This is a genomic window from Pseudoalteromonas rhizosphaerae (assembly GCF_902498845.1).
Classification (GTDB): domain Bacteria; phylum Pseudomonadota; class Gammaproteobacteria; order Enterobacterales; family Alteromonadaceae; genus Pseudoalteromonas; species Pseudoalteromonas rhizosphaerae.
The window spans coordinates 57,672-115,342 of the sequence record NZ_CABVLM010000004.1 but is presented as its reverse complement, the minus strand read 5'-3'; the positions used below and the strand labels follow the sequence as shown (position 1 = coordinate 115,342).

37 protein-coding genes (2 of these 37 cut by a window edge) are annotated in these 57,671 nt (G+C 40.7%); 19 read left to right on the top strand and 18 right to left on the bottom strand.

The window, feature by feature from the left end; all coding sequences use genetic code 11:
• Positions 1-182, top strand: partial view of a tryptophan synthase subunit beta gene (trpB, locus tag PSR9079_RS07585; RefSeq protein WP_145233645.1) — the 3' portion only. Its footprint begins 1,003 nt before the window's first position; the window shows 182 of its 1,185 coding nt (coding positions 1,004-1,185); its start codon lies off the left edge, out of view; it ends in the stop codon at positions 180-182.
• Positions 179-1,009 (top strand): tryptophan synthase subunit alpha, encoded by an 831-nt coding sequence (gene trpA, locus PSR9079_RS07580; protein WP_149980999.1) that lies wholly within the window; start codon positions 179-181, stop codon positions 1,007-1,009. Before trpB ends, trpA begins: the two co-directional genes overlap by 4 nt.
• 60 nt (positions 1,010-1,069) lie before the next feature.
• Here the strand turns inward: trpA and PSR9079_RS07575 are convergent, their stop codons facing one another.
• Positions 1,070-1,339: an HU family DNA-binding protein gene (locus PSR9079_RS07575; RefSeq protein WP_149980998.1), complete on the bottom strand. Its 270-nt coding sequence runs from the start codon at positions 1,337-1,339 to the stop codon at positions 1,070-1,072.
• A 174-nt stretch (positions 1,340-1,513) separates the two neighbouring features.
• Here PSR9079_RS07575 and PSR9079_RS07570 point away from each other — a divergent pair, with 174 nt between their 5' ends.
• The gene (locus tag PSR9079_RS07570; protein WP_149980997.1) at positions 1,514-2,107 is read left to right on the top strand and encodes an inner membrane-spanning protein YciB; all 594 of its coding nucleotides are present in this window, start codon (positions 1,514-1,516) and stop codon (positions 2,105-2,107) included.
• A gap of 60 nt (positions 2,108-2,167) precedes the next feature.
• Complete coding sequence (locus PSR9079_RS07565; protein WP_149980996.1) at positions 2,168-2,809, top strand: CPBP family intramembrane glutamic endopeptidase; 642 nt, start codon at positions 2,168-2,170, stop codon at positions 2,807-2,809.
• Between the two features lie 66 nt (positions 2,810-2,875).
• Here PSR9079_RS07565 and PSR9079_RS07560 read toward each other — a convergent pair whose 3' ends face one another.
• Positions 2,876-4,300: a sodium-dependent transporter gene (locus PSR9079_RS07560; protein WP_149980995.1), complete on the bottom strand. Its 1,425-nt coding sequence runs from the start codon at positions 4,298-4,300 to the stop codon at positions 2,876-2,878.
• A gap of 316 nt (positions 4,301-4,616) precedes the next feature.
• Between PSR9079_RS07560 and PSR9079_RS07555 the strand changes: the two genes are divergently transcribed.
• The 5 genes from PSR9079_RS07555 to PSR9079_RS07535 all read left to right on the top strand — a co-directional run bounded on the left by PSR9079_RS07555 (position 4,617) and on the right by PSR9079_RS07535 (position 7,807).
• Positions 4,617-4,919, top strand: a complete 303-nt coding sequence (locus PSR9079_RS07555; RefSeq protein ID WP_145233632.1) for a YciI family protein — start codon at positions 4,617-4,619, stop codon at positions 4,917-4,919.
• A 218-nt stretch (positions 4,920-5,137) separates the two neighbouring features.
• Positions 5,138-5,401, top strand: coding sequence for a PepSY domain-containing protein (locus PSR9079_RS07550; RefSeq protein WP_145233630.1), 264 nt, complete (start codon positions 5,138-5,140; stop codon positions 5,399-5,401).
• A 3-nt stretch (positions 5,402-5,404) separates the two neighbouring features.
• Positions 5,405-6,079 carry a response regulator transcription factor gene (locus tag PSR9079_RS07545; RefSeq protein WP_058558569.1) on the top strand — a complete coding sequence of 225 codons (675 nt, stop codon included), beginning with the start codon at positions 5,405-5,407 and terminating at the stop codon, positions 6,077-6,079.
• The gene (locus tag PSR9079_RS07540; RefSeq protein ID WP_149980994.1) at positions 6,073-7,410 is read left to right on the top strand and encodes an ATP-binding protein; all 1,338 of its coding nucleotides are present in this window, start codon (positions 6,073-6,075) and stop codon (positions 7,408-7,410) included. The genes PSR9079_RS07545 and PSR9079_RS07540 overlap by 7 nt, the downstream gene beginning before the upstream one ends.
• On the top strand, positions 7,397-7,807 hold the full coding sequence (locus tag PSR9079_RS07535; RefSeq protein WP_149980993.1) for a hypothetical protein: 411 nt from the start codon (positions 7,397-7,399) through the stop codon (positions 7,805-7,807). The genes PSR9079_RS07540 and PSR9079_RS07535 overlap by 14 nt, the downstream gene beginning before the upstream one ends.
• Before the next feature lie 12 nt (positions 7,808-7,819).
• On the opposite strand, the gene PSR9079_RS07530 is transcribed toward PSR9079_RS07535, so the two are convergent.
• Positions 7,820-8,860: an AI-2E family transporter gene (locus PSR9079_RS07530; RefSeq protein WP_149980992.1), complete on the bottom strand. Its 1,041-nt coding sequence runs from the start codon at positions 8,858-8,860 to the stop codon at positions 7,820-7,822.
• A gap of 134 nt (positions 8,861-8,994) precedes the next feature.
• On the opposite strand from PSR9079_RS07530, the gene PSR9079_RS07525 reads away from it, so the two are divergent.
• Both PSR9079_RS07525 and PSR9079_RS07520 read left to right on the top strand, forming a co-directional pair.
• Positions 8,995-9,888, top strand: coding sequence for a TIGR01777 family oxidoreductase (locus PSR9079_RS07525; protein WP_149980991.1), 894 nt, complete (start codon positions 8,995-8,997; stop codon positions 9,886-9,888).
• A gap of 221 nt (positions 9,889-10,109) precedes the next feature.
• Positions 10,110-11,159 (top strand): GGDEF domain-containing protein, encoded by a 1,050-nt coding sequence (locus PSR9079_RS07520; protein WP_179959154.1) that lies wholly within the window; start codon positions 10,110-10,112, stop codon positions 11,157-11,159.
• A 59-nt stretch (positions 11,160-11,218) separates the two neighbouring features.
• Here PSR9079_RS07520 and PSR9079_RS07515 read toward each other — a convergent pair whose 3' ends face one another.
• Entirely contained in the window at positions 11,219-11,683 is a 465-nt protein-coding gene (locus PSR9079_RS07515; protein ID WP_246175505.1) for a GNAT family N-acetyltransferase, read from the bottom strand.
• Between the two features lie 483 nt (positions 11,684-12,166).
• Between PSR9079_RS07515 and PSR9079_RS07510 the strand changes: the two genes are divergently transcribed.
• The 3 genes from PSR9079_RS07510 (at position 12,167) to PSR9079_RS07500 (ending at position 18,279) form a co-directional block, all read left to right on the top strand.
• Positions 12,167-15,139, top strand: coding sequence for a TonB-dependent receptor (locus tag PSR9079_RS07510; protein ID WP_149980989.1), 2,973 nt, complete (start codon positions 12,167-12,169; stop codon positions 15,137-15,139).
• Positions 15,140-15,245: 106 nt separating this feature from the next.
• Positions 15,246-16,781 carry a tryptophan halogenase family protein gene (locus tag PSR9079_RS07505; RefSeq protein WP_149980988.1) on the top strand — a complete coding sequence of 512 codons (1,536 nt, stop codon included), beginning with the start codon at positions 15,246-15,248 and terminating at the stop codon, positions 16,779-16,781.
• A gap of 7 nt (positions 16,782-16,788) precedes the next feature.
• A complete protein-coding gene (locus tag PSR9079_RS07500; protein WP_149980987.1) occupies positions 16,789-18,279 on the top strand; it encodes a tryptophan halogenase family protein in 1,491 nt (496 codons plus the stop codon).
• Between the two features lie 71 nt (positions 18,280-18,350).
• Here PSR9079_RS07500 and PSR9079_RS07495 read toward each other — a convergent pair whose 3' ends face one another.
• The gene (locus tag PSR9079_RS07495; RefSeq protein ID WP_149980986.1) at positions 18,351-20,927 is read right to left on the bottom strand and encodes a glycoside hydrolase family 3 protein; all 2,577 of its coding nucleotides are present in this window, start codon (positions 20,925-20,927) and stop codon (positions 18,351-18,353) included.
• 321 nt (positions 20,928-21,248) lie between these two features.
• Between PSR9079_RS07495 and PSR9079_RS07490 the strand changes: the two genes are divergently transcribed.
• The 3 genes from PSR9079_RS07490 to PSR9079_RS07480 are packed head-to-tail and all read left to right on the top strand — an operon-like array spanning position 21,249 to position 25,207.
• Complete coding sequence (locus PSR9079_RS07490; protein ID WP_149980985.1) at positions 21,249-22,577, top strand: GH1 family beta-glucosidase; 1,329 nt, start codon at positions 21,249-21,251, stop codon at positions 22,575-22,577.
• A gap of 43 nt (positions 22,578-22,620) precedes the next feature.
• On the top strand, positions 22,621-24,147 hold the full coding sequence (locus PSR9079_RS07485; protein ID WP_145233054.1) for an MFS transporter: 1,527 nt from the start codon (positions 22,621-22,623) through the stop codon (positions 24,145-24,147).
• 58 nt (positions 24,148-24,205) lie between these two features.
• Positions 24,206-25,207 carry a LacI family DNA-binding transcriptional regulator gene (locus tag PSR9079_RS07480; protein ID WP_145233053.1) on the top strand — a complete coding sequence of 334 codons (1,002 nt, stop codon included), beginning with the start codon at positions 24,206-24,208 and terminating at the stop codon, positions 25,205-25,207.
• Between the two features lie 38 nt (positions 25,208-25,245).
• Here PSR9079_RS07480 and PSR9079_RS07475 read toward each other — a convergent pair whose 3' ends face one another.
• Positions 25,246-26,211 (bottom strand): LysR family transcriptional regulator, encoded by a 966-nt coding sequence (locus PSR9079_RS07475; RefSeq protein ID WP_149980984.1) that lies wholly within the window; start codon positions 26,209-26,211, stop codon positions 25,246-25,248.
• Between the two features lie 130 nt (positions 26,212-26,341).
• Between PSR9079_RS07475 and PSR9079_RS07470 the strand changes: the two genes are divergently transcribed.
• Positions 26,342-27,289: a sodium-dependent bicarbonate transport family permease gene (locus tag PSR9079_RS07470; RefSeq protein ID WP_149980983.1), complete on the top strand. Its 948-nt coding sequence runs from the start codon at positions 26,342-26,344 to the stop codon at positions 27,287-27,289.
• Positions 27,290-27,334: 45 nt separating this feature from the next.
• Here PSR9079_RS07470 and PSR9079_RS07465 read toward each other — a convergent pair whose 3' ends face one another.
• From PSR9079_RS07465 to PSR9079_RS07455, 3 genes are all read right to left on the bottom strand, one after another.
• On the bottom strand, positions 27,335-30,256 hold the full coding sequence (locus PSR9079_RS07465; RefSeq protein ID WP_149980982.1) for a UvrD-helicase domain-containing protein: 2,922 nt from the start codon (positions 30,254-30,256) through the stop codon (positions 27,335-27,337).
• An 86-nt stretch (positions 30,257-30,342) separates the two neighbouring features.
• Positions 30,343-30,852: a M23 family metallopeptidase gene (locus PSR9079_RS07460; protein ID WP_145233049.1), complete on the bottom strand. Its 510-nt coding sequence runs from the start codon at positions 30,850-30,852 to the stop codon at positions 30,343-30,345.
• A gap of 20 nt (positions 30,853-30,872) precedes the next feature.
• Entirely contained in the window at positions 30,873-31,817 is a 945-nt protein-coding gene (locus PSR9079_RS07455) for a Gfo/Idh/MocA family protein (RefSeq protein ID WP_145233048.1), read from the bottom strand.
• A gap of 301 nt (positions 31,818-32,118) precedes the next feature.
• On the opposite strand from PSR9079_RS07455, the gene PSR9079_RS07450 reads away from it, so the two are divergent.
• Positions 32,119-33,288, top strand: a complete 1,170-nt coding sequence (locus PSR9079_RS07450; RefSeq protein WP_149980981.1) for an MFS transporter — start codon at positions 32,119-32,121, stop codon at positions 33,286-33,288.
• Between the two features lie 75 nt (positions 33,289-33,363).
• On the opposite strand, the gene PSR9079_RS07445 is transcribed toward PSR9079_RS07450, so the two are convergent.
• The 9 genes from PSR9079_RS07445 to PSR9079_RS07410 form a co-directional block, all read right to left on the bottom strand.
• Entirely contained in the window at positions 33,364-33,771 is a 408-nt protein-coding gene (locus tag PSR9079_RS07445) for a hypothetical protein (protein WP_149980980.1), read from the bottom strand.
• A gap of 258 nt (positions 33,772-34,029) precedes the next feature.
• Positions 34,030-35,142, bottom strand: a complete 1,113-nt coding sequence (locus PSR9079_RS07440; RefSeq protein ID WP_149980979.1) for a prohibitin family protein — start codon at positions 35,140-35,142, stop codon at positions 34,030-34,032.
• Positions 35,139-36,842 carry a cyclic peptide export ABC transporter gene (locus PSR9079_RS07435; RefSeq protein ID WP_246175504.1) on the bottom strand — a complete coding sequence of 568 codons (1,704 nt, stop codon included), beginning with the start codon at positions 36,840-36,842 and terminating at the stop codon, positions 35,139-35,141. The genes PSR9079_RS07440 and PSR9079_RS07435 overlap by 4 nt, the downstream gene beginning before the upstream one ends.
• A gap of 107 nt (positions 36,843-36,949) precedes the next feature.
• Entirely contained in the window at positions 36,950-37,123 is a 174-nt protein-coding gene (locus tag PSR9079_RS23630; RefSeq protein WP_179959153.1) for a hypothetical protein, read from the bottom strand.
• Positions 37,124-37,210: 87 nt separating this feature from the next.
• Complete coding sequence (locus tag PSR9079_RS07430) at positions 37,211-37,768, bottom strand: YcjF family protein (RefSeq protein WP_145233045.1); 558 nt, start codon at positions 37,766-37,768, stop codon at positions 37,211-37,213.
• A 271-nt stretch (positions 37,769-38,039) separates the two neighbouring features.
• Positions 38,040-39,407: a serine hydrolase domain-containing protein gene (locus tag PSR9079_RS07425; RefSeq protein WP_149980978.1), complete on the bottom strand. Its 1,368-nt coding sequence runs from the start codon at positions 39,405-39,407 to the stop codon at positions 38,040-38,042.
• A gap of 96 nt (positions 39,408-39,503) precedes the next feature.
• Complete coding sequence (locus tag PSR9079_RS07420) at positions 39,504-40,457, bottom strand: TauD/TfdA family dioxygenase (RefSeq protein ID WP_149980977.1); 954 nt, start codon at positions 40,455-40,457, stop codon at positions 39,504-39,506.
• 57 nt (positions 40,458-40,514) lie between these two features.
• Positions 40,515-52,679 carry a non-ribosomal peptide synthetase gene (locus tag PSR9079_RS07415; protein ID WP_149980976.1) on the bottom strand — a complete coding sequence of 4,055 codons (12,165 nt, stop codon included), beginning with the start codon at positions 52,677-52,679 and terminating at the stop codon, positions 40,515-40,517.
• A protein-coding gene (locus PSR9079_RS07410) for a non-ribosomal peptide synthetase (protein WP_149980975.1) crosses the window boundary here: on the bottom strand, positions 52,679-57,671 show its 3' portion. Its footprint extends 4,985 nt past the window's final position; only the last 4,993 of its 9,978 coding nucleotides appear in the window; its start codon lies beyond the right edge, outside the window; its stop codon occupies positions 52,679-52,681. Before PSR9079_RS07410 ends, PSR9079_RS07415 begins: the two co-directional genes overlap by 1 nt.

Genomic DNA, 57,671 nt, shown 5'->3' with positions numbered 1-57,671 from the left:
AATTACTGGCTAAAAACGAAGGGATTATTCCTGCGCTCGAATCAAGTCATGCACTAGCTTACGCACTGAAGTATGCAGAGCAGCAAACTGAAGAGTCAATTTTAGTAGTGAATTTAAGTGGTCGCGGCGACAAAGACTTATCACACGTTATGGATGTACTTTCTAAAGGGGATCAGTTATGAGCCAGACAGCAATTCAAAAAACAGACCGCTACGGTAAAATGTTCGCCCGTTTAAGCGAGCTAAATCAAGGTGCATTTGTGCCGTTTGTTACAATTGGCGATCCAAATAAAGAACTGAGCGTTGAAATAATCAAAAGCTTAATTGATGGCGGCGCTGATGGCTTAGAGCTGGGTATTCCATTTTCAGACCCAATAGCAGATGGTCCAGTTATTCAAGCTGCCAATATTCGCGCCCTTAAAGTAAATATAAATACCCAAGATTGCTTTGATATCATCAAGCAAGTACGCCAGTACAATGCTGATATCCCAATTGGTTTATTGTTGTATTCGAACTTAGTGTTTAAACGCGGTTTAGAGGCTTTTTACCAAGATGCCAAAGCAGTTGGCGTTGACTCAATTCTAGTTGCAGATGTGCCGCTTCATGAATCTAAAATGTTTCGCAAAGCGGCAATGAGTAATGGCATTGACCCCATTTTTATAGCCACGCCTAACGCACCTGATGACACTTTACGCGAATGTGCCTCTTATGGCCGTGGTTATACTTATTTGCTATCTCGTGCGGGTGTAACAGGCACAGAAACTAAAGCACAAATGCCGGCGACATCAATTGTCACTAAACTAAAAGAATACCACAGCGCCCCTGCGTTATTAGGTTTTGGGATTTCAACCCCTGATGATGTAAAAGCAGCACTTAATGCCGGTGCAGCGGGTGCTATATCTGGCTCGGCGGTAGTGAAAATTATTGAAGCGAATCTCGATACCCCTCAAGCTATGCTCAGTGGTTTACAACAGTTCGTAGCGAGCATGAAAGCTGCAACTGCGCTGTAAGTTCATACTTCGAAAATAAGAAAAGGGCCTGTTGCGGCCCTTTTCTGGTAATCAAACGCGTTAAATACTCTCTTTCAACGCTTTTGCTGCTTTAAATACAGGCTTGTTAGCGCCTTCAATGTCTATTGCCTCTCCCGTTTGTGGGTTGCGTCCTGTGCGTGCGGGATAATAACTTAACGCAAACGTGCCAAAGCCATTTACTTGCACTTGATCACCTTCTGATAATGATTTAGTGATGGCTGCAAGCATGCTTGATAACGCCGCTTGAGAATCTTTTTTAGTTAATTCACTGTGTGCAGACATTGCACTAATCAGTTGTGCTTTATTCATAAAATGCTCCTAAAAATACCGCTTACTCAGTCACTGTTCAGCAGATTTTGGTAATGATTGAATACAAAGGCACGCAGGCTAAGGGTTAGTAACTACTAAGTCAACCTTGTAAACAACACAATAAGTTGGTACAACCTCTGCAACTATTTTTGGTTTTAAATTTTTGGGCATTCTATGCATGCAATAATTGAGTTTATTCCGCTAATTTTATTTTTTGCGGTATTCAAGTTAGTTGATATTTACTGGGCAACGGCATTATTAATGGGCACCACTTTTCTGCAGGTCGCTTATTCTTATTTTAAAATAGGCAAAGTACCTACACGCCAATGGTTATTTTTTGCCATTGCAGTGATTTTAGGCACTCTTACACTGGTGTTTCATGATGAACAATTTGTAAAGTGGAAAGCCACAATCATCTACGCTGTGCTCTCATTAAGCTTATTGATCAGTCGCTACTTTCTTGGTAAAAATTTAGTTAAACAAGCACTCAGTGCCATTTTAAATAATGCATCAGACTCTGAGCAAGAAATTACCGTACCTGAGTCGCTTTGGGATAAACTCAACATATTGTGGATAGCGATCACAGCGGGAATATCAGCGTTAAATATCTATATCGCTTATAACTTTTCTCTCGATTTTTGGGTTAACTTTAAAGTGTTTGGCTTAATGGGGATCACATTTATCAGTCTTTTTGCCACTATCATCATGTTGTATAAATATTTACCCGATGAAGATGAGGCCAAAGTAGACAATAAAAAGCGCTCTTAATGTCATAAATATGTCGTCTTAGCTTGTTAGCCTAGTATACAAAATCACGCTGAGACGACCTTGAACGCCAATCAATACCGCTGGTTTGAATTTACCTTTATATTTGTATGCCTTCCTTTGCTGGGTTTTTACCTTCGTGCCTACCTTGCTAATTGGCTGATCCCCGCGTTAATCGTGTTAATGAGTGTCTGCGGTATGTTGCTGCTAGGCGATCCCCACTTTAAACGCTTTAGACTTACCAGCCTTGGTCAATTTTCCGCAGTGAAACGCCGACTGTTTAGTTTCTTTTTTATCGGCGCACTGTTTTCAGGGGTTTTTTACGGGATCATTAATCAAGGTAACTGGTTTATGCTGCCTCGAAACTCATTTAATGACTGGTTAATGTTACTCGCGTTCTATCCGTTATTGTCAGTCATGCCGCAAGAGTTGATATTTCGAACCTATTTTTTTCATCGTTATAAACGCATCATGCCAAAAAAAACGGTGCGCATAATTGTTAGCGCCACAGTATTTGCTTTAGCACATATTGTTTATGCTAATTGGGTAGCAGTACTACTGGCATTTATAGGCGGGTTATTATTTGCATTTACCTATGCTCAAAGCCGCTCCACGTTTGTCTGTGTTATCGAACATAGCTTATGGGGACTGTGGATGTTTACATTAGGAATAGGTCAGTACTTAGATTCGGCAACAATCCCTTAACTGAAAAAGCCGTGCTAATGATGCTTAACACGGCTTAATTATGGGAAGCTCAATTAATTGTATTTATTAAAAACCGAAAATGCTCATAGCAAAAAACTTAGTCGCTACGGTATTAATAAATATAACTACTAAAATTACCGGAATAAAGGTTGATAGCGAAAAATTAACGTATTTTTCAGTAAAGCTACCTGCATAGCCTGGACAACCTTGGCTTAGCTCTTCACTTAAACGTACTTTTTTCCAGCGATACATCACGAATAAACACACCATTAAACCATTCAATGGCAAGATAGTGTCGTAAAATACATCATACACAATATCAAATAAGCTTTTAGACGCTCCGCCATAGTTAGTAAATGAAGTTAACCCTTCAACCATACCAAACGACATAGTACATAACACTGTCAGTACACCGATGCTACCAGTTAATATCAGTAACGCCATTTTACGACTTATGCCTTTACGGTCACTTAGCGTAGCTGTTGGCACCTCAACGATGGATACCAACGAGGTAATTGCAGCAAAAAATACCAGCAAGAAAAACACAAACGCAACAATTGATGCACCGACATAGCCAATATCAGTTTGTAGCGCGAGTAAAATCTTTGGTAAGAACTCAAAAATCATCGACACAGATGAGTCAGACAATTTAGTAGGATCAGTATCTGGGTTAAAGCTAAAGATAGCTGGTAGCACCATAAGACCGGCAATAAACGCCACCAGTGAGTCAGTCAGTGCAACCATTTTAGCACTGCCAACAATGTCATCCTTTTTCGAGATATATGAAGCGTAAGTCATCAATATACCCATACCCAACGACAATGAGAAAAACGCTTGCGCTAATGCACCGTTCAAGACACTGGCATTCATCTTAGAAAAATCAGGGATAATATAGTACTTAACGCCAGCAATAGCATTGTCTAGTGTCAGTACATACGCCACTAATGCGATTAGCAATACAAACAATGCGGGCATTAAAAACTTAGCTGCTTTTTCAATCCCTTGCTTAACACCACCGACTAAAATCAAATTAACAATTAATGCCACGGCAGCCATATACGCAAACACGCTGGAACTATTAATAAACACCCCAAAGCTTTTTGGATCAGCCAACACATCTAAGTTACCAACCGCAACTTGGCTTAAATAACCAAAAATCCATACCGTGATAACCATATAAAACACAGCAATCATAAACGGGGTTAATACTGCTAAAAAGCCAGCAAAACTCCACTTAGTATCATTACCAGATAATAACTTGTAAGAGCCTAGTGGATCTTTTTGTGCTTGGCGTCCCATTGCCATCTCTGCCATCATTACCGGCAAACAAATAAACACAACAAATAGCGCGTAAACGAGCAAAAAAGCACCACCACCATTTTTTGTTGCTGAGACTGGAAAACCAACCAAGTTACCAATACCGACCGCAGAGCCAGCAGCTGCTAATATAAATCCGAGGCGGGAGCTAAAATGCTCACGAGTATCGCTCATTTAAAAACCTTATTATTATTTTGTACCATTCAAGCGACTCTACCAGTGTTGTGCTGGGCTTTTCAAGCAGATTCCGCTTAAAAATATAATGATACTGTAAACCTTAGAGGTTGTTGTTCTTTTAAGATTAAAATTTGTTCAAGCTAACAGTGATTAAATCGCAGCATCAATTTACAGCCTCGAAAGTTAACTAAAAACAGCGTAAAGCTTTCGCGCTTTAATAGCGCTCTAAACTAATCGTAATTTATTCGCCTATTAATTTTGCTGTGCTAATATCAGCATAATTCCAATAATATTGAAATCCAGAGAACACACCATGTTGTATATGATTTACTCAACTGATGTTGAAAATAGCTTAGAATTAAGAAAAGCCGCCCGCCCTGCTCATTTAGCACGCTTGCAAGAATTAGACGAGCAAGGCCGATTACTGACAGCAGGTCCATTACCTGCCATTGATAGCGCCGAGCCAGCTGACGCTGGTTTTACTGGCTCTTTAGTGATTGCAGAATTTAGCTCATTAGAAGCCGCTCGCGAATGGGCTGCAGCAGATCCTTACGTAAACGGTGGCGTATATGAAAACTCACAAGTTAAACCGTTTAAAAAAGTTTTTCCTGGCTAAGTAAAACCAACAACCAAACTGGATTACACTGTTTAAATGAACCAGAATTTAATACAAAGGCTATAAGACTTAGAGCCAAATCACCACAATTCAGTGTTTGTTCACCGGATGTTAATTAAACTCTGTTGCATTGAATCATCAGATTTAGTGATTTTTCACTTGAATTATAGCTACTTGGTTCATTAAACTATTCAGGTCTGGTTTAGGAGTTTCTCATCATGCGTACTGTGTTAGCTCTCAGCGTCGCCATCACTGTGCTATTTTCGAGTGTTTTTTCGACTAGTAGCCAAGCTGCATCTCAAGTCAATAAAGCTGAGATCAATAAAAAACAAGCTGTTGAGCTTGCTAAAAAAGTCGAAGATGGTAAAACTCTTAAAATTACCGTACTTAACGATATTTATACTGTAAGAATATTAAAATCGGACGGCCATGTCGTCGACGTTCATGTCAATAAAAAGACCGGCGAAGTGAAGAAGGATTAAGAAATGCGAATTTTAGTAATTGAAGATGATTTACACTTAGCAGACAATCTGCGTAATGCATTAGAAAAAGAACGTTATAGTGTCGATCTCTGTCATGATGGCGAAGCTGGTTTATTTCACATCACAGAATATCCTCTTGATATGGCGGTAGTTGATTTAGGCTTACCAAAAATCGATGGTATTGAACTGATCAATAAAGCCCGTGCACAAGGGGTCACCATTCCAATCCTGATTTTAACAGCACGTGACCGTTGGCAAGATAAAGTTGAAGGACTTGATGCTGGTGCTGATGACTATTTAACTAAACCATTTCATGTTGAAGAGTTAATAGCGCGTTGTAATGCGTTGATCCGTCGTAGCGCAGGTAAAGCAAATCCTGAAATGACTGCTGGGCCTATTAAAATTCATACCCGCTCACAACAAGTGTGGGTTGATGACCGAGAGCTAAGTCTCACCGCATACGAATACAAAGTGCTTGAGTATTTAATGGTTAATCCACAAAAAGTAATTTCTAAATCTGAGCTTACAGAGCACATATATGATCAAGACTTTGATTTAGATTCAAATGTAATCGAAGTATTCGTACTGCGCTTACGTAAAAAGCTTGACCCTGATGGTACTTTAAATCCAGTAGAAACACTACGCGGACGCGGTTACAGGCTTAAAAGTCAGTGGTAGCATCGCAAATACCGTTAAAAGTAAGGCAAGGATTTATCCTTGTCTTTGTTTTATTAGTCGCTTTACCTATCCTATTCTTCTCTATTGGTAAGGCGTACTACGCTTCATTAGTCGAAGCCACCGAAAAAACCCTCGAAGCCCATTTATATTCTTTAATTTCAGAAGTCGATTTTACTGAGCGCGGCATTATCATGCCCAGCACTATTTTAGCTCCTGAATTGAATCGTTTAAATTCTGATACTTATGCGATGATCTATCGTGAAGAGCAGCCTGTATGGCACTCTGAGTCGGCGGTAAATGTTAACTTTGTGCCTGACGAACTAGAGACCAAAGCAGGCGCTGCTGATTTTCGTCGTGTGGAATATAAAAATACCGTGTATTGGCAACTTAGTCTCACCGTCATTTTAAATAACATTGACCAGTCAGAGCATGCCCGCTTTATTTTATTAAAACGCAATGATGCTCTACTGCGGTTAATGGATGGTTTTAAACAAACCCTTGTAAACTGGATGTACGTCATGGGTGTAGCCATCGCAGCATTAATGGCTGTGGGCTTTGTCTGGAGCGCGCGACCATTGCAACGCTTGGATAAAGAAATAAAAGCCATTGAGTCGGGTGATATTCAAGAAATTAAAGGACTTTATCCTGTTGAGCTGCAAACTATAAAAGCCGATTTAAATTTATTACTCGAAACTCAGCAACGCCAAAAAGAGCGCTATCGTGCGTCTTTAAGTGACTTAGCTCACGCACTTAAAACGCCACTGGCAGTATTAAAATCGAGCCCGCTTGCCAACGATGCCGATGCCCAAGAGCAGCTTGACCGTATAAACGTGATGATCGAACACCAATTAAAACGTGCTGCAACAGGTGCATCTGATACTTGGAAAAAACAAACAGCCATTAAGCCGGTGCTCGATTCAATCCTCAATGCAATGAGTAAAGTTTACCGCGATAAAGATATTATTTTTACCCATGCGGTTAAAGACAAAGATTACTTTTTAGGTGACAAAACTGATTTACTCGAACTACTCGGTAACTTAATTGATAACGCCTGTAAAGCTTGTCGTTCACAAGTCGATATCCAAGTCATTCAAAAACGCAATCTCACCATCGCTATTAGTGATGATGGGCCCGGTGTGCCGATTGATAAACGCGAATCCTTACTTACTCGAGGTACCCGCTTGGACACCTACGAAAGCGGACATGGTGTCGGTATGGCGATTGTGTCAGATTTAGTAAAGTCGTATCACGGTACCCTGACTATTTTAGATGCTGATACCTTAGGCGGCGCGAAATTTATTTTAGAGTTTAACTATAATGATAAAAAATAGTCGGTTAACAACAATCTCAGCACTACTTTTAGCACTGAGTACAACAACGTTTGCAGCAGAAGAGCAATGTACTGTCGTTGAGCAAGCAACACCTGATGAAGCTAAAAAATATATTCAATGTTTAGATAAACAAATAGAAAGCTTAACCCGCATTCAACAAACCTGGATAAATAAAATCACTTTAGATTTAAATAAGATCCAAGAAGATAGCGGTAACACTCAGTTACTACCAATCTTTAAACGTAGCATTATTAGTCATGATAAATACGTGGAAGACAGCTGCAAATGGCGTTATTTACACAAAGTACCTAACGCCACCCAAGCTGCTATTGTATATAAACGCTGTGAATTGCGTATGTTAGAGCAGCACATCACTGTATTAAAACAACCTATCTAACCACCACTGTGGCTATTTAGACGGTGACTCGATTTCTTCACCATTACCCAAAAGAGTCGCTAACCAACGTCCTTCATCACTAGTTTCTAGGGCAATTTTAACAATCATCGTCAGTGGCACCGATAATAACATACCTACAGTGCCAATCAGCCAGCCCCAAAAGATCAGTGATAAAAATACCACTAAAGTCGACAACCCTAAACCTTTGCCCATGTACTTTGGTTCGACTATATTACCCATCACGGTATTAATAGTTAAATAACCTGCACCTACGATCCCTGCTACCAAGGGTCCTTGTGTGATCAAAGCTAATAAAACAGCTGGGATAGCGGCAATAATAGAGCCAATATTAGGGATGTAATTAAACATAAATGCCATTACTCCCCATAACACGAAGTAGTCAACATTTAAGATCCACAGTAGTAGCCCGGCTAATACACCAGTACCAACACTCACCACTGTTTTGATCGCTAAATAAGAATTAATAGAATTTAAAAAACGGTCTATTTGCTGCATTTTCATATCAGGATCGTCTAATGCCATATGAATTTTATGACTAAGCATAGGCCCTTCAAAAAGCATAAATACCACAGTTAAAATAATTAAGAACAAATTTGCCATCACGCCACCTAAGCCAGTCAGCATACCGGTGGCAACATCAATCATTTTTCCCGGGTCGAACATTGATATAACTTGCTCTTTATTGAGCAAAATATTGTACTTGGCAGCAACATCAACCAACCAAATAAACTCATCCTGTAACTTACTTTTATATTCAGGTAAATGCTGTGAAAAGTCAGTCAATGATTGCCCGACTAAGCTGGCAAGGCTAACCCCTAAGCCAACCACCATCAACATCACTAGCATGATCGCGATGCCTTTAGGTATTTTGTACCGACCAAAAAAACTTAATAAAGGACTACAAATAATGGCAATAAATGCTGCAAGTACAAACGGAATGACAATTACACTTGCTGCTTTAATACCGGCTAAAGCAACCACCAACGCTGCAAAGATAACTAAACTTTTGTTTACCCCAGTTAAACTAGCCAAACTACAATCCTTTAAAATATAAACTGCAGCTAGTGTATGTGAAAAGTCTGTAGAATGAAATATTTGCAAAGTGATCAAAGCAGCCTACCCTACGTATAACCAATAAATAATTACTAAAAGAGTTTTATATTGCTATGCATATCTTAATAACCGGCGCAACAGGCCTGATCGGTCGTCATTTGTGCCCTGAGCTGAACAAAGACCATCAATTGACAGTGCTCACCCGCAATCCTGCAAATGCGACAAAACTGTTAGGTGAGAATATTCATGCGACTGACTCCCTTGAAGAGGTTGATTTTAATAATCTCGATTGCATTATTAATTTAGCAGGTGAACCCATCGTAAATAAACGCTGGAGCGACAAACAAAAACAAATACTGCGAGACAGCCGTATTTCGCTCACTCAACAAATTAGCGCTGCAATTAACCAATGCGATACACCGCCGCATACTTTTATATCAGGCAGTGCGGTCGGATTTTACGGTCGCCAATCCACCAGTGTAATTGACGAAAGCTTTGTTGATGTGACCCCTGAATTTAGTCATCAACTATGCCATGATTGGGAACAAGCCGCCCTGCAAGCAGAATCAGTCAATACTCGAGTATGTTTATTACGTACCGGTATCGTTTTAGCTAACAATGGTGGTGCATTAGCCAAAATGTTACCACCATTTAAATTAGCACTAGGTGGTCCTATTGCTGATGGCCAGCAAGGCATGTCATGGATACATATCGAGGATATGATTAATTTAATTATACATATTATCAATAACGTGCAACTCAGCGGCGCAATTAATATGACCGCTCCAACACCTGTATCAAATAGCGAATTTAGTCAAAGTTTAGGTAAGGTATTAAATCGACCAGCAAAAATAACTATGCCAGCATGGGTACTAAAATTAGTAATGGGTGAAATGGCAGATTTGCTGCTTTACGGACAATATGTACAACCAACTAAAGCACTTGATAGCAACTATTGCTTTCGTTATAAAAAATTAGACAGTGCACTTACAAACCTATTACAATAAATGCAGCAATTTAATACTACCTTGCTATTTAAATACTAATACATAATAATTATAACAACAGTGACTAAAGCAGCTCGATTAAACAAGGCAGATTCATAATGCTACATTTACCTACTGTGATGAGCATATCATTACTTTTGAATGTCCTGATCGGCGGCTTTTTTTTTACCGTTTATAATTATAAAAAACAACCCTGTTATTTATACTTAGGCGGGTCGTGTATGGTATTTGTGGCCGCGCAAATTTTAGCATGCCTGCGAATAGTGCTTGATAGCCCTTTTATTACGCACTATCTGGCTGATATGTGCATCATAATTAGTCCTATACTCGCGCTTATTGGTTTGCAGAAAGTAACTAACCTCACTAAAAATACTAACCGGCACTTTTTAACCTTAGTGATTGTCAGTGCAATTGTGTTACTACCAATCTATGCTATTACAGCAGGCCAATTGGTGACAAGTATTGTTATTGCAACACTCTTTATTTACGGCGCATGTTTAGTTCATAAGATGAAATGCGTAGCACCAATGCAACAAAAAATCTTGTCCGGCTGTTTTATTAGCCATTGTTTGATCATGTATATACAAGCATTTATGTTAGTAGCTCCTTTGGTTAGTAATTCTGCAACTAATTATAGTCTTTGGCTACAAATAATTTTAGTAAGCCATGTCATTCTAGCGACTGCTACAGCTTTGGTATTGCCGTTTTTATTATTTGTAAATATTGAAGAAAACCTTCAGCGACTAGTCAATCACGATGTGCTCACCCGCCTCTTAAATCGACGTGGTTTTTTTATGCAAGGTGAAAAACTCCTCAAACAAGGCGTTGCATATCAGCAATCATTTTCGGTAGTTATGATCGATATTGATTACTTCAAAAGTGTTAATGATAAATATGGTCACAGCACAGGTGATACCGCTATTAAATGGATCGCGCAACATATCATGGCACAGCTAAATGATAACGATATTGCTGCGCGAATTGGTGGTGAAGAGTTTGCTTTATTACTCCCTGATCAATCTCTTAATCAAGCTCAGGTAACTGCTCAAAAACTCTGTGATGCAATTAGAGGGCATAGCTTACGTTTTAAAGGAAACACTATTAATTTATCAGTAAGTGTGGGAATTAGCAGTAGTTATGATGCCAATGCTTCAATTAAAACATTGTTAGATCAAGCCGATAAACGCTTATATATCGCTAAAGCAAAAGGGAGAGATCAAGTGGTTATTAGTGATCAACAAACCGACCATGTTGCCAACGGTGTTATGTAACCGAACTGAATTATAATTTTTTAAGCACTGAGTCCACTGAATATAACCACTGATTAAACTTAGCCTGGTGTCTTTGTCATATACAAACAATTAGCAAGTGGTATTGGCTCTGGGTAATCAGCAAGCACAAAGCCAAGTTTTTTATACGCTTTAATCGCACTTTTGTTATGAGCTAATACAAATAAAGAACATGTTTGCGTAGCTAAAGTTAATTGACCTAGTTCACTGAGCTGCGTAATTAGTGTTGCTACAATGCCACCGCCACGATACTCAGGGTTAACCACTAACCTACCTAGATGACAACGACCAATACGTAAATAAAACTGACCAAAAGCCATTAGCGTATTATCATCAGCAAGCAATACAAATGAGTTTATTTCATCAAGTTTTAAACCCTTTTTGAAAGAATTAAAATCGTACGGGTATCTAAAATTAGGCCCAGCCCATGCATGAACTTCTTCATCATTTAAAAACCATGACATGATTTCTTTTATGTGGGTATTTCTGACGTGAGTTAACAACATAACGACTCTTACTTAATCGCGGGAAGTACGATATATTCCATGTTAATTGATAACAAACAATACGTTATAAATATACCAACCGCAATTAGATAATAACAATAAGGTACTTTTTGCTTATGCTAATTGCTACTCCATCATTCAATTAGCCTCCCGTTTAAGTTCAGTTGTTTTCATATTTATGGGCATAAAAACCATGCGAACACTCATTTACCTAATAAAGTTACAAAGATGAAAATAAAAAATAATTGACCGATAATTATATATAAAACAATAAAAACCACATCCAAATAAACAAATTTAATACATTTTAGCTGCAATAAATTAAACACAGTTGTTGACGCAACATAAAAATTACACTAGCCTTTCTGGAAGCGCTTCCACAGAAATCAATACAAGCCACTATGGAAGCGCTTCCACACACAGTGATACCGCCGCATTTTTGTGGCGAGTAAATAATAATGATAACAGTACGAGGGAAGTCTAATGTCCAAGCATATTTTAATGAAAACAAAGTTAGCCACCAGCTTATCTTTGATTTTAGGTGCCGCAACCACTATGTCTACGTTTGCCGCCGAGGTTGAACAACAAAGTGAATTAGAAGTGATTCAAGTCACCGGTTTTAAAGGCAGTATCAAAGAATCAACTCAGCTTAAGCGTTACTCTTCTGGGGTTGTTGATGCCATTTCTGCAGAAGACATTGGTAAATTTCCAGACACTAATTTAGCTGAATCGCTGCAACGCATTACCGGTGTTTCAATTGATCGCAGCAATGGTGAAGGTTCTAAAGTGACGGTGCGTGGTTTTGGTCCAGATTATAATATGGTGACATTAAACGGACGTACAATGCCTGCGGCCTCTCTTCCTGCTGGCGGTGGTGCTCCAAACTCTCGAGCTTATGATTTTGCTAATCTTGCCTCAGAAAGTGTGAAATCAGTGGAAGTATATAAAACAGGTAAAGCAAGCATCGCATCTGGTGGCATTGGTGCAACCATTAATATCAATACTGCTCGTCCGCTTGATAACCCTGGTCTAGTTGCCAATATTGGTGTTAAAGCACAGCACGATACAACTAACCGTGTCGGCGATGACGTTACTCCAGAAATTTCAGGGATCTTTAGCTGGACAGATGAAGATGCTAAATTTGGTGCTTCACTCACAGCAAGTATGCAACAGCGTGATAGTTCAGCAACCGGGGCATTTGTTGGCGAATGGCGCACCACAGAATATGATGGCACCATCCCTCAAGCGGCAGATGACATTGTATTAGAAAATGCTCCTGCGATGGGCCAGTATTATTCAATGCCATCAGACTTACGCTACACCATTGCAGATCGTGAGCGAACTCGTACTAATGCTCAATTAACATTGCAGTACAGCCCAATTGACTCATTTACCGCAACACTTGATTATACTTACTCACAGCAAGAGTTATTTGAAGCCCGTGCAGAGCAATCAATTTGGATGGATAACTATAAAACCCATTTAACATTTGATGACAATGCTGTTAAAACACCGATTTATTACCGTGAAGAACGCCGCGACTTATCCACTCGCGACTTAGGCTTAGCATTACAAGAGCAAAATCAAGTAAACGAAAATAATTCAATCGGTTTAAACCTTCAATACTACTTTAGTGATCAACTGAACTTTACGTTTGATGCCCACAGCTCAAAAGCCACCAGCAAACCCGATGCGCCTTATGGTAGTTGGATAAATGCAGGCTTAGGTGCCAATGTCGTGGCCGCACAACAAGTTGACTTTAGCCGTGACTTACCCTCTATGGTAATAGATTTCGATGACTGTAGTCGCACAAATCTAAACTGCTCAGGAGCGCTTGATCAAGCTGATGTAGGTAGCTCAATTTTAGATGCAAACTTTGCAAGTCAAGAATCAACCGTTGATGAATTTCGACTACACGGTAGTTATCTCATAGACAACGGCAGTATCGACTTTGGTATTGAGTCACGCTCAATGGAAAGTCACTCTTTACAATCGCTAACACGTAATACAATGGGTAACTGGGGCATTGAAAACCCTGGTGAACTACCCGATGGCTATTTAGATCCAACTAATTTTTTAGCCGAATTTGATGATTACGATACCAGTGGTTCATTTGATCAAGGCTTTACCGGTAGTGCTTCACAAATTGGTTACTGGGCGGCAGATCAATACGGGTTCAATTTTGCGGCTGATGGCGCGTTTGCAACAAATCGCACTATTGAAGAAGATATTCAAGCGGCATTTGTACAATATAATTACAGTAACGAAATCAATGGCATGGTATTTAACCTTGTGATTGGTGCGCGCTACGAAACAACCGATATTACCTCAACTGCTAATATTGATTTACCTGATGCAGTTGCATGGGAAGGTAACAACGACTTTAATGTGCGTTACGGCACCAATAAAGATGACTATTCCTTGAGCTCAAGCTATAACCATTTTTTACCTAGCTTAGATTTTAACATTAACGTTATTGAGGATGTGACTCTTCGCGCCTCTTACAGTACCACTATTGCCCGCCCTACTTACGACAATTTAAGTTCTGCGGCAACAGTAGGTGTACCTACCGGCCCTTCGATCATTCCAGGCACCACTAATGCACCAGCAGCAACTGGTAACCCTAGCCTTGTCCCACTTGAATCGAATAATTTTGATGTATCTGCTGAGTGGTACTTCACTGATCTAAGTTATGTGTCGATTGGTTACTTTAATAAAAAAGTAGATAATTTTATTGGTCTATCACCAATGACTCAAAACTACTACGGCTTACGCGATGCATCTGCGGGTCCAAGAGCACAAGCAGCCAAAGCAGAGCTTGAGGCACAAGGTCTTGCGTTTACTGATTCAAATTTATTCCAAATGGTCGCTGCAATGGAAAATGGTGTAGCATTTGACTCGATGAGCTATGAAGAATTTGAAGCCGCTTACGACGTTCTACCAAACAGTGATGACCCACTGATGGACTTTACGGCACAAGTACCAACCAACAGTAAAGATGCCAAAATTGATGGTTATGAATTTGCCGTACAACACTTCTTTGGCGACACGGGTTTTGGCTTACAAGCTAACTACACCATAGTAAATGGTGATATTGATTATAATGTAGCCGCTGATCCAACCGTCACACAATTTGCCCTTGTTGGCTTAAGCGACACAGCTAACTTTATAGCCATGTACGAAAACGATAAGTTTCAGGCGCGTATCGCCTATAACTGGCGTGATAAATTCTTAAACAGTGCTGCCCGTTACGTTAACGAGCCGGGCTTTACAGAAGAGTATTACCAAATTGATTTTAATATTGCTTACAACTACAGTGAACAAATGTCGTTCTTTGTCGAAGGGCTTAACATTACTGAACAAAATATGCGCCAACATGGCCGGTATGAAGCACAGTTATGGAATTTAGAACAAAATGGTGCACGCTATAATATTGGTATGCGTTATAACTTCTAAGCAAGGGTTATTGACTCATTAACGCCATGAGTATTAAGCCGCTAGTTGTTAGCGGCTTTTTGCGTTGCAGGTTAATAGCAATTTTATTAAAACAACAGAGCACACAATGAATAATAAAATACAACACATTGTGGTATTAGGTGGTGGCGCAGCAGGTTGGCTAAGTGCAGGGCTATTAGCCGCTGAACACCCTAAAAAAAAGATTACCTTAATAGAGTCTGCAAACATTGCTATTTCAGGTGTAGGCGAAGGCACTTGGCCGTCTATGCGCAATACGCTCAAGCGAATTGGTATCGAAGAAATAGATTTTATACGTCACTGCGATGCTTCATTTAAGCAAGGTTCAAAATTCATAAACTGGCGTAACATAAATATAGGCGAAAACTACTATCATCCGTTTATGACTCCCGAAGGCTATTTAGAAACCGATTTACACGCTTACTGGCAACATCATGCAAGCACTCAAAAATATGCCGACGCCGTTAATATGCAAAGTTTTGTTTGCCAAGCAGCACTTGCACCTAAGCAGTTACACACACCAGAATACGCGGCGGTCACTAATTACGGCTATCATCTTGATGCCGGTAAGTTTGCCACATTTTTAAAACACCACTGCGTAAAAAAACTCAATGTGCATCATATTATTGATGACGTCATCGAAGTAAAAAATGACCATGACGATTATATTCAATCACTCACCACCATAAAGCACGGTGACATAGACGGCGACTTATTCATTGATTGTACCGGTGCTCGGGCGCGTTTGATTGGTGAGCACTATGGCGCAACGCTTATCACACAAGAGCATATTCTTTTTAATAATAGCGCTATCGCTGCACATCTCCCTTATAACGATAATCAACAAGAGATCGCCTCAGCCACTTTATCAACGGCGCAGCCACATGGTTGGATCTGGGATATTGGTCTACCGAGTCGTCGTGGTATTGGTTATACCTATAGCGATAAATACTGCGATGAACAAACCGCTGTGAACACCTTAAAAAGCTATGCCGCGCTATCTGTTGGTGAACAAGTCGCCGAGCAAATACAGACTCGCAAGCTGAGTTTTATTCCTGGTTACCGCACTCAGTTTTGGGTAAAAAACTGTGTTGCTGTTGGTATGTCGCAAGGTTTTATAGAGCCACTTGAAGCATCAGCACTGGCGATGGTGGAGCTTTCAATCAGCATGTTAAGTGAACAAATGCCGCAAAACCGTACTCATATGGACTTGCTGGCTAAGCGATTTAATCAGCGCTTTAGTTATCGCTGGCAGCGAGTAATCGACTTTTTAAAGTTACATTACATATTAAGTGAACGTGATGATAGTCAATACTGGCGTGATATAAAAAAACCATCGAGCATTCCTACTCGTTTGAATGAATTGCTGGCACTTTGGCAATATCAACCACCAAGCAGGTTTGATTTAATTGAAAACGAAGAGGTATTCCCCTCTGCCAGCTATCAATATTTATTGTATGGAATGGGCTTTCACACGCAAAATACAACAGCAGAAAATACCTTTAATAACTCTAAAGCTGGGCAGTATTTTTATCAGCAAAACCGTGAAAAAATTGCCAAATACTTACAAGGGTTACCAACAAATCGCGCATTATTACATCAACTTTTAAACAATAAGGCTTAACCTGACAATGACACACAACAAACCTATAAAAAATGTGGTGATCGCTGGCGGTGGTACAGCTGGTTGGATGGCTGCGGCTGCGTTCAGTAAACTCGTTGGTAAAAATATCAATGTCACCCTTATCGAATCCGACGACATTGCTACGGTTGGTGTTGGTGAAGCTACTATTCCACCGATCCGCACTTTTCATAAATTACTTGGCATAAATGAGCAAGCATTTATGAAAGCTACCCAAGCAAGCTTTAAATTAGGGATCAGTTTTGAAAACTGGGGCGAAAAAAACACCGATTATATTCACTCATTTGGCATGACGGGCAAAGAATGCTGGGCAGGTGAATTTCATCATTTTTGGCTACACAGCTTAACATTAGGACTTGAATCCGAGTTTGGTGATTACTGTTATGAACTGCAAGCAGCTAAACAAGGTAAGTGTGCTTTTAATCAGCAAAATCCAATTAATTATGCATTTCATATGGATGCGAGTCGTTATGCATTATTCCTACGTGAATTTTCAGAACAACTAGGGGTTAAACGTCTAGAGGGAAAAATAATCCACGTTAATAAATGCGCCACTTCGGGCTTCATAAACAGCCTAACTCTTGCAGATGAAAGTATCATAAATGGTGATTTTTTTATTGATTGTACCGGCTTTAATGGACTACTTATTGAACAGGCTTTGCATACCGGCTATGAAGATTGGTCACACTTACTGCCGTGCGATAGCGCAATTGCAGTACAAACTAGAGCCATTAGCGATGATATAGTGCCTTATACCCGCTCAATAGCACATGATGTAGGCTGGCAGTGGCAAATTCCTCTGCAACAGCGCGTAGGTAATGGTCTAGTGTATTGTAGCCGTTATTTAAACGATACTGATGCAAAGCAGCTTTTACTCAGTAATATTCAAGGTGAAACTCTCACTGAACCCAGAGTAATTAAATTTAAAACTGGCCGCCGCCGCAAAGGCTGGAATAAAAACTGCCTTGCTTTGGGGCTTGCCAGTGGCTTTGTTGAACCCCTTGAATCTACCAGTATTCATTTAATTATGTCGGGCATTATTCGCTTTATCCGGCTATTTCCATTTGATGGTATTACCGAACAAGCAATCCACGAATACAACAAACAGCTAAAAAGTGAGATTGAAAATATTCGTGATTTTATTGTCTTGCATTATAAAGTCACTGATCGCACTGATAGCGAATTTTGGCGTCATTGTAAAAATATGGAAGTGCCTGATACCCTTGTTCATAAAATTAGTTTATTCAAAGAAACTGGGCGGGTATTTTTAGATGACGGCGATATTTTTAGAGTCGACTCATGGGTGCAAGTAATGTTGGGTCAAGGTATCAAACCCAAACAATACCATTTAATTGCAAGCCTGATGAGTGATGATGAGTTAAGCCACTTTCTGCTCAGTATCAAACAGCAAATTACTCAACGCGTGGCACAATTGCCAACACATAAAGCGTTCTTACAACAATATTGTTCTGCGGAGTAATCTGAGTGAGCATAAAAAGCCCTTTAATCACTTAAAGGGCTTTGCACAACAAAACAAAATCAAAGACTAAGTTAACTATCTGGGCAGATAATTGTTGCCTGTTTTGCTCCCTCTGGCACAAAGTTGATATTCGCCACAGAAACCGAACCGTTACCCGTGCTCTGTAATGAAAATGGGCTAGTCACTCTTGAAAAATCAACGCCTTGCTCAGTAAAGCAGGTTAAGTCTATGCTGAGTGTTTGCCATCTATTTAATGTAGCCTTTTTGAGTTCTGAGCTGATATCAACACGTCCACCACAACCATGCTCGCAACTCATAGCAACAAATAATGGGGCAGCAAATTCGCTATTTATCTTGTAATCAAAACTCAGCGCTGAGTTTGCTTCGATATAAGCCACTTTATCTTCAGTGAAGTTACTATTGATTTCGGCTGTAGTAAGGCCTATACCTGCAAATACAAATGCCATTGCATCTTCTTGAATATCTTTATCTTCAGTACGATAACTAATACCTGATAATTCAACGCTATTGCTAGCTACTTGAACTTGCTGCTGTGCTGACTTTAAAAACAATCGCCATGGATCAGTCAGCACGCCATTAAAAATAGCCATATTAGGCAAACTAGCTATATCAACACCTGAGTCTTCATTTAAATTATCTGCCAGGGTATTTTTATCTGTATAGGTTAAACCAAAGCCATAAGGAAATAGTGGCGAATAGTCTACATCATCTTTATTTACTGCGGTTTGCAGTGGTGATTTTGGCCATGAAAACGACAATTTACCAGTAAAGTCATGCTGAATATCACCTCCTGCGTCAGTTAATAAGACATCGGCCACACCTTGTCCTTCTGTACCCGGTAGCCATGCGGCGACAAACGCATCAGAGGCATTTAACTCAGCGTTAACCCACATTGGTCGACCTGAAATGAATACCGATACGACCGGCACGCCTTTTGATTTAAGCTGTTTTAATAACGCTAACGACTTTTTATTATTACGCTCAAACTCAAGATTATCCCTGTCACCGTGGCCTTCTGCATAAGGTTCTTCTCCAAACACCACAATCGCCACATCAGGTTTTTGCGTAAAGTGTCCATCAGGACTTAAAATGGCCTCTCCACCTGCGGCCGTGATCTGCGCTTTTAAACCCGCAAAGATTGACGTAGCACCAGGGAAATCGGTATTTTCGTTATTGGTGCCTTGCCAAGTAATACTCCAGCCCCCCGCTTGCTTAGCAATATTATCTGCGCCATCTCCGGCAATTAATACTCGTGAATTAGCCGCTATCGGCAAAGTATTGTTGTTGTTTTTTAATAACACCAGTGATCCACGCACAGCTTGTCGCGCAATATCGCGGTGCGCTTGCGCGCCAATTAGCTGCGTTTTACCTGAGAACTGACGTTTTGCAGGGCTCGGTTTATCAAATAAACCCGCTCTTAGTTTGACTCTTAAAATACGCGCAACAGCATCGTCAATTCGGCTCATGGCAATTTCACCGGCTTTCACTTGCGCTATCGTATTTTCATAAAGTGGTTTCCACGCCCCCGTAGGAACCATAAAAATATCAAGCCCCGCGTTTACAGCCTGTGGGCAGCTTTCGTTACTACAACCTACAACTTGTCCGTGGCCATTCCAATCACCAACAACAAAGCCATCAAAGCCCATTTTCGTTTTCAGTACATCGGTAAGCAGGTATTTATTGCCATGATTTTTCTTACCATGCCAGCTATTAAACGACGCCATAACAGATTGACTACCAGCCGACAAACCACCAATGTAGCCTTGAGCATGAGTATCAAACAAGGCTTGCTCTGAATCGATATTGTTACCTTGATCGTCACCATCGACGGTACCGCCATCACCTAAAAAGTGTTTAACTGTGCTAATCACCCGCTTATTACTTAAAAAATCACCATCGGCATGGCCTTGCAAGCCGTTAACAATGGCAACTGAGTACCGGCGGACAATCTCTGGATCTTCAGAATACCCTTCATAAGTTCGACCCCAGCGGTCATCACGTACAACAGCAACAGTCGGCGCAAATACCCAATCAATACCAGTAACCATCACTTCGATTGCCGTCGCAGCGGCTATTTTTTCTATTAAAGCGGGATTATTTGCTGCGCCTAAGCCAATGTTATGTGGAAATAACGTTGCACCAATCACGTTATTATGACCATGTACAGCATCGGTGCCCCACATGGTAGGAATATCGATGCCATCAAGAGAGTCGTCAACCGATGCTTGATACATCTGTTCAGCAAGTGCAATCCAATCTTGTGGTGTGGCATGTTTATTCGCGTTCGGAAATGAGCCTCCGCCATTTAAATACGAGCCAAAACCATATTTACGCATATCATCAGTCGTTATATCGCGGATCTCAGGTTGAATCATCTGCGCAACTTTTTGCTCTAATGTCATCGTCTGCAAGTACTGAGCAATCTTAGACTCAATTTGCGGATCAGCTCGAACCACATTATTCAGCTTTGGCCAAATAGCTAGCGATTGTTGCTGCTGCGTTTGTTCAACAGCTCTATTATTTTCAGACGTATCTTTACTTTCGCTTGCTGAACAACCAGCCAGAGTAACTAATCCAGCTAACAAACTTAGTGTAGGTAACTTAGCTGTGTGTAAGTGTGTTTTCATTTTTATATACCTATCTATTATCAACTCATTGCTGCTTAAAAGACTCTAAGTACCTGCTGTATTACAAAAGCGAGACCAAGCGGTTTATTCATCTAAGCAACGGTAGAACTATTTTTTGTCATCATTGAAATTAAAATTTAACTGTTGACCTGTTAAGAAATAGTCACTAACCTAAATATGGAAGCGCTTCCTTAAAGTCATTAAATACCATCTATTGGCATTAATCAAATTAAATATGGAAGCGCTTTCAGATATGTTAGCTTTAAAAGCTAAAAATAACAGCATCACGGACTATAAAAAGAAAGCAGAGGTTTTCTATTAATGAAACAATTATCTTTACCTAAACACTCGCCGCTACTGAGCAAAGACTTCACTTTTGGCGTAGCAACTGCTTCATTTCAAATTGAAGGTGGTGCAGCAGATCGTCTGCCATGTATTTGGGACACCTTTTGTGCTCAAGATGATAAAATTGCCGATAACTCAAATGGTCTAATCGCCTGTGAACACTACACTCGTTGGCCTCAAGATATTGAGTTAATAGATTCTCTGGGCGTTGATGCCTATCGTTTATCAATTTCTTGGCCGCGCGTAATGCATCAAGATGGTAGTTTAAATCCATTAGGTGTGAAATTTTATACTGATCTTCTAGATGAACTTAAACGCCGCAACATCAAGGTATTTGTCACTTTATATCACTGGGATCTACCGCAGTATTTAGAAGATCAAGGCGGCTGGTTAAATCGTAATACCGCCTATGAATTTGCTCACTACACAGATCTTATTAGCAAAGCGTTTGGTGATCGTGTTTATTCATATTCAACCTTAAATGAACCTTTTTGCAGCTCTTATTTAGGGTATGAAATTGGTGTGCATGCCCCAGGTATTGTCGGTCGAGAATTTGGCCGAAAAGCTGCCCATCACTTATTACTAGGTCATGGTTTAGCGATGCAAATGCTGGCTAAAAATAGCCCACAGACACTTAATGGTATCGTACTCAACTTTACTCCCTGTTACCCGGTAACACAAAGTGACGCAGATCTTAAAGCCACAGCCTTTGCTGATGATTATATTAACCATTGGTATATGCGCCCTGTAATGACTGGCAAATACCCAGATATTATTGAGCAACTACCAGTAGAGCAGCGTCCAGATATTCACCCCGGTGATATGGAAATTATTGCGCAGCCATTAGATTACCTTGGCGTTAATTTTTATACGCGTTTACATTACCAAGCAAGCGCTGATGATTTTTATGACGAGCGCCCACATCAAGGCCTATTAACTGATATTGGTTGGGAAATTTACCCGCAAGCACTTACTGAATTATTAGTATCGTTAAATGAGAAATATACCCTACCACCGATTTATATTACTGAAAATGGCGCAGCAATGGCCGACAAGATGATAGATGGTAAAGTTAACGATTCAGATCGCATAGCTTACTATCAGCAACACTTAAACGCATTGCATAACGCAACTGAACAAGGTGTGGTGATCCATGGCTACTTTGCATGGAGCTTAATGGATAACTTTGAATGGGCTGAAGGCTATTCAAAGCGATTTGGTATCGTTTATGTTGATTATCAAACTCAACAACGTACTGTAAAAGCCAGTGGCCTTGCGTATAGTAGTTTAATTACTAGCCGGTAAACTTAGCTAGTGCTCCTTTAAAAACAACAATAAGAAACACACAGTGAACAAAATTCCTTTATACGAAAAAATCGGTTATGCGATGGGTGATGCCGGAGCCAACTTAGTTTGGCGAGGTGCACTTGCCTACCTAGCAGTATTTTACACTGACACATTTGGCATATCGGCTGCGGCCGCAGCTATGTTATTTTTGGTGGTTAGGTTATCCGATGGTGTAACCGATATTATTATGGGAATGATTGCAGACAGAACCACCACTCGGTTTGGTAAATTTAGACCGTGGATTTTATGGTCTGCTCCTTTTTTAGGACTGTTCATGGTGTTGTGTTTCACCACACCTGATTTCAATGACACCAACAAGTTAATTTACGCCTACGTTACCTACATAGGCTTAACGTTAGCTTATACGGTGAGTAACGTGCCTTACTCTGCATTAATGGGAGTAATGAGTCCAGACGATACCGAGCGCACGAAACTATCGAGTTTTCGCTTTGCCGGAGCCTTTGCAGGCGGTTTATTAGTGATGGGCTTTTTACCTGAACTGGTTGCTTATTTTGGCGATGGCGATAACGCCAAAGGTTATCAGTTAACCATGTACTTATTTGCAGCATTACTAATTGTTTTGATGGTGATCACTTTTGTTAGCACCAAAGAGCGGGTAATACCCCACAAAACAACCAGTGGTAATTTAAAATCAGAGCTCAAAGATTTAACTAAAAACTTACCCTTTATTATTCTGCCATTATTGGCAACTACCTTGTTCTTTTACTATCGCGAAATCTACAGTGGGCTATTTTTTGCATTTATCATGACTATGATGACTGTTGTGATAAAAAAATTACTCAACAAAGATCATCAAAATCTCACGGGAACTCAACGTGATATGGTTGATTTGCTCACCAACAAGCCTTGGTTAATTTTATTAGGCATGGGCTTTTTGACCATGATGTTCAACGGTATAAAGTATGGTGTAATTGCTTATTACTTTAAATATCAGGTTGGCAGCGAACTGATGGCAGGCCAATACTTCGTTGCGTTATTAGTGGTGTCTATCCTCGGCGCTCTTGCCACTGGTAAACTTGCCGAACTAATAGGCAAACGTAATTTATTTATCATCTCTTTAATATTAAGTGGCTTATTAACCACAGCATTTTATTGGGTGCCTGCTGACAACATTGTTGCCATATTTACTTTTGGTTGTGCAGCTGAATTTTTTGCTGCCATGATGCCTACCCTGTTTTTTAGCATGTTAGGAGATGCTGCCGATTATTCTGAGTGGAAAAACAAACGCCGCGCCACAGGCTTAATTTATTCAGCAGGGACGTTTGTGCAAAAAACTGGCGGCGGTTTCGCTGGGGCATTAGTATTAGTGGTATTGGCAGGCTATGGCTATAACGGCATGAACGAAGCAACCATTACGCAATCATTACCTGGCATGCAACTATTAATGAGTTGGATCCCCGCAGCATTTGCTTTTTTAGGTGCCGCCTTGATGCTTATCTATCCGTTGACACCCGCAATGACGCAGAAAATCACGGAAGACTTGGCTTTTAGACGCAGTAATGTGTAAATTATATTTCATTATCAATACGTTTTTATAAAGTGCGAATAATCACGCTAGGAAATTAATGGCTACAATTTATCAAGTATCAGAACTTGCAGGTGTCTCTCTCTCTACGGTATCAAGGGTTCTGAACGACAATGATTATGTAAGTAAAAAAACCAAGAAAAAAGTGCTCGAAGCAATGCAGCAACTTGGCTATCAACCCAGTTCTATTGCCCGTTCTTTAGCATCGAGTCGTACCAGTAGTGTTGGTGTTTTAGTCTCTGAACTAGACGGCCCATTCTTTGGCCAAATGATGTCGGCGATAGAGCAGCAACTTCGTGCCGCAGGTAAGCATGTTATTATTACCGCAGGGCACAGTGACGAAGACAAAGAGAAAAATGGCTTTGAATTTTTAATCAGTCGTAACTGTGATGCCATAATTGCCCATGTGGAAATAGTATCGGACGAATATCTAATTGAACTTAGTAAGGGAAAAATCCCCATTTATTTAATGAGCCGTTATGTTGAGGAAATTAAAGACAACTGTATTAGTCTTGATAACGTTCTGGGCGGTTATCTTGCCACTAAAACGATGATCAATAAAGGTCACAAAAATATTGCTTATATTGCGGGTCCACAATTTAAAGTTGATGCGTCAGACCGACTCGTAGGACATAAAAAAGCGCTTGCTGAATACAATATAGCCTTTGATGAAAGCCTTTTTTACATAGGCGACTTTAAAGAAACCGGCGGCAATGATGGCTTAAAACATTTTATTGAAAATAAAGCGCAATTTAGCGCAATTGTCTGTGCCAATGATGAGATGGCCTCAGGTGCGATGAAGTTCGCCAGAGAACACGGTTTTAATTTACCGAAAGATCTCGCCATTATGGGCTACGATAACGTGATTTTCACCAATTACCTTTACCCAACTCTAACAACCATAGATAACCCAGTCCCAGAGATGGGCAGAATGGCGGCTAACCTTGTACTTAAAGACATTTACAAACGCCCTGGCATTACAATTAATCGTGTATTCCAGCCGACTCTCGTTTTAAGAGACTCCACGCCAGATATTAATTAATGCGGTAAAATCATTCGTTCACTAGGTTGAATTTTCAACTAACAAATTTGCTGATCAGCTAAACTTAGATTCAGCCCATGCAATTCATTACGTACCCATCGACCATCTAAGTATTGTTCAAGGTGGTCTTGGGCAAATGTTAAAAAACTACGCGCAGCATGAGCAATATGCCGATCAGTGCGGATCACAAAGTACCAATGACTTGCTAAGCTTGCATCACTTACAGTTAATACTTTGAAGCCATGATCTCCAATTGGCAACACATGGCGAGACAGCACACCAATTCCCATTCCTGATGATACTGCAACGCGAATAGCCTCATTACTTGCCATTTGCACGCTGTTACTCAGTACTAAACCGCGTCTTTGCAGTTCGCTCTCAAACAACATCCGGGTTGCAGAGCCAGGCTCCCTTAATAAAAAGCGGTATTTCACTAGCTCAGAAAGTGTAACGTGTTGTTGATTCGCTAATGGATGATCAGTAGGCACAATAAACTCAAGCGGGTTTTTTAAAAAGCGCGCCGCCTTTGCATGTTCAAGTGACGGTGGATGGCTAAATACATAAATATCATCTTCACCGCGTTCAAAGCGCGCTAACACCTCTGCTCTATTGCCAATCTCAAGAGGCAACTCAACATGAGGATGCAAATTACTATAAGGCCCGAGTAATTTTGGCAAAATATATTGTGCGGTATTCACCATGGCGATTTTACATCGCCCGCGCTCGCCCCCTTTGAGTTCAGCTAAAAAATCGTTGTAATCATCAAAGTGGCCAAACACTCGTTGGCAAGTCCTAAATAACTCATGCCCGGCTTCTGTGACATGCAGTTTTTGTTGCTGCATAATCACCAGCGGCTCATCTACAGCCTCTTGTAAACGTTTAATTTGCAGCGACACCGTTGGCTGAGTTAAGTGTAAACGCCTTGCGGTTTCACTGATCGAGCCGGTTTTTACTACACTCATAAACACTTCAAGCAGCCGAAAAGAAATATGTCTTAAATCCATCGCTATCACATCCCCTTTGGTATTAATCAACCCATAGATAATAACCTATAACTAACTATCAATCATTTTATTATTTACAATGCATGATTTTATCTACAATAGCGCGACTTTAAATTAATAGGAGAAAGGTGTGCCAGATATTGTTGTAATGTTTTTTGTTTTGGCTTTAGTTGCGGGGATTTTACGTTCTGATCTCGTTATTCCAAAAGCAACCTACGAGACCTTAAGTTTGCTGCTGATGCTGACCATAGGCTTAAAAGGCGGCATGGTATTACACGGCAATCTTAGTTGGCAATTATTGCCAGAAATGGGCTCGGTGATGCTGCTTGGCGCGTTTATACCTTTAATGCTCTACCCTATTTTAAAATATGTCATCAAACTTTCGGTAGCGAACAGCGCAAGTATCGCCGCCCATTATGGCTCCGTAAGCGCGGGGACATTTGCAGTCGCCCTCGCTTATACTGAATCGGCACAGCTAGTAGTAGGTGCTGAAGTAACCCTGTATTTAGTGATGCTAGAGCTTCCCGCGATTATCGTCGGGCTGTTACTTTATCGACGACTTGATAAACAACATAGTGCCGATAATACCTTATCGCTTAAAGCACTCTGGCATGAAACCTTAACCAATAAGAGCGTTATTCTCCTCGTAGGCGGTGTTGTTATTGGTATGATGTATGGCACACAGCAAGGCAGCCAAGTAACTGGATTATTAACCAATAGTTTTAAAGTCGTGCTTGCATTATTTTTACTCGAAATGGGTTTAACGGCAGCGCAAACATTACGCCCTATACCTTGGCATCACTGGAAACTGACACTATTTGCTATAATCAGTCCATTAATATTAGGCGCGATTGGGGTCAGTGTCGGCACTTTATTAGCGCTTGAGTTAGGCTCAATCGTTATCTTGGGGAGTTTAGTGGCCAGTGCATCTTATATTGCAGCACCTGCCGCTATTAAAGCCGCGATCCCCAAAGCCGATATAGGTCTGGCTATGCTCAGTTCACTAGGCATCACCTTCCCATTTAACGTACTTATCGGTATCGGTTTGTATCATCAACTTGCTGTTGCGATGCAATAAATTAAACTACAGATAAGGGCTATTTAGCCCTTATCTGTCTATAGGTTAAGCAAGCTCGGGCCATTGAATTGACTTACTGTCTTTGCCATTTTTACAGCTAAGTGGATCATTACCTTTATAATTTTTGCATCCCCAAAACTGCCCTTTTGCGCTATTGCGTAATACCATTTCAGCACCGCATTTATCACACGTTGGCACTAGATGGTTACAGGCTGTATTTATACATAATTTAAACCCTGTATAGCGACTGCGAGTCATTGGGCTTTGGCACTGCTCGCACGATTTTTCTTTATGCTCACAACGCGGAAATAACGAACAGCCGTAGAATGGCCCAAAACGACCACTGTGTTTTTTTAATACCCCGCTATCACAGCGCATACAGTTTATATCTGCGATATGTAATTGATCAACATCACTAGTAAATTCATCCAGTTCTATGTCATGTTCAGCAATTAACTCCGAGACAAAACAACTGCTATTGGTCATATCAGCAATGATGTAGGCGCGGTGTTTTGCGCGCGTTAGTGCAACGTAAAATAACCGTCGCTCTTGTGCGTAAGCGAAGTTTTCTGGCGCTGGTAATAAAGCTTCGATAATTGCGGGCGCAACTTTTTCAGATGGAAAACCATGTTTACCCTTTTGTAATCCGATAATAATAACATGATCGGCTTCTTTACCTTTTGAGGCGTGAAAAGACTGCGACTGAATTTTTAACAACGGGTATTTAACACTCATGGTTTTAATATCCGTATTTGTTGGTAGCTGAAACCAAAAGCGCGCTAAAAAATACACGGTTGTGGGTTTACATGCCTTGCTGTGTATTGTGCAGAGTATGTCATCAATCGCACCATTTAATAGTTCAGGAATGTCACTGTAATAACTATTTTTATAACCAATAGACGCATTACTACTGCGCCTTAATAACGACACACTAGGATGTGAAACCTGAGTTAAAGAAGTAATCGTTTTATCAAGCTGCGCGGGATTTTTACTAATAAATGCTGAGGCAACTTCACCAATTTTATTATTGAAACGAAACGTAAGATCCAGCGCCGTTTGCGTAGTAAAGCCAAAATACGTTGCAAACTCAGTGGTCAACTTAATATCAGCGCCGCTGAATCGGTAAATTGCTTGCCAATCGTCACCCACTGCAAATACTGAACTACCCTTGTTGCTATCGCGAAGTGCTTTAACCAATCGTGCTCTTGGCTGTGATATATCTTGAAATTCATCAACCATAATATAACGCCAAGGCGATTTAAACTTGCCCGACTCAACATACTCGATTGCCTTGATAATCATATCATCAAAGTCAATTTCACCGCGCTGCTGCAAGTGAGCGTTGTAGTTAGATAAAATTGGTTTTAATAGCGCCAACGCTTGGGTTGTTTGTTTGCCGTCAAGGGAGCGTTTAATGACATCAACTTCATCAGCATCAGTTAAATAAGCCGCCTTATATAAACTCAGCAATTGACTAAATAACGCAGCTAATACGGTGATCCTGCCAGTTTCTTTTAAGCTTTCGAGCAGTGATTCTAAGGGCAATAACTGTGTTTTCACGCTCGCACTTAAAAGCGCTTGTTCAAGTTCGTTTAACAGCTTACCTTGTTTATGTTGCCCATAAGTCAAAGCTATACAGTGAGTGTTATTACTGGCATGAGTGGTATTTTTCCAATCAATTTCGCTATGGTATTGCGCTTTATCAATGTAAGGCGCAGTATTGCCAGCGTCATCGATGCCGTAATATTCAATGTAAATATCGTACTCAGGTAAATAAAAATCAGGCTTGTACTGTCTGCGTTCAATGGTTTTTACGTCAACTTTATAAGGCGCTTCGTATTGATAATCTATGCCGTGATAAAACAGCCAATTAGCTATATATAACTCACCAAAGCTTTTTACCTTGTCGCCTTTTAGGCTACGGATATCGTTATCATTTAAGTAGCTGTAATAATCACCCAATGTTTTAAAATCAAATTCATTTTTTTCAACATAATAGTATTTACTAAAATAATCTAAAACCAGATGACGATACTCGGCACTGTTTTCAATCAATGATTCAAAGCACTGCTGCACCCATTTTGCTTTCACTTTTTCGTCTTCTGCAAATACACTCATAGTCGGTTTAGCACGTTCAACTTGTGAGATAATCGCCAGCCCAACACTATGAAAAGTAGCGGCTTTTATTTTATCGGTGGCGAGCTTATCTTCGATCCGTTGATCCATTTCATCAGCAGCTTTGCGACCATAGGCCAGCAATAAAATATCACTGTAACTTGCCTGCTGACTTTGCACTAAAAACCCAGCCCTGCCAATCATAACACTGGTTTTACCGGTGCCTGCGCCAGCCAATAACAAGTTATTATCGTCATCAATCACACAAGCACGTCTTTGACTTAGTGTTAATGGATTTGCTTCAACACGGTCAAAAAAAGCGTGGTGTAGGTTAAGTTGCTTAGTAACGTATTTTTGTTGTAGATACTGGGTAAGTGCAGCATCCCAGTTTGCATATTGCTCTAATACGTTTATTTTTTTATCCACTAAAACAAATGCGGGGCTGTTTTTTATCCACGGCAACCAACGATCATGCTCTTGCTGTGCCAACCGCTGAATACGACTAACATAAGACTGGCGTAAATATCGCTGCTTGACTAGTTTTGTTATTTTATTAAGAAAAGTGTCAAGCTTAGCTTCATTAGCGTTCACCCAATAGCGTTCAAATTCAGCTTGAAATTTACGGTGAGCACCATATGCCAGCAGCGAAAATGTATGATTTTGTTGTGCCGTAACAAAAGAAATCGTTTGACCAAACAGGCCGTAAGCAAACGACGGCGGTGCCTCCAAATCACTCCAACTTATTTGTCTCGTTGAGTTACCTTGGCAAATGGTCAACATATGGTGATCAAACGCCAACATGGCTTTATTAGAAAACATCCTGCCAAACAGGCTAACTGCAATAGAATTCATTACTGCTGAATTCCTAAATAAAAAGAGTAAATTAACGGTATTTTAAGTTAATCAGCTGGATAAGTGTGAAAATAACGGCAATTATTTTAGCGTAGTTTTTCATCTGGATTTAAAAAGAACATTTTCTTCCAGCCTTGGCTTTGCGCGGTCATTAACCATGGGTACGGCAGTAACGATAAAATAGAGTAATGTACGTGAGGTTGTTTACCTGCCGCATTCCCCGTGTCTCCTAAGCTACCAATCACCTCACTGACTGCAACATAGTCTCCTGCACTTACCGAATAACTTTCTAAGTGGGCAAAGTAATGCAGTCGCCACTTAGGCCCAAGTAATGCCACCACTTTACCACCGCGCTTTAGCTCACCTGAATACAGCACCACACCACTTACCGAAGCAACCACTGCCGTGTGTTTTTTGCCAAAAATATCTATCCCTTTGTGTACACCTGATTTACCCCAAGGGCTATACCAAAAGGTATTATGATGCCAATCATTTGCTGTTGCACCTTTGACTGGGATCACTATTTTTTCAGGTATGAGCAGCCCAATAACAAGGACTGTAAAGAACGTTAGTCCCATGTACTTCATCACTTTCATTACAACTTCCTTGAAATAGTTTAACAGTGAAATAGTTCATTATTGTTTGATACGTGTGCAACCAGCCACTCACACAACTCATGTGTTAAACTATCTTTTTTAAGCTGTAATTGGTCTACCTGCTGCGTTTTAACCGCCGTTAGCCATGCCTCTAGCATTGACTCAAAGCCCCGTTTATATAGCGTTGCTTGCCAATCATTTTGCATCGCGCTCTGCTGTATTCCATTAACCATAGAGGTCATATTGGTTAGCGATTCAAACCGCCACTTTTCATTCAAACCGGTTATTTCAACCACTTCTTCATTGCAGCCACTTAATCTATCCATAGCGCCTTGAAATAACCGCCCCTCAAACTCAAAACTAACATGTATTGCTGCCAATAAGCCTTGTGGATCTAGCTGTGAAAACACCTGTAACTGGTTAAGTTGATCAAAACGCTCTACATTTGCAAAATGGCATAAACTATCAACCACATGGATGAAGTCATCAAAAATAAAAGTGCGCGGCTGTGCTGGTAAATTTAAGCGGTTTTTTTGCCATTTAAGATGGCGTATTTGTGGCTTTGCAATATCGGCCATAATTGGTAAAAAGCGACGATTAAAACCTAAAAATAATGGCGTGTTATGTTTAGTTGCTAACGCAATAAGTTCACTTACCTCACTAAAACTATACGCTAATGGCTTATCCACAAACGTAGCGATTTTTTGTTCAAGTGCCTGCTTCGCAAACGTAAAATGAGACTCAGTATTAGTGTGGATCATCACCCCATCGGGCTTACACGCCAGTACCGCTTGGTAATCTGTAAAGCACTTTTGAACCCGATACTGCTTCGCTAACTGCGTTAATGTTGTCAGGTTTCGTGTACAAAAAATAGGATCGATCTGTGCATGTTGCGTGGCAATAGGTAAATATGCTTTTTGTGCTATATCTCCAAGCCCGACTAAAGCGATTGTTAGCTGGTTCATTTTTACTACTGCCTCTTGATGAAAAATAAAAACACAGCATACCAAGTTATTATTTAGATTGATAAAACAACTACAAATTTTAAACAATTTCGCTAAAAAAATGATACCAAAATGACGTAAATAACCGGTTAATTTACCTAACTTAGCGTTCTAAATAAAATGTTGAGTAAATATTCAAATATAACTTTACTTGTGTTCAAAATCGGATTAAATTCGCCGCAAAATTAACCAACCAAAAATAATTGCCAGCTATTAAAACACTCCAACGCAATTATTTATGCCCTTTAAATCGGATTCTTTAATGGTTGAGCTCGCTGCCGGTCATAAACCAAATAACCCACTTGCACCTGTTATTGGTTTGTCTTTTTTTGCTATTGCCTCAGGCTTTTTAATGAGTCTAATTCCTTTATCATTGAGCGCCTTTGGGCTTGATAATGAACTTGCCTCTTGGTTAGCTAGTGTCTTTTATCTTGGCTTATTAATTGGTGCTTTTTTTATTGAGCGTATTGTTGCAAGAGTAGGCCACCGTCATGCTTTTCTGGCATTTCTGGGGTTATTAATTTTCAGTGTTGCAGCACAGCTTATTTTACCTAATGCCAACGTGTGGCTTTTAGCCCGCTTTGTAGCTGGTATCGCCGTAGCTGGGGTATTTGTGGTGGTTGAATCTTGGTTACTAATGACTGACACTGCCAAAGCACGAGCTAAACGATTAGGCCTGTATATGACATCCCTGTACGGTGGCAGCGCCGTTGGCCAACTAGCTATCGATCCGCTTGGCACCAGTGGCCCACTCCCCTATTTGTTTGTTATTGCTCTATTATTTTTAGCGATGTTAGCACCGCTGCTGATTAAATCAGGGCAACCGCAAAGTCAGCACTCGCAAAAGCTACAATTAACTGAGTTAAAAAAGCTCAGTCGCCCAGCAATTTTAGGCTGTTTGGTATCAGGATTAGTACTTGGCCCAATATACGGTTTAATGCCAGTATATATCGCTGCCCAAAGTGAGCAGGCCGCTTTTACTGGCACCTTGATGGCGGTGATTATTTTAGGCGGTATGTTAGTACAGCCGTTGGTGAGTTATTTATCAACACGAATGGCAAAAAGCTTATTAATGGCATTATTTTGTTTATTTGGCGCGATGGGTGTAGTTGGTATTATGCAAGCTGTACACTTCAACGTATTGATGGCCAGTTACTTTATTTTAGGGGCTGCAAGTTTTGCACTCTACCCCATTGCCATCACCTTAGCCTGTGACGCATTGCCAATCGAAAAAATAGTCTCAGCAACGGAAATTATGTTACTGAGTTACAGCTTTGGCTCGGTCTTTGGGCCTTTGCTTGCTGCCAACCTATTTGCTTCAGCTAACGGCATTATGTTGTATTTAGGCGGTTGTTTATTTACCACCTGTATTTATATGCTGATCAAAAGCCTTAAAGGCATCTCCACTGACAATACCCCTGTGGCAGGATAAGCCATAGCCTAATAACGCAAAAACCCCATGCTGAGTTAACATTATGGGGCTTTAATTCAAGTAATAAGGCCTAATTTATAACGATAGGTATTCTTTAGCACGAGTAAGGTTATGCGATACCATCGCGCTATCAGCCATTTGTGCAGCTTCATATAAATCTGAAAGACCAGCGGTATCATTTTTAGCCATCATACGTGATACACCGCGATTACTTAATGCAAACGATGTTAATTCACGTAATTTCATTTTTGGGCCTTCGCTTTGTTTTAGCAACGCAATCGCTTTAGTACACATTGTTTCTGCTTGCGCGTAATTTTTTGATTTCACGTTTAGTGCGCAATTATTAAATGATTGTTCAACTGGCTGTGGCGCTGTTGCTGTCTCAATAACCATTAATTTGTAATCACTTTGATCAGCCAGAGCAACAGCTGAACATGTTAATAGTGAGCTAAGAGCAATAGTTTTGATAAGTGTACGTTTCATGATTATATTCCTATTTGATTATTTGCCTAAATCGTGTCGTATCTGGTGCCGACAATTGAACTTTAGATTGTTAGCTCAATTTCAACAAACGATAAAAATAAACCTAATAGGTGAAGAAAATTATCTTATGGACTTTATAAAAATGAATTGTTACTGAAACTAGATTGAGCAACACAACTAAAAGGTGTCAATAGCGACACCTTTTTATCTATAAACAGCTACTTTATGTTTTTAATATGCGAGCTAATAATGCTGCTATTACTGATAAAATGTTTTTTCTGGGCTGGAAGGCGTTTGCACGAATGGTAAAGCAGGATCGTTCGTTAGCGTTTTTTCAGCTGTGGTACTAGGTATTACAGGGCTTGGGCCGACTGAGCCTTGCGTTGTTTCTGTGTTCAAAATTAATGGTAAACCATCTTTACCACCACCTATCACTACAACTTTACTATTGTTAGATTTGGCCAACTCCACTGTAGCTTCAATCCCTCGCCAGCGTAAATATGTTTCAGAAATACCACCACTGACTGTTTGCTGAAAATCTCGGATCCCTTCTGCTTCGGTCTTCTTACGCTGTGCTTCTTTTCTAGCAACAACTAAACGCATGTCGTATTCTTCGTTCAAATAATTTTGATTCACTTTTGCGATAATCGCATTATGTACCTTTTCTGGTATATTAACGCGCTTGATCAGCATATCATCCAAATTAACTAACACTTGCTCTGTATGCGTTGTTTTCTCTTGCTGTAAAATTGTTTTTTCTTGTAATTGCAGTTCCTTTAATACTTCATCTAAAAGCTCTTTTTGTACTTGTAAACGCATATTACCGTACACTTGCTCTGCCGTGTAACGCGATACAATCATGATCACTGCAGAGTTAACCTCGGGTAGCACTGTTTCTTTTAGATAATCCTTACCAACTAACTTATGTAGATAAGGTATTTGTGAGACCACTGGCCGATAACGCACAGTCACATCTAAGGAAATTTGTAAGCCTTGGGAAGTAATAGCATGAATAGTTTCATCAGCAGTTTGAAATCGACTTGAATAAAGCGTTAGCGTATCCCAAGGCAGAACTAACACTGTTCCTTCATCAAACGGTTTTTCCAAATAGGTACCACCGCCTAAACGTTTCCACAAAACTCCGACTTGACCTGAATCAATTTTAATAAACATCACTGGCACCAGTACCATGGCTAGAAACATAAAAACCAGTAATGTGATCCCAGCTCTAAAACGCCATGACAAAATACGTTTATGAAATTTAGGCTTATAACGTTTAATAAAACGCATACTGATATTAGTGATTATTAATGCAAGTAGTAAACCCGCAAACACCAACAGAGTTAAATCGGGAGTAATGACAATATTCATGATGAGACCCCATTGCTTACAATATCGTTATTATCGGTTAACTGCCCTTCCACCATTTTTAAATGGGCATCAGCTAAATGAAAGTATGTATCATCATGGGTAATTGCAATCACTGTATTTCCTCTTGCTTTGAGTCGTGGTAATACTTGCTCGTAGAATTTACGCCTAAAGATAGGATCTTGATCGGCAGCCCATTCATCAAAAATATATACAGGTCGATTTTCTAAAATTGTACTCAATAATGCTAAGCGCTTTCGCTGTCCTGACGATAAGTCAACAGTGCTAAATTGACCATCGACGATACTCACTTTGGTGTTCATTTCTAAAAATGCCAACCACTCATCAATTTCTTGTTGTTTTGTATCGTGAATACCATACAGCTGTTTAAATAAGTGAAAGTCAGAAAATACCGCTGTAAACAAGCTACGATAACCTTGCAGCGAAGTTTCACTGAGCTGTTGACCATCAAGGAGTATTTTTCCAGCCTGTAACTCATATAAACCTGTGAGCATACGAATAAAGGTAGTTTTTCCACTGCCATTGCCCCCAGTAATAAAAGTAATTTTGCCTCGCTGCAGCTGAAAATCAATGGGACCAACTACAAAGGCATGTTCACCAGGTGCACGATTATGCTGATAATATGCACCACTTAGTTGTATCTGCTCAAATGTTGCGAGCTCAGCATGAGCCGATTTAGTATGTTGAGTTTTTTCCTGTTCAGACTGTAACTCCTTTTCCAACGCTAACACATTTTGTCCAGCTTCACTGGCAGCGGTAAAAATAGGAATACCGCCGACAATACTGGTGATTGGGCCAATTAAAAACAGCGAAGCTGTGGTAACTTTAATAACCACATCGGTGTAGACATGCGATAACACCGGTACAATAAAAACCATAGCCCCAGTTGCCGCAAAAAAACTGATTTGCGATAAAATAAAATCGCTGGCAAACAAAGTTTGTGTTTTCGTCTTAGAGCGTTTAGCGCGCGCTGAGTCCATTGCAAACTCATATTCAAGATCATCCGCTCTTGGAACACTTAGCTTTACTTCTTTAAAGCCATCGAGTAAATCAGACAAGCGTTGAATTAATTTGTTTTCGCTCTCAAATGACTGCTGCATATTCTTTTGTATTTCGTCTGCCCGAAGCCGGTGAATGCTGCCGCCAAGCATAATCAATACGGCCAACACAATGAAAGCCACAAAGGAGTGATATGCAATATACATAGATGTAAAAAAAACTAAGCTAATTGACTGACCTATAATCACAAACAGTTGCGCAGACTGAGAAATAGTCTGTAATTCTTTGCTTAGCGTAGTAAAAATTTTCTCTTTACCAATCTTCTCTAAGGTCGCCAGTTCAGTATGACGAACACATTCAAACAACTCGACACGTAACCCATCTATGGCTTGTTCAACCATTTTTGCAGCTTTAGTCATTAATCTATGTTGGGTGAGACCATAAATAGCAATGGTTAACGAAAATAAAGCGAGATAATAAAGAATATGATTTTCGCGGTGAATATCAGCAATATTTTCCGCAACATTATTTATTAGCGCTAAAACGAGGGCATTTGCTAATCCGGAAATACAACCTAGCGCAGCAAAAGTTCTTTTTTTAACTGTGATGTTTCGACTAATTAAATCGTATAATACCATTTTAGAATCTTTTATTGTTTTTTGATGGTCTTTATCAACACTCATTAACGTACAGCTGAATAATATTACCACTGCTTTAAAACCAGTGGTTTAACTAAGCTATATAACTAATTGAGCGTTAAACGTTGTTATCCATGTCGGTGTATTACTTGTTATGTATCTTGGCTATGTGTTGTATCTTTTTTGTGCGCAAAAATTAATATTAATAAACCGACAAAAGGTGTCAGCATCAGCGACAGCAAAAAAAAGCCTACCGGGCCTGCAAAAGTGTTTCGCCCCCAGTAACAACACAATAAACATAATCCTAAATATAAAATGACGATCATTATTAATTCCTTTTCAGTTAAGCTGTAATCAATTGATAAATAAACCAGCAATAACTGCTGGTTTATTTAGGGTTTAGCTCATTCTACTTACACTGCAGCTTGGCTTTGTTGAGCACTTGCATCACCTTTGTCTTTACGATACTTCGCTGCGATCTCAGAGATATCACCTTTAATACTCGCTAAATTAAGGTCTATCAATGTACCGCCATTTTCAAAGTGTCGAATAAACGTAGAACCGACTGCATGCGAAGATGCCGCCGAGATCACTGGCATAAATGCAATGGAACTAAGCGTTCCAATGATAGGTATAGCTTTAAGGAAACTACTCAAGCCAGCCCCTCCCAATGTCTGTGGAAAAGAGCCACCAATTACCGCACTAATAGTGCCTCGCAGCTTATTCTCACTATAGGATTGGCCATATACCTTAGCAATCTCATCAATCATTTTTATTTGAATACCTGTCAAAGCTACCAAATCAACCACTGGAATTGGAATAAGTCCGCTGCCAAATGACCATTTGCTATACTTATCGACGATGATCTGCGCTACAGCAACTCGATTTTCTGCTTCAACGAGATCTGCTTGTTGCTCAGAAACGGTGTCAGTATTCGCCTTTTCGTCCTTCGCTGTTTTTGCCGCTGTCATATTTTTTCCTCTATGAATTAAATTAACAGTTGTTGAACCCACCAAATTACTGCTCTAGTAAAACTTTAGTCAGTAACTTGCCCTTTTTCACTTTTCTTTTCATGAATATGAAAAGAAAAGTAATACTTTGCATAAACATGCAAACAGTAATTGGACTACAACCACTCCTTGTTCAGGTTTGGTTCCAACTTTATTAGTACTTAGCCCACTGCCAGTACAAGAAACTAATCAATTCAATTCTTTTGACATTCACCAATTCATCGACACAACTTTACGCATCAATTAATATCGCTTGGCACTTATCTTCTCGGTGCTTATCACTGTAAAAAATTATATTTCTGATCTCACTTGCAATGCAGTCCGACTCGAATCCTGTTTTAACGTAATTACTAAAGACCATCACTGATTGATCCCGTTCCACTAAACGGTTAAAGCTTGTCACCCACGAATAAGGGTAACTACCTGAGTACTGTAAAAATTTTTCATACTGTCGCAGGTTTGCATCAGCAGGATCAGAGGGACAATCGGCAACTTTGCCAAACTGTAAAGGGTCAATAAATGTAACAAACCAACCATAGCCATAGTATTCGCATTGCGTGCTGTTACCGGTATTAGAATAAGGTGCAAATGCCACTAATTTTTGTGCCTCATCTAAAATTTTACTTGTGTATAATGCCTGATCCCACTTATGCATATCAGTCACTGTTGAGTACATATCACCAGCAGAATAAAGTACCAATGGATTGCTATAAGGATTCTTTAAAATATTCTCGTATGGCGCAGGACCGCCGACTAATGGCGGTCTGCCATTGGCTAGTGGTAAATATGGGTTTTGATTTGAGATATAGCCTGTGGTCATATTTTTATACACGCCAATGGCGCTAAATGAACCACTATCGTTCATATTAATGGGATCTAATATCTGTTCTTTAAGGAGGTTTTCGAACCAAAAGTTACGGTCAATATCGCCTTGGCTACCCGCAGCTATTTGCTCAATAATATTGCCGACTAAATAATAATTACAATTACTATATTGATACTTAGAGCCCGGAGTAAATGTCGGTTTTTCATCTTGTTCTGTACAAGTACAAAAACGATTACTGAAATCTTCAGGCCCATTTAAATTTAGCGTTTGATCATAAAGAAACGGCCGCCAACCATAATTATCATAAACGTCTTCATTATCACTGTAATTATTAATGCCTGAAGACATAGTCAATAAATTGTGCAATGACACATCCGCACATTGATTTTTAGGAAACCAAGGTAGATAGTCACCTATAGTCTGTGTTCTTAAATCTTTTCCTTTGAGCATTTTCATTAACATGGTTGCCGCAAATGCTTTAGTGTTAGAACCAATTCGGTATTTTGACTCTGTAGTATTTGCAATATCATATTGCATATTTTGCGGTCCACAATTAGCCTCGTATACAACCGCATCAGCAGAAGTAATATACACAGTGCCAAAAAAGACTAAAGTGTCACAATATTCTTGCACTGTTGCAGCAATCATTTCTATCTGAGCCGCTGTGATAGTGACATTTTTTGCTACACTCTTTTTTTGCAAACAAGACGCTAAAATCAAACTTAATAAGCAGACAATCATGATTTTAAACTTTACATGCATAAGCCATTTCATTATTCTTCTCCTGTAAATAGCCACATCTCTTTGCCAAAATCATCACTGCTAACAAAGTGAAAATAGTCTTAGTAAACTTATTGTAATAACAAACAGTTAAGCCATGCCAACCAGTACTTTTCGAGGACCGCTATATGCTTCTCGTCCATGGGTGTACAGCATGTTATCAAGCAACAAAATATCATTACGCTGCCATTGATAAGAGAATGTAAGCCCACGATACACATCATTGATTGCTGCTATGTCTTGTGGGTCAATGTCCGTGCCGTCACCAAAGTACGCATTACGGGGCAAATTTGCTTCACCGATACTACTTCGCATTGATTGCACCACGGCACTGTCCATACTTGAACAATGAAAAAGATGGGCTTGATTAAACCAGACTTTTTCACCACTTGAAGGGTGAGTGACAACAGCAGGGCGGCATTGGCGTGTTTGCAATTTATCGCCATCGACCCATTCGAACTGTATGTCGTTTGCATGGCAATACTGTTCAACATCACTTTTACTCTGTGTTTGAAACACTTCTTGCCAAGGTAAATCAATATCGCCGTAGTTTCGCACGTACATGACACCTAACCGCTCAAACTTTTCTCTGATCCGCATGGGTATGTGGTTATACACCGCACGACTATCGGCCAAGGGCGTATTGCCCCCAGTCGTCGCTGGCACCACACAGAAAAACCCCATTCTCTTAGGCCAATTATTCGAATATGCATTTTCGTTGTGTTGTAAAATCACCTGATCTGCATGGTATTCTGTGGTGGTATAAATATTATTCTTCAACGCAGTGCGTGGCGATGAACGATAAACATACTGCTTTAGAGGCTCACCAAAAATAGTTTCTAAAATAGTACTAAATTGGTGAGTACTCACAATATTTAGCCCTCTCAGTAGCGCTAAACCATCTTGATTTACCCAATCATTTATTAAGTCAGTATTGGCTTTAACCCATGCCAAACCACTTTGCTTTTGAGCGCTCATATCATGCACACGGCAATCGCTATTGTCAGTGCAAAAATCCATATCTATTGCTAATAACTGATCCATTTCATTCCCGTCCTTTTATAGGTAGAGGTTTACTGTAGAACATTTTTCACCCACTTGTTAATAAAGTGTATATTTACTTGCAATTTGTTCAACGATTGCAGCAACAAACTGATGCTGTAAGATTGACAGATGATTACCTGTGATCTCTATTGCCGAAAGTTCAGGGTTAACTACTCGCCAGCCCATATCATCAGCAAGCAATTGGCCTGCAAACTCTTTGGTATCGTGTGCTTTTATAACCATAAGCGGCACCTCAAGTAACTCTCCCTTTATTTCTACCTTTGCTTGTAACTGCGCTTTATATACGCATTGCAGTGTTAGCAATTGACGAGCACTGAACTGGTAGCCCGCAGCAGCTAAATGCTTACTTAACCACTTTGTTTGTTGTTCATCAGCAAGCGTGCAATATAACTGCTGCTCATCGTCAGTTAAGTTCAATTGAAAAAATTCACTCAGGTTCGCTATTAGTAACGCTGCTATTTGCCTGTCTTGCAGTTCTAGCACAGCTGAATTAGGCATAGGCGTATCAATTACTAGCAGTGAGGCTGGAGCTTTATTGCGCAGTACTAATTGCTGCGCCATTTGATGAATAACAAAGCTTCCAAATGAATGACCAACCAAGTGAATATTAGCGTCTATCCCCTGCTCAATTAACGCGTTGCAGTAATGGTGTGCGGTCAGTGACAATGAATTAATAATATCTGGCTCTAAAGCGATCAGATCTGGCTGCAAACCATAAACAGGAATACGTTGATCTAGTTGATTAACCAATGCTTGATAGATCATCAGTAACCCTCCCGCACCGGCGACTAAAATCACCGGCTGAAACCCTTGTTCACCGGCCTGTAAACAGACTAAAGTTGTAGGCTGAAAATCAGCAGCGTTGCTTTTTTGTAATTGCTCAATTGCCTCAGCTAAAGCGTTTACAGTACGGTGGCGAAATAACATATCAATAGATACCGTTAACTGCATCTGATAGCTCAATTGTGATACCAAGCGCATTGCCAGTAATGAATGACCACCCAGCATAAAGAAATCATCGTTGATCCCCACTTGCTCTATGTTTAACAACTGACTAAATTGTTCAACCAATAATTTATGCAATGGCGTGATCGGCGCACTATATGAAAAGTCATTATGACTACTCAATTGTTGCGCTGTTTTACTAAGCTGTTTTCGATCAATTTTGCCATTATTTGTACAGGGTAAGCTGTCAACAAATTGAACATTTTTTGGCACCATATACTCGGGCAACACACCAACTAAAGCACGAATTAGTTGCTCACTGGCTCGCTCTAGCTCACCCACATCAACAAATGCAACTAGCTGCTCATTGCCACTTTTATCTTTACGAACCACTACAGCACAGGCGTTTATTTGTGGCAACGCAAGTAAATGACGTTCTATTTCGGGTAACTCAACACGATAGCCGCGAATTTTAACTTGTTCATCTAAACGCCCTAAGAACATTACTTCTTGGGTATTTGTACAACGCACTTTATCACCCGTTTTATATAACCTAACGCCGCTTTTTGGTTCAATAATAAATGCAGCAGCCGTTTTCTTTACATCGTTAAGGTAACCCCTTGCTAACCCTTTTCCACTGAGGTACAGCTGCCCATTAACATAATAGGGAACCGCTCTTAAATATTTATCTAGAATGTGTAATTGTAGCCCTGCCACTGGTTGGCCAATCGGTACTTCAGAACCTGTATAATCAGTTACCTCAATTAATGTTGCAGAAATAGTTGCTTCTGTTGGTCCATAAGCATTGATCAAAATAATATTATCACTGTAATAAGCTTGCCATTGCTGCAACATTGCGGCTTGCATTTGCTCTCCACCAATTGTGATAATGCGTAACTGATCGGCAAGTGTTACTGGTGCTGCAGCTAATTGATGCCAATAGGCTGTAGGTAAACTCATTAAGGTCAAGTGACTATATTGCGATAGTTTAGCTAAATACTGGGTATCGAGTAATTTTTGTTGATCGGCCATCACTAAAGTTGCACCGCTTAGCAAAGTACAAAAAACCTCCTCTGCAAATACATCAAAGCTGCAACTTGCAAACTGTAAGTAATTATCTTGCGAAGTGATCGCATAATTTTTTTGTAAGCAATGCACATAGTTAATAACACTGTGTTGCTCAACCATAACTCCTTTTGGCACCCCTGTTGTACCTGAGGTATAGATCACATAGCATAAATCATGCGGTGTGTAAGTTACTGTTGGGCTGTAATTAGGTTGTAAAGCAAGTGCCGCAGCACAAGTATGAAGATCGATGTTAAGTGTTGGCGGTAATGCGCCCTGCCAGTCTTGATCGCACGTTAGCAATACTGCAAGCTCTGCATCAGCGGCTATAAACTGCCGCCTTTTTAATGGTAAACTAGGTGCAATCGGTACATAAGCCGCACCTATCTTTAAACTCGCTAAAATAGCGATAATCAAATCGCAACCTGGGCTTAAACAGATCCCTATGATCAAAGCTCTGTCAGAGCCTAGCGTATGTGTGAGTAAATAATTAGCCAGTCTGTTAGCGGCTGCATCTAGCTCATTATAACTCATTGTTTTCACTGGTAGGTTGTTATCAGCATTGTAATATTCCAGCGCTGTTGACTCACCATAACTTGCCACAATTTGGGTAAATCGTTGCTGCAGCGTTGTTGCTAAATCCCAGCTTACAGCTGCCACTTGCTTAGCTGGTAAACTAAACTCAGTTAGCTTATCTATACCTGTTGTAAATTGATGATCTACTAAATCAATTGCTAAGCTAGACAATGGTTGCTCAGGTGTCATTACAAACGCCTGTAATAACTGCTGCAACATAGCCAAGCAATGACTGGCAAGCGGATCATTAAATAGTGCGCTTTGATAACTCAAAGTCAGTGAGAGTTGCTCAGCTTGGCCAACAACTAACGTCATTGGATAATGAGTGAGATCTTTACTGTCATTCGCTAACACCTTAAATGGCATATTTGCAATTTCAGCCAATGGATCTGTCGGGAAATTTTCAAATACATACAAAGCATCAAACAATGGACTGCCATTAGCAATATTACTGTAGTTATGTACTTGGGTTAATGGAGTATATGCATAATCAGATACAGCTAATAAGCTTTGCTTAACTGACTTTAAATACGCTAACACCGACTGCTCACCCGATGTGGTTAACAACACAGCTTGGGTATTAATGTATAAACCAACCCGTTGCTCAACGTTAGTAAGTTGGCTCGGTCGCCCAGATACTGTTTGCCCAAATAAGGCGTAATCTGAATTGCAACAAACACTCAGCCAGTAACCCCAGGCACCTTGCAGTAAATGATTAACTGTTAAACCCTGTTGACGAGCAAACTCAACCAATTGTGAACACAATTCAGGCTCAAGCACTAAAGTTTGCTCAGACACCGTGTTGATATCATCGCCTTGCTTGCGCTGCGCAATATACTCAACCAATAATGTTGCCTGATCTATATTGGCTAGATAACCTTGCCAAAATTGTTGCTCGGTTGTTTTATCTTGTTGCTGTAGATACTTAATATAGTCGCTATAGTTATCTTTTTTTAGAGATAAACCATGCCCTGCAAGGCGAGCCTGATAATGCTGTAATAACTCTGAAAACAAAACAGGTAATGACCAGCCATCCATGATCAAATGATGGTATGTCCAAATAAATGCCATTTTTGTATCACTCAGAGCAAGCAAACGTAATCGCATACAAGGCGCCGCAGCTAGATCAATACCTTGTTGATATTCCTGATCTGCAATAGCAGTAATATAGGCTTGCTCATCAAGTATTGATTGTTGTTGTTGCTGCTGCATAATTGCTTCAGTTACCAAGTCAACCTGCAATGGTACATGGTATTTATCAACCACGATTTGCACTGGTCCCACTGGGCTTGCTACGAACGCAGTACGTAATATGCTATGTGTATCAAGTAGCTGGTGCCATGCATATTCGAAAGCTTCGATGTCAAGTGCGCCCTCAAGTAACAACGTCGTTTGTTCATAGTAAGCACTCTGTTGGGATAGTTCACCCGTTCGTTGACTATGAAACCACATGCCTTCTTGTAGTGCACTCAACGGGTAAATATCAACAATGGCTGATTGCTTAAAAGGGGCTAATAAATGCTGTAACTGATGATTTGCCATCGTTAGCAAAAGTGGAAAATCACTTACCGTATGGCGCTTAATGCCGTCTTGCATGCAATGTTCAAGCACCGTCATAATACTTGCTTGATAATGCATCATAAATGAAGCGACATCGGCTTCAGCTATGCGAGCACCATCATACTCCAGATGCATCGTCAAATGTTCATTGACTATTGCTGCCGTTAATTGCAGACCATAGTAGGCGTGATTATGTTGGCTATGCAACCTGCCCGCGGATTCTGGCGCATCAGCTAATAAACCATCATGTTGCAACGTACTATCTAGCTGGCCTAAATAATTAAAAAATAGATGATCCTGCGTCGTAATTGTCAACGATTGGCGAATTTCCTCATCCGGATGATAATAACGTAAGGCTCCATAGCGGCTCGCTTTAGTCGATAAACTGGCTAATTGCTCTTTCATATCACAGATCAAATCGGCAATATTTTGCGTATTGCTAAATAATCGAAATGGATACATAGCAGTAAGCCAGCCCAGCGTTCGAGTACTATCAAGTTGATTATTAAGTAACTCTCGGCCATGTCCTTCAAGAATAATAAGATGATCGTCCAAGTCATAATGCCTAACTGCAGACCATTGTAAAGCGGCCAACAGTAGCGTTTGGATACTGGTATTATAAGGTCTATTTGCTGTCGTCAAGAGCTGCTGCGTAACTGCACATGGGAGCGTTAATGTATGCTGTTGCAGTTGTTTTTTGATTGGCTCTTGCTGCCTTACAAAACGAAAAAAGCTGGGCTTACTCGCCACAGCAACCAATGCTTGCCAGTGTTTTAAATCATATTCATCTTTGCCTTGCGCAATTAAAAATTGACTAATGTCATATAAATTAGCAGTACGAGAAGCAAAACAAATATTCTGCTGTAATTTTGCAGCTGACAACGCTTGGTTAATATCTTCAAGCAAAATGCGCCAAGATACACCATCAATTAATAAGTGATGGGCGATGATCAGCAAGCGGTTATCACTTTGCTGAGCTGGGGTTTTTATATGGCAGATTTGCAACAATGCAGTGCCATCAAAGCGAAAAGCTCCTTGTTGCACTTCACATACTTTCTCTAATGCTTGAGACCAATCATCATTGTGCTCAGCTAAATCGATAAAATGGCAAACGTGTTCTGCACTAAGATGCTGTTTTATAAACAATTGCTTTTGCAGGCCTTTATCATCAACGACTAACCGCAAACTATCATGGTGCGCTAATAAAGCGCATGTTAACTCTTTAATATGTTGCACAGTCACTGTTTTATCAACCCTGAGTAAGAGTGACTGGTTCCAATGATCAGCTGCTACAAATTGTTGTTCAAAAAACCAATGTTGAATGGGAAGTAATGGCAATGCGCCTGAAAAGCTTTGCTGTGGCTCAACCTGTTTCCGTTGTGGCTGTTTGTGTACCAATTGCTCAGCTAGCACTGCAACGGTACTAAAGTTAAAAATATCAGCTACTGACAAACTAATATTTTGCGCTCTTGCCCGACTGGCAATTTGAATACTGAGGATTGAGTCCCCTCCCGCCGCAAAAAAATCATCATCAACTTGCAGCATCGGCTGATTTAATACTTGTCGATACAAAGTGAGTAGTAAGCTGCTTAATCCGCTTCCTTGTTGTGCTGCAGGTCCTTGATTTAATTGCTGTGTAACAATTTGTTCGCTTGGTGTGCGTAAGTGTTTATGTAATTGCAGATGATCTATTTTGCCATGTGCCGTCAGGGGAATTTCATCTACGTGAATAAGCTCACCCGGTATCATGTGATCCGGTAACTTAACTTTAAGACTTGCTATACTTTGGCGCTTAAATTGCGCTTGGAGCGAATCACTTATCTGTGGCGTGACAATAAAAGCCAACAGCTGCTTATGGCCTTCAGCCAATTCACTCACGCTAACAACACAATCTGTTACGCCAGCAATAGCACGTAAGTGATACTCAATTTCAGACAGTTCAATACGGTAACCGCGTAATTTAACTTGTGCATCATTGCGGCCAATGTAGGCAATACGACCGTTATTTAATTGCCTAACTAAATCACCCGTTTTATAGGCTCGCAGTTGTTGCTCTGCAACTGTCGTTAAGTAAATAAAACGCTGTGCTGTAAGCTCTGGACGGTTCAAATAGCCTCGCGCCAATCCTGCACCAGCTATATATAATTCACCAATCATGCCAGGCACAACCGGCTGCCCCTGCTGATCAACAATTAATAACTCTACATTATCAATCGCATAGCCTATATCTGGAGCCATACCCAGCTCTTCCGTTGTTTTACCAACCTCAGCCGAGGTGGCAACAACTGAGGTCTCTGTAGGGCCATAATTATTAATAATACAATATGGTTTTGCAGCTGATGGGCATGTTTTTAACTTGTCGCCTCCAACCAGTAAATAACGCAAAGTAACAGGCGTAAAAGCGTGATCTGCCAACATTATTTCAGCGATTGGGGTGGCTAAAAAGCAATGACTCACATGATGTTCATCAAGTAGTTGCGCTAATTGTTGCGGGTTATCTAAACTTTCTCGCGGCACAATTACCAGCTTTGCTCCGGCGCTTAAATAAGGCCAGATCTCCCAGCTTGCAGCGTCAAACGCGATATTTGCTGTTTGACTGGCAATACTTGATTTATCAACAGCAAATGCGCGTTGATGCCAACGGCATAAATTACTCAGCCCTTGGTGGGGGATCATTACCCCTTTAGGGTTACCCGTTGTGCCTGAGGTATATATGACATACGCTAATTGCGCCGCCTCTATTTTGGGTAATTGCACTTGACTTAGTGTATTACATGCAAGGTTTAAAGTGTGCTTAAATTGCTCATTATCAAGGTAAATAAGCTGGCTGTTCGCACCACAATTATCTTCTAACAGCGCTGCAAATGCAGTGTGAGTGATAAGCCACTGCGCACCACAATCATTAATAATATAAGCAATTCTAGATGCTGGATAATTCGGATCAACAGGAACATAACAGCCACCCGCTCTCATAATCGCTAGCAATGAAACTATTAAGTCAATGCCGCTTTGCATGCTTACAACAACAGGCTGTTCAGCTTGTAAGCCTTGCTGTATCAAGTATTTTGCCAATAATTCACTACGCTGATGAATTTGCTGATAACTCGCAAATTGCCCTGAGGCTGCCTCAATAATGCCAGTGTCAGTTTTAGCATGCTGTTCGGCTACAGCAGTGAATGCATCTATGACGGTTGCAACTGGCTTATTTAGCCGTTGCTCACCTTTGAGCACGCAGTTATGCAGCTGTTTATCTGTCAACATTGTAGCTGACTGTATAGCAACCTGCGGATCGGCTGTGAATGACCTAATTAAAGTGCATAATGCCGTAGCCATGGTTTGAATTGTTTGTGGGGTAAATAACGCCGTGTTATAAGCCCAGCTAAAGCGTAACTCATCGTCATCTTCACTGCATGCCAGCTCAATATCAAATTTTACTTGCGGTGGCTGCTCATCAATCGCTGTAACCTGTATATTAGGTAATTTAAACTGTGTATTTAACCTTGGGTTTAACGAAAATGTAAGCTGAAAAACACTCTGTTGACTCATGCCACGCGGTAACTGCAAAGCATCAACAATTTTTTCAAATGGCATGGCTTGATGCTGACCAACGGCAACAATTAATTGTTTTTGCTGTGCGAGTAGCCCTTCAAAACACATATCTTCGCGCAATTGACAACGGATCGGCAGTGTATTAATAAAGAATCCAATTAAGGGAGTTAGTTGCGTTTGTGAACGCCCTGAAAATGGCGCACCAATCACAACATCATCACACTGACTATACCTAGCTACAAATGCGGCATAAGCACTATGCAGCCACATAAATAAGCTCACATCAAACTGCTGGCATTGCCTGTGGATCGCCGAAACCGTGGTTTTATCTAGCTGTATTTGATAGCTCGCACCAGCGGACGTAAGCTGTTTAGGACGTATTTTATCCAGCGGTATTTGATGTATCGGTGGGGCATCTTGTAACTGTTGTAACCAAAATGCTTGGTGTTTATCTAACTGCTGCTGGTGTAACTGACTACGCTGCCAATGAGCATAATCCCCGTATTGAATTGATAAAGGTTGCGCAAGCTGTTCAGGCAACCGAGTTTGACTCGTAAAGCTTTGATAAAACGCTTCAAATTCACTCGCTAATATTGCTAAAGAATGTGCATCAGAGGCAATATGATGCATATTTACCCGTAACTTCCAATGCTTTGCATGCAGCTTAACTAAAATAATACGCAGCGGTAACTGGCACCTTAAATCAAAGGCTGTTTGGCTGTCATCGCGCAGCGTTTTTAACCACAGTCGTTGCTGTTGCTCATCGTTAAGTTCACTGGCATCTATGATCTTTAACACCGATGGAAATGTGTCTTGGACCACTTGCTGAGGTAAGTTTGCTTTACCGACTGTGATAAACGTACGCAACACTTCATGACGCTGCACGATAGCGTCACACACGCGTTGAAATGTATCAACATCAAGCAAACCATGCAGTTCAAAATTAGCTGGCATATGATATTGCACGTTTCCCGGCTGCAATTGATCTATGGTCCATAATCGTTGTTGAGCAAAAGATACCGGTAATTGCGTTACTGATTGCACTTTCGGGATAACTGCTGATGCTACAGTGTAATTGGCAGCTTTATTGCGCGCAGCCGCTAACGCGAGTGTGTGGACCTGCGGCGCGTAAAACAGATCAGCTAAAGTAATCGACAACTGAGCGTGTTGCGCTAAGTGACTGACTAATTGGCTAGCTAATAATGAATGCCCACCCAATTCAAAAAAGTGCCCTTGCCTACCCACGTTTGAAACCTTTAATATCGCCTCAAATGCCGCAGCGATTGCTTGTTCGTCATCCGATCCTGGAGGCTCATCTGCAGTTGCTTTAAGCTGTAATTGATCCAGCTCTAAGAGTGCTTTTTTATCAATTTTACCGTTCACCGTTAATGGCATCTGCAGCACGGCAATAACATTCGTTGGCAGCATAAATTCGGGTAATGTGGTGCGTAAAAACTGTTGTACTTCGCTGGTGAGTGCAGCAAATACGGCATCACTTTTGACGATAACAAATGCTGTGATCCGTGGATTAGTCGGCTGTTGAGTATTCAGTAACACTGTTGCGCTACTCAGCTTAGGGTGGCCACGTAACTGGTTTTCTATTTCACCCAGTTCAATACGGTAACCGCGTACTTTAACTTGGTCGTCAATACGGCCCATATAACTCAATTCGCCAGTTGCTAACTGACGTACTAAATCACCCGTTTTATATAGTTTTTTAGCTGCGTTAGCTGAAGAAAATGTATCTGCCACAAAGCGCTCAACGTTGAGCTCATCACGGCGCCAATATCCCCTGCAAACCCCATCCCCACCTACATATAACTCACCAACTGCGCCAACAGGTAGTAACTGACGATACTTATCCAAAACGTAGCAACTGGTCGTTGGTATTGGCCGACCAATATTGTTTGCACCAGATACCAGATCTGCGTCATGTAAACGCTTGAAAGTCACATGAACCGTTGTTTCAGTAATGCCATACATATTGATCAGTTGGCAGTCGCTAAAGCGTTTTGCCCAAGGGGCCAACTTAACGGGCTGTAATGCTTCGCCACCAAAAATGACGTATCTAATTTTGCTCTGCTGTATACGCTGCGAAGGCTTGGTTAACATTGCTGTTTGTAGCGCATAAAAAGCACTGGGGGTTTGATTTAGCACGCTGACGTGTTGATCTAGTAATAAATTTGCAAATGCATCACTGTCTTTTGCGGTATCTGCATCCACAATAACTAAGCGTCCACCAAAAAGTAACGCGCCGTACATTTCCCACACCGAAAAATCAAAACAAAATGAATGAAACAGAGTCCATACATCATGCTCATTAAAATCAAATAAACTCGGCTGTACACACAATAATCGGATCACTTGGCGGTGTTCAATTTGCACGCCTTTAGGCCGCCCAGTAGTGCCAGAGGTGTAAATCATATACGCTAAGTGGGATGGACAAATAGCTAACTCGAGGTTTTGTGTATCACTAATCTGATTAATAGCTGTGTAGATCGCGCAATCATCAATATTTATGCACGTTAAGTTATGCTGCGAAAACAACCCGAGACTACTGTTATCACACAACACTAAGTTACTCTGGACATCGTCTACAATATAACTGATCCGATCGCGAGGATAATTGGGATCAATAGGCACATAAGCAGCGCCAGCTTTTAGTACCGCTAATAACGTCACCACTAAATTAACATTGCGAGTTACGCTCACTGGCAGCATATCTTGCGCTTCAACACCCTGACTTAATAATACTCTGGCGAGGAGATTTGCCCGTTCATTAAGCTGTTTATAAGTGAGTGCTTCGTGCTCATCGACTAGCGCCAACTGGTCAGCAAACCTGATTGCTTGTTGTTCAAATACACTCACTATACTGGCGCTTTGATCCCAACTTGTACTATCCGCTTGCTGCGATGTGGCAGCGTCAGTTAATGCCTGTAGCTGCTGTTCATCAAGCAATGCCAATTTTGATATTTGGGTATCCGGTGCAGCAACAATGTTTGCTAATAATACGGCAAAACTATCTGCCCAGTGAGTAATTGTCGCAAGCTCATAAAGTGCTTCATCAAACTTCCAAGTAACTGTTAAACCTTGGTTGTCGATAACTGCATTAAGCTCCAAATCACATTTTACTGCGCTGTGGTGCTCTCGTGCTTCACTGCGAGCCTCCGCTATTTCAACACCCGGTAACTGAAAGGTTGGTTGCTCATCAACAGTTAAAGTGAAGAAAATTTGTACTAAAGGATGATGACTTAAATCGCGTTGACAATTGAGCCCTTCAACCAGTTTATCAAATGGCATATTGCGATATTCAAACGACTGTAAAATACGTTCTTTTTGTTGCTGCAACCATGCATTAAAAGTTAATTCATCCGGCAATACACCATGCATCACTAAGGTATTAACAAACAAACCGATTAAATCGTTTAGCTGTGGATGCTCACGGCCCTGAGTTGGCGTGCCGATCAGTACCTGTTCCGTTTGTTTAATACGGCCAATAAATAACATAAAACTACTTAACAACCACATAAATGGTGTGACTGATTGACTCGCCGCATGTTGTTGTATTTTTTCAACAAACGAGCGACTTAACCGTTGCCGATAAACTAAACCAGACTGCTTTTGAACGCTCGATCTAACTTTATCCGTTGGTAGTGATTGCAACGGTTCAAGATCGCCAAGTGTTGTACGCCAATAATTAATTGCTGCTGTAAAGTACTCTGCTGTTAAGGTATTTCGTTGCCACGCAGCGTAATCAGCATATTGAATTGGTAACGAGTCTAATTCGACATTACCTTGCAGTAGTTGCGTATAAATGGTTTGTAATTCTTGAGCAAATATTTGCATTGACGCGCCATCACTAACAATATGATGCATATTAAATGCTAAATAATGTTGCTCATTATCGGATACCAATAGCACTCGTATTAATACATCTCGACTCAAATCAAATGGCTGAGCTTGATGTTGTATCAGCGCTGCTTTTATTTGGCTTTGTCGCTGTGTAACTGGGAATGTTGATGCATCCAGCCACTGAAAAGGCGTTATAAAGGTGTCTGTTACTTGCACATACGGTATACCTTGCGGATCAGTTATAAACTGACTGCGTAATATTTCATGGCGACCAACAATGTGTTTGATTGCCGCGCGTAACAACGGCACATCTATATGGCCTTTTAGAGTAAACTCAGCAGGCATATAATATTGTTGGCTGCCTTGTAACTGCTCAATAAACCATAAGCCTTGTTGAGCAAAGCTCAAAGGCAAACACCTATCTCGCTCAGCGATGGCAATTACGTCCATATTACTTTGCAACGTAACCACTGACTGATGTTGCTGAAAATAGCGGATAATCGCCGCTTTATGCTCAATGATCCGAGCTTTAAGTTCACTTGGAAAACCGTTACTTTGTTTAAATGCTAAAGCACCTTGTTTTTCATACAAAGTAACACCTGCTCGTAAAGCATCTGCGATTAACTCTTCAATTTCTAGCAGTTGATTTTCCATCACAAAAACATCTCTTCTGAGTTATCATTTTCACTCATGGCGTTATTAGCGGCTTGATGAATGGCGTACCAGCTAGCAATAGCCGCAATTGTCGGCCTTTCAAACAGAACTCTCACTGGAATATCAGCCTGTAACCGCGCCTTGAGCAACGCCATACATTGTGTTGCCAATAATGAATGCCCCCCGAGCGCAAAAAAGTTATCGGTGATGCCAACAGAGTCAACTTGTAACTGCTCTGCAAAGATATCGACCAAGGCTGCCTCAAAGTCATTACGCGGCGGCACATTTTCAGTTGCTACTGCGACTGATTGTCCCCTTTGAAGCAGTTGTTTACTGTCAACTTTTGCGTTAGATGTCAGGGGAATAGCACTTATCGCATGCCATTTTGTTGGCATCATATAAGCAGGTAAATAGTTCGTAAGGTAGTTGCTAAGCATAGCCTGTTGCTGTGCGCCTAAGAGTGTTATTTGCTGCTCTTTCCCAAACGCTTTAATCAATGAGTTATTTGGCGTAAGCACTAAGTAAGCCTCAAGGTTTTCAGTGTCTTTATTTAATATTACACATGCCTCACTAATCTCTTTATGCTGGACTAACTGTGCTGTAATTTCGCCCGGCTCAATGCGATAACCGCGCAACTTAATTTGTTCATCGACTCGTGCACAAAATAGCAGGTGTTCTGGTTGGCCATGTTTATCAAGCAACCAACGCACTTTATCCCCAGTACGATAAAATCGCTGCACAGTTTGCTGATGCCCAAAAGGTAACCACACAAAACTTTGCGCCGTTAAACTCGCTTGATTTAAATACCCTTGAGCAACATTGTCACCAGCAATATAAAGCTCGCCAATGGCACCCATTGCGGATAATTGCTGATGTTCATCTAATATCACCAACTGACTATCTGCAATCGCCCGACCAATTGGCACCTGGGCCATTTTACGCCGTTCAAGCTCGCTAATTTGCTTAAGCTCGCAATGATAAACACTGCAACCTACCGTCGCTTCAGTTGGGCCGTACTCATTCACCCACTGGCAATTAGGCAAATACTGAGTTAACGATTTGAGCAACTGAGTGGGTAATGCTTCACCACCAATGACAACCACATGTGCAGTTGCTACTGCAGCAGCTGGAGCAAACGCAAGTAAGCCTTGTAAATGTGCAGGAGTGACTTTAAATAAACAGGCTTGGGAGCTGAATATCTGCTTTGCAAGCTGCTCAAGCATCTGCTCATCATCAGCAAGTAGTGTAATACTGATACCCATTAGTAAAGGTGCCCACAACGAAGTGACCGTAGCATCAAATGCCAATGGCGTACTCACCACGCTGGTTGTTAACGCAGCTGATAGATACTCACACTGTGCATGTGCTAAGTAACAGGCTAAATTACCATGGCTGATCATCACCCCTTTTGGGGTGCCTGTGGTACCTGATGTATAGATTATATAGGCAAGATCATCCGCCGAATATGACCCAGGCAGTGCACTTTTTAAACCATTGAGTGAGCCACACTGCCAACTGTTTGGCTCATCAAGCAATACACATAATGGCGCAATGATACTCCCCGGCCCTTCCGTTAAATGCTGTTTAGCAAACGCAGACTGTGTGATAAAACACTGTGCTTTACTGTCATCGATAATAAATTGCACTCTGGATACTGGTAATTTTGGATCAATCGGCACATAGGCACTGCCGGTTTTTAAAATCGCTAACATGGCAACCAGCATTTGTGCCGTTGCGCTAACACATAAAGCAACTTTACTCCCGGCGGCTATACCTTGTGCTTGTAAATAACTGGCTAACAGCTGTGACTGAGTTTCTAATTCAGCATAACTCAACACTTCACCATCAGGGCCAACGACCGCATTACGTGTTGGATATTGTTCAGCTTGACGTGCGATTTGCGTGACAAGGTTAAGTGACTGAGTGTGCCTTGCATAGGGTGGCGAAGATAAATTAAGCAGCACATTTTTTTTGGTTGCTGACACTACAGGTAATAGCTGCAACTTCATAAGAGGGTCACTTAGTATCGCATCAATCAATACCTCGAATGCTGCTGCATATTCAGTAATACTACTGGCATTAAATAATGTCTCACTAAAATTCCACTGCAGCTCAATGCCATCGCCTTGCTCAATTGCATTGACCTCTAAATCAAATTTCATTTTTGGTGCTGCGTGTGGCTGCATTTCAATATGTAAACCTGGCAGTGAAAAATCACTCGTTTCATTGTTTTGCAGTGCAAATAAAATTTGAAATAAAGGATGATGTGCTAAGTTTCGCTCAGGCTGCAGTACTTCAACTAATTGTTCAAATGGCACTTGTTGATGTTTAAAAGCATCTAAAATCACCTGTTTTTGCTGCATTAATAACTGCGTGAAGTTTTGCTGTCCTTCACTGCGGGTGCGGATCACTAAGGTATTAACAAAAAAACCAATTAGATTAGCTATTTGTGGCTGTTCACGACCAGCAACTGGAGAGCCAACTAAAATATCCGTCGCTTCACTCAATCGCATCATTAACAAGGAAAAGGCTGTGTGTAACCACATATATAAAGTAACACCGTGTGTGGCACATTGTTGGTGGATAGCTTTAGTCGTTGCAGCGGACAAATGCTGGTTAAAACATTGCCCTTGCAACTGCTGTTGGATTGCTCGAGGCTGCTCTATTGGTAATTGATGAACAAAAGGGGCACCTGTTAACTGAGTACGCCAATAAGAAAGTGATTCATGCAAGGCACTTTCACTGCATACTAAACGCTGCCAATAAGCGAAATCGGCATATTGGATAGCTAATGGTTGCTGTAATAATGCAGGTAAAACAAATCGCGGTTCAGCACTTGCAGCTCGGTAAAAAGCAATAAACTCGCGAACTAAAATTGCCATTGACCAGCCATCGCTTGCAATATGATGCATATTAAAATGTACAAAACTTTGCTCATTGCTAATTTTAGCAACCACCACACGCAGTAAAACGTCGCTTGCCAAATCAAACGCTTTACTACTTGCATGTGACGACAGTGATTGCCATTGGTGATCTTGCTGTTCACGATTAAGCATACTTAAATCGTGCAGCTCAAGTGGGATCTCAAAGTGTTCATTAATACATTGCTCAGGCGCTGAGCCTTGGTCGCGTGTAATAATAACGGTACGCAGCACTTCATGGCGTTCAATAAGTGCATATAACGCGCCCGACAACGCAGTCAGCTCCAACTTCCCCGTAAACACAAAGCTAGCTGGCATATGATATTGCACACTTTCATTATGTACTTGATCAATAAGCCATAATCGTTGCTGTGCATAGGAAAGAGGTAGCGCTTGCTGGCGAGATATTTTCACAATCTCTTGGTGTGGCTGAATTTTTTCACAGTTTTTTAATGCTTGCGCTAACGTTGCAATCGTTGGGGTTTTAAATAATTGCGGTAATGTTATGTCGAGCTGCTTACCTTCACGAATCTTACCAATCAAGCGGATCGCTAATAACGAGTGCCCTCCTAAATCAAAAAAGTTATCGTCTAAACCAATATGTGTAGTGAGTAAAATCTCACTAAACAGCTGTAACAAATATTGCTGTAATGGTGTTTGCGCGTGCTTGCTGTGTGTTGTGCTAGTTGGCTGTAAACAACTAAGTGCGTCAGCTATCAATGTGGCTTTATCAATCTTGCCGTTTTTCGTCAGTGGCATCACAGTAATAGCATAACAATGTGCGGGGATCATATACGGCGCTAAGTAATGCGATAAATGCGATTTAATGGTGTTAACGGCTAATGGCTTTTCATGTTGATGGAAAACAATATGTGCCGCTAACGTTTGCTGCTTGCTATCAACCGTCACCGCACAATCAGCCACTTCAGGGAGTTCTAGGATCAGCTGCTCAATCGCGGCTAAATCAACTCGAAAACCGCGCAGCTTGATCTGTTGATCCTTACGTCCACAGTATCTTAAATAACAAGCAGCACCTGTTTCATCAGCTTGCCATAACGCTATGTCGCCTGTTCTATAAAAACGCTTGGTCACTTTTCCACCCTGTTGGCTAGGCAGCTGCAAAGTAATAAAGCTGGTATTATTAAGCTCAGTCTGATTAATGTAACCTGGGCTGACAACAGGTCCTGCAATAAGTAATTCACCACGCATATTCACTGCTGCTGGCTGATCAAATTGGTCAACCACTAACAGCGTTACATTATCGTTAGCTAAACCAATTGGGACATCATTATGACGCAGTAAAACCTCATCACTGGTACTGTGATCAATTACAAAAGTGCTTGAACCGACTGTAGTTTCTGTTGGTCCATATTCGTTAATCCAACGACACAGTGGTAACTTTGCACGGATCGCCAACAACAATTCAGTTGTGAGTGCTTCACCACCGATCACCAATGTATGGGTAACATTGCTTACACAATAGTGCTGCGATAATGCCAAAATGGCACGTAAATGAGCTGGCGTGAGCTTAAACAGTTTAGCGTCTGTTGCTGTAAAGAGTAGTTCCGTCAGCTGGGTTAACTGTTCACCCCCTTGCGCAATAATTTCCACCACGCCACCTTGCATCAAGGCTGGATATAACGCCGTGACCGTTGCATCAAACGCCAAAGGCGTACTCAATACGCTGCTACAAAGGGCTGAATTATCGGGCATATAATGCGCAACCGCATGCTGTAAATAAGCCGCTAAATTGGCATGGTTTATCATCACCCCTTTCGGCCGTCCGGTCGAACCAGAAGTATAAATAATGTAACTCAAATCATCATCTTTGACATTGAGGCTGAGTTGTTCATCTGGCTGCTCCACCGGGTAGCCGTCGAAGTTAGAATCGTCATCAAGAAGATCATCAACGAGCAAAAAATCTGCGCCACTGTTGATCAGCGTGTCGGCATTTTCACTCAATGCTAAAATCATCATCAATTCAGCATCTTCAACAATATAACTTAACGTTTTTATTGGTGTATCTTGGTGTATCGGTACGTATACATGACGTGCCTTTAAAATAGCGAGT

Excerpts from the sequence above, each read along its gene's own strand:
- trpA (WP_149980999.1), top strand. The coding sequence starts at position 179 with ATGAGCCAGACAGCAATTCAAAAAACAGACCGCTACGGTAAAATGTTC.
- PSR9079_RS07575 (WP_149980998.1), bottom strand. The coding sequence starts at position 1,339 with ATGAATAAAGCACAACTGATTAGTGCAATGTCTGCACACAGTGAATTA.
- PSR9079_RS07570 (WP_149980997.1), top strand. The coding sequence starts at position 1,514 with ATGCATGCAATAATTGAGTTTATTCCGCTAATTTTATTTTTTGCGGTA.
- PSR9079_RS07560 (WP_149980995.1), bottom strand. The coding sequence starts at position 4,300 with ATGAGCGATACTCGTGAGCATTTTAGCTCCCGCCTCGGATTTATATTA.
- PSR9079_RS07555 (WP_145233632.1), top strand. The coding sequence starts at position 4,617 with ATGTTGTATATGATTTACTCAACTGATGTTGAAAATAGCTTAGAATTA.
- PSR9079_RS07550 (WP_145233630.1), top strand. The coding sequence starts at position 5,138 with ATGCGTACTGTGTTAGCTCTCAGCGTCGCCATCACTGTGCTATTTTCG.
- PSR9079_RS07545 (WP_058558569.1), top strand. The coding sequence starts at position 5,405 with ATGCGAATTTTAGTAATTGAAGATGATTTACACTTAGCAGACAATCTG.
- PSR9079_RS07535 (WP_149980993.1), top strand. The coding sequence starts at position 7,397 with ATGATAAAAAATAGTCGGTTAACAACAATCTCAGCACTACTTTTAGCA.
- PSR9079_RS07525 (WP_149980991.1), top strand. The coding sequence starts at position 8,995 with ATGCATATCTTAATAACCGGCGCAACAGGCCTGATCGGTCGTCATTTG.
- PSR9079_RS07520 (WP_179959154.1), top strand. The coding sequence starts at position 10,110 with ATGGTATTTGTGGCCGCGCAAATTTTAGCATGCCTGCGAATAGTGCTT.
- PSR9079_RS07515 (WP_246175505.1), bottom strand. The coding sequence starts at position 11,683 with ATGTTGTTAACTCACGTCAGAAATACCCACATAAAAGAAATCATGTCA.
- PSR9079_RS07510 (WP_149980989.1), top strand. The coding sequence starts at position 12,167 with ATGTCCAAGCATATTTTAATGAAAACAAAGTTAGCCACCAGCTTATCT.
- PSR9079_RS07505 (WP_149980988.1), top strand. The coding sequence starts at position 15,246 with ATGAATAATAAAATACAACACATTGTGGTATTAGGTGGTGGCGCAGCA.
- PSR9079_RS07500 (WP_149980987.1), top strand. The coding sequence starts at position 16,789 with ATGACACACAACAAACCTATAAAAAATGTGGTGATCGCTGGCGGTGGT.
- PSR9079_RS07495 (WP_149980986.1), bottom strand. The coding sequence starts at position 20,927 with ATGAAAACACACTTACACACAGCTAAGTTACCTACACTAAGTTTGTTA.
- PSR9079_RS07490 (WP_149980985.1), top strand. The coding sequence starts at position 21,249 with ATGAAACAATTATCTTTACCTAAACACTCGCCGCTACTGAGCAAAGAC.
- PSR9079_RS07480 (WP_145233053.1), top strand. The coding sequence starts at position 24,206 with ATGGCTACAATTTATCAAGTATCAGAACTTGCAGGTGTCTCTCTCTCT.
- PSR9079_RS07475 (WP_149980984.1), bottom strand. The coding sequence starts at position 26,211 with ATGGATTTAAGACATATTTCTTTTCGGCTGCTTGAAGTGTTTATGAGT.
- PSR9079_RS07465 (WP_149980982.1), bottom strand. The coding sequence starts at position 30,256 with ATGAATTCTATTGCAGTTAGCCTGTTTGGCAGGATGTTTTCTAATAAA.
- PSR9079_RS07460 (WP_145233049.1), bottom strand. The coding sequence starts at position 30,852 with ATGAAAGTGATGAAGTACATGGGACTAACGTTCTTTACAGTCCTTGTT.
- PSR9079_RS07455 (WP_145233048.1), bottom strand. The coding sequence starts at position 31,817 with ATGAACCAGCTAACAATCGCTTTAGTCGGGCTTGGAGATATAGCACAA.
- PSR9079_RS07450 (WP_149980981.1), top strand. The coding sequence starts at position 32,119 with ATGGTTGAGCTCGCTGCCGGTCATAAACCAAATAACCCACTTGCACCT.
- PSR9079_RS07445 (WP_149980980.1), bottom strand. The coding sequence starts at position 33,771 with ATGAAACGTACACTTATCAAAACTATTGCTCTTAGCTCACTATTAACA.
- PSR9079_RS07440 (WP_149980979.1), bottom strand. The coding sequence starts at position 35,142 with ATGAATATTGTCATTACTCCCGATTTAACTCTGTTGGTGTTTGCGGGT.
- PSR9079_RS07435 (WP_246175504.1), bottom strand. The coding sequence starts at position 36,842 with ATGAGTGTTGATAAAGACCATCAAAAAACAATAAAAGATTCTAAAATG.
- PSR9079_RS23630 (WP_179959153.1), bottom strand. The coding sequence starts at position 37,123 with ATGATCGTCATTTTATATTTAGGATTATGTTTATTGTGTTGTTACTGG.
- PSR9079_RS07430 (WP_145233045.1), bottom strand. The coding sequence starts at position 37,768 with ATGACAGCGGCAAAAACAGCGAAGGACGAAAAGGCGAATACTGACACC.
- PSR9079_RS07425 (WP_149980978.1), bottom strand. The coding sequence starts at position 39,407 with ATGAAATGGCTTATGCATGTAAAGTTTAAAATCATGATTGTCTGCTTA.
- PSR9079_RS07420 (WP_149980977.1), bottom strand. The coding sequence starts at position 40,457 with ATGGATCAGTTATTAGCAATAGATATGGATTTTTGCACTGACAATAGC.
- PSR9079_RS07415 (WP_149980976.1), bottom strand. The coding sequence starts at position 52,679 with ATGGAAAATCAACTGCTAGAAATTGAAGAGTTAATCGCAGATGCTTTA.